At 66.9% G+C, this 56,278-nt stretch carries 55 protein-coding genes, 1 tRNA gene, 4 pseudogenes and 1 riboswitch (2 of these 61 running past the window's edge); of the genes and pseudogenes, 25 read left to right on the top strand and 35 right to left on the bottom strand.

Going from position 1 to position 56,278, the window contains the following annotated elements:
* The 4 genes from MLP_RS21610 to MLP_RS21595 form a co-directional block, all read right to left on the bottom strand.
* On the bottom strand, window positions 1–402 hold the 5' portion of the coding sequence (locus tag MLP_RS21610) for a class I SAM-dependent methyltransferase family protein (RefSeq protein WP_013865319.1). It extends 240 nt beyond the left edge of the window; only the first 402 of its 642 coding nucleotides appear in the window; its start codon is at window positions 400–402; its stop codon lies beyond the left edge, outside the window.
* 108 nt (window positions 403–510) lie between these two features.
* Window positions 511–1,062 (bottom strand): GNAT family N-acetyltransferase, encoded by a 552-nt coding sequence (locus MLP_RS21605; RefSeq protein ID WP_013865318.1) that lies wholly within the window; start codon window positions 1,060–1,062, stop codon window positions 511–513.
* A gap of 187 nt (window positions 1,063–1,249) precedes the next feature.
* Window positions 1,250–3,670, bottom strand: a complete 2,421-nt coding sequence (locus MLP_RS21600) for a glycoside hydrolase family 65 protein (RefSeq protein WP_013865317.1) — start codon at window positions 3,668–3,670, stop codon at window positions 1,250–1,252.
* A complete protein-coding gene (locus MLP_RS21595) occupies window positions 3,667–4,662 on the bottom strand; it encodes a carbohydrate kinase family protein (protein ID WP_013865316.1) in 996 nt (331 codons plus the stop codon). Before MLP_RS21595 ends, MLP_RS21600 begins: the two co-directional genes overlap by 4 nt.
* A 273-nt stretch (window positions 4,663–4,935) precedes the next feature.
* Here MLP_RS21595 and MLP_RS21590 point away from each other — a divergent pair.
* Together MLP_RS21590 and MLP_RS21585 are read left to right on the top strand one after the other, a co-directional pair.
* A tRNA-Leu gene (locus MLP_RS21590) sits at window positions 4,936–5,009 on the top strand.
* A gap of 72 nt (window positions 5,010–5,081) precedes the next feature.
* Window positions 5,082–5,158: riboswitch (ZMP/ZTP riboswitch) on the top strand.
* Entirely contained in the window at window positions 5,124–6,158 is a 1,035-nt protein-coding gene (locus MLP_RS21585) for a threonine ammonia-lyase (RefSeq protein ID WP_013865315.1), read from the top strand. (Overlaps the previous riboswitch by 35 nt.)
* A 15-nt stretch (window positions 6,159–6,173) precedes the next feature.
* Here the strand turns inward: MLP_RS21585 and MLP_RS21580 are convergent, their stop codons facing one another.
* The 3 genes from MLP_RS21580 to MLP_RS21570 all read right to left on the bottom strand — a co-directional run bounded on the left by MLP_RS21580 (window position 6,174) and on the right by MLP_RS21570 (window position 8,282).
* Window positions 6,174–7,181: a CE1758 family FMN-dependent luciferase-like monooxygenase gene (locus MLP_RS21580; protein ID WP_013865314.1), complete on the bottom strand. Its 1,008-nt coding sequence runs from the start codon at window positions 7,179–7,181 to the stop codon at window positions 6,174–6,176.
* A 31-nt stretch (window positions 7,182–7,212) separates the two neighbouring features.
* Window positions 7,213–7,587, bottom strand: a complete 375-nt coding sequence (locus MLP_RS21575) for a DoxX family protein (RefSeq protein WP_013865313.1) — start codon at window positions 7,585–7,587, stop codon at window positions 7,213–7,215.
* 89 nt (window positions 7,588–7,676) lie between these two features.
* Window positions 7,677–8,282: an LUD domain-containing protein gene (locus MLP_RS21570; RefSeq protein WP_013865312.1), complete on the bottom strand. Its 606-nt coding sequence runs from the start codon at window positions 8,280–8,282 to the stop codon at window positions 7,677–7,679.
* Window positions 8,283–8,397: 115 nt separating this feature from the next.
* Between MLP_RS21570 and MLP_RS21565 the strand changes: the two genes are divergently transcribed.
* The 3 genes from MLP_RS21565 (at window position 8,398) to MLP_RS21555 (ending at window position 10,242) form a co-directional block, all read left to right on the top strand.
* Window positions 8,398–8,979 (top strand): TetR/AcrR family transcriptional regulator, encoded by a 582-nt coding sequence (locus tag MLP_RS21565; protein ID WP_231851366.1) that lies wholly within the window; start codon window positions 8,398–8,400, stop codon window positions 8,977–8,979.
* Window positions 8,980–9,144: 165 nt separating this feature from the next.
* Window positions 9,145–9,579 carry a VOC family protein gene (locus tag MLP_RS21560; RefSeq protein WP_013865310.1) on the top strand — a complete coding sequence of 145 codons (435 nt, stop codon included), beginning with the start codon at window positions 9,145–9,147 and terminating at the stop codon, window positions 9,577–9,579.
* 21 nt (window positions 9,580–9,600) lie between these two features.
* The gene (locus MLP_RS21555) at window positions 9,601–10,242 is read left to right on the top strand and encodes a winged helix-turn-helix transcriptional regulator (RefSeq protein ID WP_013865309.1); all 642 of its coding nucleotides are present in this window, start codon (window positions 9,601–9,603) and stop codon (window positions 10,240–10,242) included.
* 31 nt (window positions 10,243–10,273) lie between these two features.
* Here MLP_RS21555 and MLP_RS21550 read toward each other — a convergent pair whose 3' ends face one another.
* Together MLP_RS21550 and MLP_RS21545 are read right to left on the bottom strand one after the other, a co-directional pair.
* The gene (locus MLP_RS21550; protein WP_013865308.1) at window positions 10,274–10,735 is read right to left on the bottom strand and encodes an SRPBCC domain-containing protein; all 462 of its coding nucleotides are present in this window, start codon (window positions 10,733–10,735) and stop codon (window positions 10,274–10,276) included.
* A 9-nt stretch (window positions 10,736–10,744) separates the two neighbouring features.
* Entirely contained in the window at window positions 10,745–12,031 is a 1,287-nt protein-coding gene (locus MLP_RS21545; RefSeq protein WP_013865307.1) for an MFS transporter, read from the bottom strand.
* 353 nt (window positions 12,032–12,384) lie between these two features.
* Here MLP_RS21545 and MLP_RS21540 point away from each other — a divergent pair, with 353 nt between their 5' ends.
* Entirely contained in the window at window positions 12,385–13,221 is an 837-nt protein-coding gene (locus MLP_RS21540; protein WP_013865306.1) for a Bax inhibitor-1/YccA family protein, read from the top strand.
* Window positions 13,222–13,546: 325 nt separating this feature from the next.
* Window positions 13,547–14,914 (top strand): cystathionine beta-synthase, encoded by a 1,368-nt coding sequence (locus tag MLP_RS21535; protein WP_013865305.1) that lies wholly within the window; start codon window positions 13,547–13,549, stop codon window positions 14,912–14,914.
* A gap of 130 nt (window positions 14,915–15,044) precedes the next feature.
* Here MLP_RS21535 and MLP_RS21530 read toward each other — a convergent pair whose 3' ends face one another.
* On the bottom strand, window positions 15,045–15,722 hold the full coding sequence (locus tag MLP_RS21530) for an NUDIX hydrolase (protein WP_041790424.1): 678 nt from the start codon (window positions 15,720–15,722) through the stop codon (window positions 15,045–15,047).
* A gap of 72 nt (window positions 15,723–15,794) precedes the next feature.
* The gene (locus MLP_RS26755; protein ID WP_013865303.1) at window positions 15,795–16,673 is read right to left on the bottom strand and encodes a class I SAM-dependent methyltransferase; all 879 of its coding nucleotides are present in this window, start codon (window positions 16,671–16,673) and stop codon (window positions 15,795–15,797) included.
* 134 nt (window positions 16,674–16,807) lie between these two features.
* On the opposite strand from MLP_RS26755, the gene MLP_RS21520 reads away from it, so the two are divergent.
* A complete protein-coding gene (locus MLP_RS21520; RefSeq protein ID WP_013865301.1) occupies window positions 16,808–17,167 on the top strand; it encodes a hypothetical protein in 360 nt (119 codons plus the stop codon).
* A complete protein-coding gene (locus MLP_RS21515) occupies window positions 17,164–17,649 on the top strand; it encodes a hypothetical protein (RefSeq protein ID WP_013865300.1) in 486 nt (161 codons plus the stop codon). The genes MLP_RS21520 and MLP_RS21515 overlap by 4 nt, the downstream gene beginning before the upstream one ends.
* A gap of 54 nt (window positions 17,650–17,703) precedes the next feature.
* Here MLP_RS21515 and MLP_RS21510 read toward each other — a convergent pair whose 3' ends face one another.
* From MLP_RS21510 to MLP_RS21500, 3 genes are read right to left on the bottom strand one after another with little or no spacing between them, the layout of a single operon-like run.
* Window positions 17,704–17,985 carry a GNAT family N-acetyltransferase gene (locus tag MLP_RS21510; protein ID WP_013865299.1) on the bottom strand — a complete coding sequence of 94 codons (282 nt, stop codon included), beginning with the start codon at window positions 17,983–17,985 and terminating at the stop codon, window positions 17,704–17,706.
* Window positions 17,982–18,647 (bottom strand): FMN reductase, encoded by a 666-nt coding sequence (locus MLP_RS21505; protein ID WP_049804626.1) that lies wholly within the window; start codon window positions 18,645–18,647, stop codon window positions 17,982–17,984. Before MLP_RS21505 ends, MLP_RS21510 begins: the two co-directional genes overlap by 4 nt.
* A complete protein-coding gene (locus MLP_RS21500) occupies window positions 18,644–19,816 on the bottom strand; it encodes an LLM class flavin-dependent oxidoreductase (protein ID WP_013865297.1) in 1,173 nt (390 codons plus the stop codon). Before MLP_RS21500 ends, MLP_RS21505 begins: the two co-directional genes overlap by 4 nt.
* Before the next feature lie 157 nt (window positions 19,817–19,973).
* On the opposite strand from MLP_RS21500, the gene ypfJ reads away from it, so the two are divergent.
* The 4 genes from ypfJ to MLP_RS21480 all read left to right on the top strand — a co-directional run bounded on the left by ypfJ (window position 19,974) and on the right by MLP_RS21480 (window position 25,366).
* On the top strand, window positions 19,974–20,861 hold the full coding sequence (gene ypfJ, locus MLP_RS21495) for a KPN_02809 family neutral zinc metallopeptidase (protein WP_013865296.1): 888 nt from the start codon (window positions 19,974–19,976) through the stop codon (window positions 20,859–20,861).
* 158 nt (window positions 20,862–21,019) lie between these two features.
* Window positions 21,020–21,406, top strand: a complete 387-nt coding sequence (locus tag MLP_RS21490; RefSeq protein WP_013865295.1) for a DUF6394 family protein — start codon at window positions 21,020–21,022, stop codon at window positions 21,404–21,406.
* An 11-nt stretch (window positions 21,407–21,417) separates the two neighbouring features.
* Window positions 21,418–23,214 carry an NAD-binding protein gene (locus MLP_RS21485; protein ID WP_013865294.1) on the top strand — a complete coding sequence of 599 codons (1,797 nt, stop codon included), beginning with the start codon at window positions 21,418–21,420 and terminating at the stop codon, window positions 23,212–23,214.
* 259 nt (window positions 23,215–23,473) lie between these two features.
* Complete coding sequence (locus MLP_RS21480; protein WP_013865293.1) at window positions 23,474–25,366, top strand: hypothetical protein; 1,893 nt, start codon at window positions 23,474–23,476, stop codon at window positions 25,364–25,366.
* Between the two features lie 143 nt (window positions 25,367–25,509).
* Here MLP_RS21480 and msrA read toward each other — a convergent pair whose 3' ends face one another.
* Together msrA and MLP_RS21470 are read right to left on the bottom strand one after the other, a co-directional pair.
* Complete coding sequence (gene msrA, locus MLP_RS21475) at window positions 25,510–26,145, bottom strand: peptide-methionine (S)-S-oxide reductase MsrA (RefSeq protein ID WP_013865292.1); 636 nt, start codon at window positions 26,143–26,145, stop codon at window positions 25,510–25,512.
* Between the two features lie 60 nt (window positions 26,146–26,205).
* Window positions 26,206–27,225 carry an LCP family protein gene (locus MLP_RS21470; protein ID WP_172641613.1) on the bottom strand — a complete coding sequence of 340 codons (1,020 nt, stop codon included), beginning with the start codon at window positions 27,223–27,225 and terminating at the stop codon, window positions 26,206–26,208.
* Window positions 27,226–27,701: 476 nt separating this feature from the next.
* On the opposite strand from MLP_RS21470, the pseudogene MLP_RS29570 reads away from it, so the two are divergent.
* Together MLP_RS29570 and MLP_RS27600 are read left to right on the top strand one after the other, a co-directional pair.
* Window positions 27,702–28,151 (top strand): annotated as a pseudogene (locus MLP_RS29570) (nucleoside-diphosphate sugar epimerase/dehydratase); the annotation flags it as partial.
* Between the two features lie 100 nt (window positions 28,152–28,251).
* Window positions 28,252–29,304, top strand: coding sequence for a polysaccharide biosynthesis protein (locus tag MLP_RS27600; RefSeq protein ID WP_197536454.1), 1,053 nt, complete (start codon window positions 28,252–28,254; stop codon window positions 29,302–29,304).
* Here the strand turns inward: MLP_RS27600 and MLP_RS21460 are convergent.
* From MLP_RS21460 to MLP_RS21435, 5 genes and pseudogenes are all read right to left on the bottom strand, one after another.
* Window positions 29,299–30,453: a lipopolysaccharide biosynthesis protein gene (locus MLP_RS21460; RefSeq protein ID WP_156821252.1), complete on the bottom strand. Its 1,155-nt coding sequence runs from the start codon at window positions 30,451–30,453 to the stop codon at window positions 29,299–29,301. The two genes, MLP_RS27600 and MLP_RS21460, sit on opposite strands and share 6 nt — an antisense overlap.
* Window positions 30,454–31,473: 1,020 nt before the next feature.
* A complete protein-coding gene (locus MLP_RS21450) occupies window positions 31,474–32,856 on the bottom strand; it encodes an O-antigen ligase family protein (protein WP_013865286.1) in 1,383 nt (460 codons plus the stop codon).
* Window positions 32,853–34,025 (bottom strand): glycosyltransferase family 4 protein, encoded by a 1,173-nt coding sequence (locus tag MLP_RS21445; RefSeq protein ID WP_013865285.1) that lies wholly within the window; start codon window positions 34,023–34,025, stop codon window positions 32,853–32,855. Before MLP_RS21445 ends, MLP_RS21450 begins: the two co-directional genes overlap by 4 nt.
* A pseudogene (locus tag MLP_RS21440) lies at window positions 34,022–34,750 on the bottom strand (UDP-N-acetyl glucosamine 2-epimerase); the annotation flags it as partial. The pseudogene MLP_RS21440 and the gene MLP_RS21445, both read right to left, overlap by 4 nt.
* Window positions 34,751–35,450: 700 nt before the next feature.
* Entirely contained in the window at window positions 35,451–36,146 is a 696-nt protein-coding gene (locus tag MLP_RS21435; RefSeq protein WP_013865282.1) for a GntR family transcriptional regulator, read from the bottom strand.
* Between the two features lie 157 nt (window positions 36,147–36,303).
* On the opposite strand from MLP_RS21435, the gene MLP_RS21430 reads away from it, so the two are divergent.
* The 4 genes from MLP_RS21430 to MLP_RS21415 are packed head-to-tail and all read left to right on the top strand — an operon-like array spanning window position 36,304 to window position 40,931.
* Window positions 36,304–38,028, top strand: coding sequence for an L-lactate permease (locus MLP_RS21430; RefSeq protein WP_013865281.1), 1,725 nt, complete (start codon window positions 36,304–36,306; stop codon window positions 38,026–38,028).
* Window positions 38,025–38,801: a (Fe-S)-binding protein gene (locus tag MLP_RS21425; RefSeq protein ID WP_013865280.1), complete on the top strand. Its 777-nt coding sequence runs from the start codon at window positions 38,025–38,027 to the stop codon at window positions 38,799–38,801. The genes MLP_RS21430 and MLP_RS21425 overlap by 4 nt, the downstream gene beginning before the upstream one ends.
* Window positions 38,794–40,287 carry a LutB/LldF family L-lactate oxidation iron-sulfur protein gene (locus MLP_RS21420; protein WP_049804624.1) on the top strand — a complete coding sequence of 498 codons (1,494 nt, stop codon included), beginning with the start codon at window positions 38,794–38,796 and terminating at the stop codon, window positions 40,285–40,287. Before MLP_RS21425 ends, MLP_RS21420 begins: the two co-directional genes overlap by 8 nt.
* Window positions 40,284–40,931: a LutC/YkgG family protein gene (locus MLP_RS21415; protein WP_013865278.1), complete on the top strand. Its 648-nt coding sequence runs from the start codon at window positions 40,284–40,286 to the stop codon at window positions 40,929–40,931. Before MLP_RS21420 ends, MLP_RS21415 begins: the two co-directional genes overlap by 4 nt.
* Before the next feature lie 233 nt (window positions 40,932–41,164).
* On the opposite strand, the gene MLP_RS21410 is transcribed toward MLP_RS21415, so the two are convergent.
* From MLP_RS21410 to MLP_RS21400, 3 genes are read right to left on the bottom strand one after another with little or no spacing between them, the layout of a single operon-like run.
* The gene (locus tag MLP_RS21410; RefSeq protein WP_013865277.1) at window positions 41,165–41,557 is read right to left on the bottom strand and encodes an HsmA family protein; all 393 of its coding nucleotides are present in this window, start codon (window positions 41,555–41,557) and stop codon (window positions 41,165–41,167) included.
* Window positions 41,536–43,089, bottom strand: coding sequence for an MFS transporter (locus MLP_RS21405; RefSeq protein WP_013865276.1), 1,554 nt, complete (start codon window positions 43,087–43,089; stop codon window positions 41,536–41,538). The genes MLP_RS21410 and MLP_RS21405 overlap by 22 nt, the downstream gene beginning before the upstream one ends.
* A 26-nt stretch (window positions 43,090–43,115) precedes the next feature.
* A complete protein-coding gene (locus MLP_RS21400; protein WP_013865275.1) occupies window positions 43,116–43,586 on the bottom strand; it encodes a DUF2871 domain-containing protein in 471 nt (156 codons plus the stop codon).
* 173 nt (window positions 43,587–43,759) lie between these two features.
* Here MLP_RS21400 and MLP_RS21395 point away from each other — a divergent pair, with 173 nt between their 5' ends.
* From MLP_RS21395 to MLP_RS21380, 4 genes are all read left to right on the top strand, one after another.
* Complete coding sequence (locus tag MLP_RS21395; RefSeq protein WP_013865274.1) at window positions 43,760–44,356, top strand: TetR/AcrR family transcriptional regulator; 597 nt, start codon at window positions 43,760–43,762, stop codon at window positions 44,354–44,356.
* Window positions 44,357–44,572: 216 nt separating this feature from the next.
* The gene (locus tag MLP_RS21390; protein WP_013865273.1) at window positions 44,573–45,169 is read left to right on the top strand and encodes a recombinase family protein; all 597 of its coding nucleotides are present in this window, start codon (window positions 44,573–44,575) and stop codon (window positions 45,167–45,169) included.
* A gap of 17 nt (window positions 45,170–45,186) precedes the next feature.
* Window positions 45,187–46,578, top strand: a complete 1,392-nt coding sequence (locus MLP_RS21385; protein WP_013865272.1) for a Mu transposase C-terminal domain-containing protein — start codon at window positions 45,187–45,189, stop codon at window positions 46,576–46,578.
* Window positions 46,575–47,384, top strand: coding sequence for an AAA family ATPase (locus MLP_RS21380; RefSeq protein ID WP_013865271.1), 810 nt, complete (start codon window positions 46,575–46,577; stop codon window positions 47,382–47,384). The genes MLP_RS21385 and MLP_RS21380 overlap by 4 nt, the downstream gene beginning before the upstream one ends.
* Before the next feature lie 15 nt (window positions 47,385–47,399).
* Here MLP_RS21380 and MLP_RS28160 read toward each other — a convergent pair whose 3' ends face one another.
* From MLP_RS28160 to MLP_RS21335, 11 genes and pseudogenes are all read right to left on the bottom strand, one after another.
* Complete coding sequence (locus MLP_RS28160) at window positions 47,400–47,549, bottom strand: hypothetical protein (RefSeq protein ID WP_156821251.1); 150 nt, start codon at window positions 47,547–47,549, stop codon at window positions 47,400–47,402.
* Window positions 47,550–47,633: 84 nt separating this feature from the next.
* On the bottom strand, window positions 47,634–47,852 hold the full coding sequence (locus MLP_RS21375) for a hypothetical protein (RefSeq protein ID WP_013865270.1): 219 nt from the start codon (window positions 47,850–47,852) through the stop codon (window positions 47,634–47,636).
* Window positions 47,853–47,917: 65 nt separating this feature from the next.
* Window positions 47,918–48,103, bottom strand: coding sequence for a hypothetical protein (locus MLP_RS21370; protein ID WP_013865269.1), 186 nt, complete (start codon window positions 48,101–48,103; stop codon window positions 47,918–47,920).
* A gap of 4 nt (window positions 48,104–48,107) precedes the next feature.
* On the bottom strand, window positions 48,108–48,437 hold the full coding sequence (locus tag MLP_RS21365) for a winged helix-turn-helix domain-containing protein (protein ID WP_013865268.1): 330 nt from the start codon (window positions 48,435–48,437) through the stop codon (window positions 48,108–48,110).
* A 110-nt stretch (window positions 48,438–48,547) separates the two neighbouring features.
* Window positions 48,548–49,424: pseudogene (locus MLP_RS21360) on the bottom strand (IS630 family transposase); the annotation flags it as partial.
* A 1,249-nt stretch (window positions 49,425–50,673) separates the two neighbouring features.
* Window positions 50,674–51,909 carry a glycosyltransferase family 4 protein gene (locus MLP_RS21355; RefSeq protein WP_013865265.1) on the bottom strand — a complete coding sequence of 412 codons (1,236 nt, stop codon included), beginning with the start codon at window positions 51,907–51,909 and terminating at the stop codon, window positions 50,674–50,676.
* The gene (locus MLP_RS21350; RefSeq protein ID WP_013865264.1) at window positions 51,906–52,553 is read right to left on the bottom strand and encodes an acetyltransferase; all 648 of its coding nucleotides are present in this window, start codon (window positions 52,551–52,553) and stop codon (window positions 51,906–51,908) included. Before MLP_RS21350 ends, MLP_RS21355 begins: the two co-directional genes overlap by 4 nt.
* A pseudogene (locus tag MLP_RS21345) lies at window positions 52,550–53,008 on the bottom strand (sugar transferase); the annotation flags it as partial. The pseudogene MLP_RS21345 and the gene MLP_RS21350, both read right to left, overlap by 4 nt.
* A 15-nt stretch (window positions 53,009–53,023) precedes the next feature.
* A complete protein-coding gene (locus tag MLP_RS29355) occupies window positions 53,024–53,158 on the bottom strand; it encodes a hypothetical protein (RefSeq protein WP_331441357.1) in 135 nt (44 codons plus the stop codon).
* Window positions 53,151–54,347 carry a DegT/DnrJ/EryC1/StrS family aminotransferase gene (locus tag MLP_RS21340; RefSeq protein WP_013865262.1) on the bottom strand — a complete coding sequence of 399 codons (1,197 nt, stop codon included), beginning with the start codon at window positions 54,345–54,347 and terminating at the stop codon, window positions 53,151–53,153. The genes MLP_RS29355 and MLP_RS21340 overlap by 8 nt, the downstream gene beginning before the upstream one ends.
* Before the next feature lie 169 nt (window positions 54,348–54,516).
* On the bottom strand, window positions 54,517–55,527 hold the full coding sequence (locus MLP_RS21335; RefSeq protein ID WP_041790418.1) for a hypothetical protein: 1,011 nt from the start codon (window positions 55,525–55,527) through the stop codon (window positions 54,517–54,519).
* A 76-nt stretch (window positions 55,528–55,603) separates the two neighbouring features.
* Here MLP_RS21335 and MLP_RS21330 point away from each other — a divergent pair, with 76 nt between their 5' ends.
* Both MLP_RS21330 and MLP_RS21325 read left to right on the top strand, forming a co-directional pair.
* Window positions 55,604–56,164, top strand: coding sequence for an arsenate reductase/protein-tyrosine-phosphatase family protein (locus MLP_RS21330; protein WP_013865260.1), 561 nt, complete (start codon window positions 55,604–55,606; stop codon window positions 56,162–56,164).
* A gap of 100 nt (window positions 56,165–56,264) precedes the next feature.
* On the top strand, window positions 56,265–56,278 hold the 5' portion of the coding sequence (locus tag MLP_RS21325; protein WP_013865259.1) for a cystathionine gamma-synthase. The gene runs 1,129 nt beyond the window's last position; 14 of the gene's 1,143 nt are visible here — the first part of the coding sequence; it begins with the start codon at window positions 56,265–56,267; its stop codon lies beyond the right edge, outside the window.

Here is a 56,278-nt window from a genome sequence, read left to right as displayed (position 1 = left end):
CGTCTTGCTGATGTCGGTTTCGGAGATGTTGCCGAAGATTCCGACAAGAAGCAGGATGTCGGCCGGCACGGCGTCCACATAGGCGCTGGTGTCCGCCGCGTCGCAGACGCGGACCCGGACACCGGTGAGGCCGGCTGCAGCGGCGCGATCCTTGGCTCGGTCCGCCATCCGAGGGTGCGCCTCGAGCAAGACAGCCTCTACTCGTGATGCGTCGTCGCGGGCCGCCAGGACGTCGATGATGTCCCGACCGTCTCCTGCACAGACACTCACGATGCGGACTGGTCCGGTTCTGCCGTCCAGGTCTTCTCTCAGATACGCCTGGACGTGCCGGAGCCGCCACGAGAGCGACGAGTCCGGATCGTCGTAGTGACGCAGCCACTGCTCGTAGTCGCGAAGAGCCATGCGCCTGAGTCTGCACCAGTCCGCGAGAAGGAGATCCGGCACCCGATTCGGCGCTGACGAGGTGCCAAACCTCCTTCTCGTGGTCAGGACCAGCCGATTCCGGCCGGTTCACGGCCGTTCGGGTGCCAAGAGACCGTAGATGGCCCCGTCGTGGAACAGTCCGTCCTCCTCGAAGGAATGGTCGCGTCGAGTCCCTTCCCGCTGGAAGCCGAGCCGGCCCAGCAGACGTACCGATTCCTCGTTGTCGGCAATGGTCTGGGCCTCGACGCGATGCAGGCCCAGCTCGGAGAATCCGTACGCCAGGATTGCGGCCAGGGCCTCCGTCGCGAGCCCTCGACCCCACAGATCCCTGCTCAGGTCGTAGCCGACCTGGGCGCGGCGATGGTAGGTGTCCCAGCCGTCAAAGCCGAAGATCCCGATGACCCGACCGGTCTCAGTGAGCGTCACTGCCCAGATAACGCCGGCCCGGTTTGCGTAGACGTCCCGGATCTCCTCGATCAGACCCCGGCTCTCGTCCAGATCTCGGAGGGGTGCGGAGTTGTACCGCTGTGCCACCGGATCGCTCCGGAACACCAGGATGTCGGCAGCGTCGGTTGTCACAGGTTCGCGAAGGACCAGCCGGTCGGTGGTCAGCCGCGGAAAGCCGTCGAAGTCGATCATTCGCGGATCGTCGCATCGACATCCGTCAGCGATCAACGGCTTTCCTGTGCGTCCGCCGGGATGCCGCAGGAACGCTGGTCCACAGCGCAACGCTGACTGGCTCCTCGAACACCATCCTCCTGGGTATCCGCCGGTTTTGTTCCGTGGTGCACCTCAGAAGGGGACCACGGAACAAAACTCCGGCAGGTCATTCGACGGCGTCGAGCTCCAGCACGGTCTCGGTCCCGGTGGCGAGCCGGAGGGGAGTGCCATCGACGGTGATATCGAGTTCCTCACCGGCGGGACCGTCCACCGACAACCGCACCTCGGCATGCGTGGCACGTACCCGCAACCGGAGCCCGCGCCAGTTGATCCGATAGCTGAGGCCCTCCCATTCGTCGGGGATCCACGGCCGGTGCAGCACCAGCTCGCCGTTCTCGACCTGCAGTCCGCCGAAGCCGTTCACCAGCGTCGACCAGGTGCCGGCGGCCGAGGCGATGTGCATGCCCTCGTGCGTGTTGCCCTGGTTGTCGGCCAGGTCGACGAGAGCAGAACGAGTGAAGTACTGCAGCGCACGGGTGTGATCGCCCACGTTGAGTCCGACGGTGGCGTGCACCGACGGGCTCAGCGAGCTCTTGTGCAGCGTCCGCGGCTCGTAGTAGTCGAAGTTCGCCCGCTTCACCTCCGGGCTGAAGGCGTCCGGGAACATCAGCACGGCCTGCAGCACGTCGGGCTGCTTGAGCAGTTGCGTGGTCTCGCAGTTGAAGTGGTGATAGCCCTCGGGATAGCGGGGCATGTTGTTCTCGTCCCACTCCGTGACCGGTACGTCGTCGCGCTCGAAGTAGCCGGCGAACTGCTCGATCACGCCGTTCTCGTTCGCCGACCCCTGCACCAGCCGATCGGCGGTCGAGCGCCACTGCGCAGGCTCACCGGCGTCCAGTCCGAGCGTCTCGACGACAGCCGCCAACTGCTCCGGTGCCTGCTCGCTCATCTGGTCGAAGACCGACGCGGCATAGTTCAGATGCCAGCGGACGATGAAGTTGGTGAAGGCGTTGTCGTCGACGTGGGAGTGGAACTCGTCCGGCCCCATGACGCTGCGCATATGCGCGCTGCCGTCCTCATCGGTCTGGATGAAGGACACCCAGAACCGTGCGGTGTCGAAGAGCACTTCGGCCGCCTCGCCGAAGAGGTAGTCGACGTCTTGCGTGGCCTCCACATAGCGGTGGATGGCGAACGGCACATCGGCGGTGACGTGCACCTCCTCGTCACGGGTCCAGAACCGGTCCTTGCCGTCCGCGGTCAGGATCGGGCACTCTTCGTCTCCGGTCGCCGCCGCCTCCCAGGCATATCGTGCGCCGAGCGTGCCGTTCGCGGCCGAGTTCCGGCGGGCGCCGGGCAGCGTGTGATGCCGGTAGCCGAGCAGGGCACGTGCCGTGTGCGGGTTCGTGAGCAGATAGAACGGCAGCATCACCGCCTCGGTGTCCCAGAACACGTGGCCGCGATAGCCCTCGCCGCTGAGCGACTTGGCGCCGATGTTCACGGTGGGATCGTCCGGGTTCGCGGTGATGAGCAGGTGGTAGATGCCGAACCGCACCGCCAGGCTCAGCTGGTCGTCCCCATGCACCTCGGCATCGGATGCCTCCCAGAGATCTGCCCAGACGTCCGCGCTCTCGGCCAGCAGGGTGTCCACCCCGCGCGCCGCCGCGTCCTGGGCGAGCGCTGCGGCACGAGCCGCGAGATCCTCGCCGGCAACGGCGTCGACGTCGCGACTGGTCCGCACGGCCACCACCTTGTCCAGCCGTGCGGTCTGACCCTCTGCCAGAGAGACGGTGAGCGTACGGCGGATCGAGTCCGCCGCGTGCACGGTCGACTCGGCCGAGGCCGCCGGCGTGAGCGATGCCGACACAGCGAAAGCAATGTCCACGTCGGACCCGATGGTGTGCGTGGTCAGCACCAGCTCGCCGCCCTCGGTCTCCTCGGTGGCGACCGTACGCAGGTGCCGGCTGCGTGCCCACTTCGCGTTGCGTTCCTCGGTGGTGAAGACCCGCCCCTTCGGATAGACCGGGAGCGCTTCCATGTTCGTCCGATCCCCGTCGATGCCGGTGATCAACTGGACGTCGCCGGCGTGGTTGAGCGGGGTCACTTCGAGCCGGAGCAGCGCGATGTCGCGGTCGTGCATCGACGCCGTACGCACACTGTCGACCCGCGTCTGGTTCCCGGCGCGGTCCTCGAACACGGTCGAGCGCCACAGCACACCGTGCGCCAGGTCGAGCGCCCGCTGGTGTGAGACCACCGTGCAACTGTCCACGGTGAGCTGGGTGCCCGCGGCGATGACCGCGGTGTCGAGCCAGTCGGGGAGGTTGACCAGGTCGATCACGATCGAGTCGTGCGCGTCGTACACGCCGGCAACGAAGCTCCCGGGAATGTCGCCGTGATGGCGTTCCTCCAGCGAGCCACGGGCGGCGAACCGTCCGTTCCCCACGGTGAACTGGGTCTCGTACACGTTCGCGAGCTCCGGCTCGAACTGGGTTTGGTGCACGGTCCACTCGGCCGGCAGCGCAGCCATCGCCGCGGGGATCTGGCCGGCGGCCCCAGGGTTGACCGAGATGGGGCTGATCGTCTCGCTCATGCGCCGAACGCCGCCTGGATCTGCGCTGCCGTGGTCTCCCGGTCGCTGTAGCCGTCCAGCTTGGTTGCGCTGGCCCGCTGCGCCCCGATCGCATTGCCGTAGCGGCAGGCCGTCACGATGTCGCCGTCGAGGAGATAGCCGAACGCCATCCCGGCGGCAAAGGAGTCGCCGCAGCCCGTCGTGTCGATCACCCGATCGATGGGCAACCTGGGCACCACCGTCTCGATGAGCTCTCCGTCGTGGTCGAGGGTGAAGGCGACGCAGCCCTCTTCGTCGAGGGTCACGCACAGCGCCTTGAGACCTCCGGACAGCACCCCGCGAGCGAAGTCGGTGAGATCGGACACCGGGATCGGATCGCCGGGCTCACGGTCGTCGCCCGGCCCGGGGAGCCAGCTGCAGCCGGCCTCCTCCAGGTTCATCTTGAGGATGTCGAGACTGGGCAGCCACTCTTGGATGTCGATCCACAGCCGTCGCTCCCGTTTGCCGCCGTGGTTGATCGCCGTGGTCGGCCCGTGGCCATCCAGCAGGATGACGCCGTCACTGTTCGCACGGATGTACTCGAGGGTGGATTGGCTCACCTCGTAGTCGGTGATCGGCACGCAGACGAACGCGTCGGCATCGAGCGCGAACTCCACATCGGCAGGCGTGATCGGTGCCATGAAGCCCGTCTGGCGCTCCAGTCGGTTGTTCTGGTCGACGAACTTGAGCCGGACGACGTCTCCGCGATCCCCGACGGCGCGGATGCCGGTGAGGTCGAGGTTGGGATACTTCGAGAGGATCTCGAGGATCGGGCCCTCGTCCTGCTCGGAGACGTTGACGATCGGCACGACGGTGCCCTGGTCGCCGACGAGCGCTGACAAGGCGATCGCGGTGTACAGCGCGCAGCCGTACTTGTTGAGGACCTGACCACGGTAGGTGGTGATGTGGTCTCGGGGGATAGGTCCGAGCACGGCGATCTTCGTCGGGACGGTTGCTGTGGCGTGTTCAGCCATCGGCCAGTGCCTCCTCGTTGAGTGGTGCGACCCCTGGTGTGGGATCGGCGGTGAGCTTGGTGGGGTTCCCGCAGTCAGCCGAACAGGATGACGCTGTGCTGGTCGCTGGCGGTTCATCCCTGTGCAGTGCAGGCCCGCGTGGCGGCACGCTGACCCGCCAAGCATCCTGGCACACGCGATGGATCGGCACGAGAGGCAACTCTGACTTCGCGCTCAGGAGGCTCCGTACGGATCCACGGGGTGTCCGCACGGGTCTAGGATCGCCCCGATCGGGCCCCCGTAGCCCAACCGGCAGAGGCAGGCGGCTTAAACCCGCCCGAGTGTGGGTTCGAGTCCCACCGGGGGCACGAAAAGCTCGAGCTTTGTGCCTTGCCCTGACCTGTGACAGTTCTCGAACCTCCCGCTTGGGGCGGGTAGAGTCGCATCCACACGACTGGCGCGGGTGGGCGGACCACCGGGGAGTGACGTCAGGGCATCGACCGCCTGGGTGCCCGCCGAGACGAAGCCAGGAGTGCGCCCTGACCAACGCGACGACCAGGCTCCACCTCGATCGTGTTCAGGCTGCGCGGCAGGTTATCAACCCGGCATTTCTCGACACACCGTTGTATGTGTGTGAGAGCCTCGCGCCAGTGCTCGGATGCGAGGTAAGCGTGAAGCTCGAAACAGCGAACCCCGTTCGTAGCTTCAAGGGCAGGGGCACCGAGGTCGTCGCGACTCAGATGGCCGATGCAGGAGAACGCTCCGTCGTCTGCGCCAGCGCAGGAAACCTTGGTCAGGCCCTGGCATGGTCGGGTCGCCAGCGCGGTCTCGACGTCACCGTCGTGGCCTCACGCTTCGCGCCGGCGATCAAGCTCGACCGCATTCGCGCACTGGGAGCGAGGCTGGAGTTGGTGGACGGCGACCACGAGTCGGCGCGCGACTGGGCTGTTGAGATCGCCCGAACAGAGGGTATCCGCCTGCTTGAGGACAGCCTCGACATCGAGACCTGTGAGGGCGCCGCGACCATCGGCCTGGAACTCGCGGCCGCCAGTTCGTCGTACGACTCCATTCTGATAGCTCTCGGCGGGGGCGCTCTCGCGACCGGCGTCGGCTATGCAATGAAGTCGCTGTCTCCCGAGACGGAGGTCGTCTGCGTGCAGCCGCACGGTGCGCCGGCCCTGACCCGCTCATGGCAGCAACAGCGTGTCGTCACCACCAGCTCGACAAGCACGATCGCCGACGGCGTTGCAGGGCGTTACCCCATCGCGGAAGTCCTGGCCGACCTGCTCGTCGTGGCCGACGATGCCGTCTTGGTCCGGGAAGAGTCGATCGTGACAGGCATGCGACTGCTGATGGAGCACGCAGGCCTCGTGGTCGAGCCAGCGGCCGCACTCGGCATCGCCGCGATCCTTGAAGCGCCCGAACGCTTCGCAGGCCAGCACGTCGTCACGATCGTGTGCGGCAGCAATGTCGACCCTGCCGCCTATCGTGGCTGGATCGATCCCGCGAGGCCGTGATCAGCTGCGTCTCCCTTACGCGGCTCCGGCGATCTCCTGCCGCAGCACGGGCAGCACCTCGCTGCCGACGAGGTCGATGACCTGGTGGATCTTGGCTTCGGGGATGCCGCCGTAATCGAAGCCGAACAGCACCCGGCGCAGCGGTCCGAAGTGGGCCGGGAAGGTCAGCACCTTCTCGACGACCTGGGCCGGGCTGCCGACGGTGAGGCCGGTGGTGGCGATCTCGTGTTCAAGGGAGTGGCCTGATCGGGCGTGGATGGGGTGCGCGTTGAAGTACGGGCGGTACTCGTGGAGGGCGTCTTGGGAGTTGGGGCGTACCCAGATGCCGCCTCCGGCGCCGACGATGCCGTCCTCGGGGCGGCCGTGGCCGTGGGCGGCGAACCGTTCACGGTAGAGAGTGACGGAGCGGGCGTAGTGCTCCATCGGCGCGAAGTTGTTGTTGATGAAGAAGCCGTCGGCGTATCGGGCGGCTTGCTCGGCGATCTCGGGGCTGCTGATGGAGCCGTGCCACACGAACGGGGGAACGCCGTCGAGGGGGCGCGGCACCGAGGTGAACTGCTGCAGCGGGGTGCGGTAGCGGCCCGACCAGTCGAGGTTCTCCTCGCGCCACAGTCGGCGCAGCAGCTCGTAATGCTCGAAGGTGAGTCCGAGGCTGTCGGCGTAGTCGTAGCCGAACCAGGGGTACACCACGGGGGTGTTGCCGCGACCGAGCATCAGATCGACGCGGCCGTCGGCGAGGTGCTGCAGCGTCGCGAAGTCCTCGGCGATCTTCACCGGGTCGTTGGTGGTGATGAGGGTTGTGCCGGTCGACAGGGTGATGCGGCTCGTGCGCGCCGCGATGTAGGCCAGCAGTGTCGAGTCCGCGCTGGAGATGTAGGGCGGATTGTGATGCTCACCCATCGCGAACACGTCGAACCCGGCCTCTTCGGCATGCACGGCGATGCGGGTGAGCGCATGGATGCGCTCGTGCTCGGAGACGAGCACGCCGCTCACCGGGTCGCGGGTGAGGTCCCCGATGCTCAACGTCCGAATTCCATGGTCAAACCTCCAGGATCTAGGCGAGTGCGATCGTGCGGGCGATCGCGACGAACAGCGGGGCAGCGACCAGCAGCAACACGAAGGGCAGTCCGGCGTACTCACGACGCCGGGCGTGGACGCTGGCAGCCCCGATCATCAGTGCCGCCAGGGCGTACCCGGCGATGGGGGTGAGCACCGGCAGGATGCTCAGCGCCCACGACAGCACCAGCCCGAGGGAACCGGCGACCTCAGCGACTCCGATCAGCTTGATCGCCGGCTGGCTGAAGTCATTCGCCCATCCCATATTGGGGTTCTCCAGGATCTTCTCCTTCGATCGGGCGAGCTTGCTTGCGCCGGCTCCGCCGAGAATGAGGACGACGATTCCGGTGACGATCCATACCGCGATATCCACTGCCTGTTCCTTTACTTCTTGTCTCTGTGCGTTGGTTTCGGGCGTACGCAGGTGTTGGTGACGGCCGCGATCGGAGCGACCCGGGAGGCTCAGTAGCCGATGACCTGACGGATCAGAACGAGGTGCGTGCGGCCGGGCAGGTCGCCGTAGATCTCGAGCGTCTTGTTGAGGCGGCTGTTCTGTCCGTACGCCTCCTGCGCTCGCACGTTCTCCAACGGCAGGCTGTGCTCGCGTACGCGGCGGCGCGCGGTGTCCAGGTCGGGCACGACCTTGTGCAGCCCGGCGACCAGCACCACGTGGTCGGCTCCCCAGGCCACGGTCGCGAACTGGCTGCCGGAGGCGGAGCCGATCAGGAGCTCGCCGTCCTGGGTGATGGCGTGCACGCTGCCGAGCGCGTAGTCCGGGGCGACGGCGATCTCTTTCATCTGGCGGGTGGCGAAGTTCTGCGCGGTCATCTGGAGGCGGACCGACTCGTACGGCCCGTCCGGGGCATCGACCTCGGCCGAGATGCCCGTCTCGTCGAGGGTGATCGAGGTGTTCTTCCAGACTCTGGCGCCGTGCGGGATCTGGGCCAGCGCGGCCTTCCGTGCGGCCGTCAGATCGTCCACGACCTCCACGGTAAAACCGTGCGACTCCAGTGCAGACACGGTCGCGGCGACCGTCTGCTCATCGGGCAGAACATCGAACTGGGACATGGGCACTCTCGCTCCTCGACTATAAACGGACTCTACCCCGCTTCTAAGTAGAAGATTACCCCGGTTATGCTGGGATGCAAAGTCCAGTGGGCTACAACCGTGGATGGAGGTGCGCGTGGTTGCCGAGCGTGCTGACGCTGCCCGGAACCGGGCGGTGCTGATCGAAACCGCGCGGGCGATGTTGGCCGACGTGGGGGTCGACAAGATCACGATGGACGCGCTTGCGGAGCGGTCCGGTCTCGGGAAGGGCACCGTGTTCCGGCGGTTCGGGACGCGATCGGGCATCTTCATGGCGCTGCTGGGCGATGGCGAGCGAGCCTTCCAGAAGCGCGTGCTCTCCGGCCCGCCGCCACTCGGCCCCGGCGCCGAGCCGCTGGACCGACTCATCGCCTTCGGGCGCGCGCGCCTACGGTTCCTCGCGGAGAACCGTGAGATCGCCCGTGCCGCGTTCGATGGGCGCACACCGGTTCCCTTCGGCCCGCCGACCACGATGACGCAACAGCACATCCGGACACTGCTGGAACAGGCGGGGATCGACGCGGCAGATCTCGACATCCTCGCGATGCAGTTCAACGCCGCACTGGACGTGCCGCTGCTCCTCTACATGCCGTTGGATGACAGCGAGCATTCGGCGGAGACGTTCGAGGACCGACTTGCCCGCGGCTGGGAAGACCTCGTCGCCCGGCTGTCTCGTTGACCCCAGGGTTGCTCTTCACTCGCTGTTGTGTGCGACCGGACCGACAGTCCTGTCCCGGAGATCGGTCACGTCGGCATCGCGATCAGAGGTCTTGACGCTGTACTTGTTTTTTGCAAGTGTTGCCGTTGTAGTCCAACGACCGCATCCGCGAAGAGGGAGAACCCGATGACCATGCTGTTCGTCAGCCTGCCGGTGACCGATCTGGAGCGCGCGAAGGCGTTCTACACGGCGATCGGATTCACCATCAACCCGCTCTTCACCGATCACAACGCGGCCTGTGTCGTCGTCGAGGAGGACCACAGCGCGATCATGATCTTGACCCGCGAGTTCTTCCAGACCTTCACCGATCTGCCGCTCGGCGATCCGGCGGTCTCCCCGACCGGGTCGACCTCGGTCTTCGTCGACAGCCGCGGGGCGGTTGACGCGGCGGCGGCAGCCGGCCTGGCAGCGGGCGGCTCGGAGCCGCGGCCCGCCTCGGACTTCGGCTTCATGTATCAGCGTGGGATCACCGATCCCGACGGCAACAACATCGAGTTCGGATGGATGGACCCGGCCGCCGCCGAGCAGGGCCCGGAGGCGTTCGCCGCTGAGCAGGTCTGAGGGCAGGCAGGTCTGAGGTCGATGGCGGCGCGCGACTACGGGCAGTACTGCGGCGTCACCCGGGCGTTGGAGCTGGTCGGTGAACGCTGGGCCATGCTCATCGTCCGCGACCTGCTCGTCGGGCCGCGTCGTTACGGAGAGCTCGCCGCCGGATTGCCCCGCATCCCGAGCAACATCTTGGCCGCACGGCTCAAGGAGTTGCAGGAGGCCGGTGTGATTCGCCGGGCACCCCGCTCACGGGTCATCGTCTACGAGTTGACCGCCTATGGACGTGAGCTCGAGCCCGTCGTGCTCGCGCTCGGTGCCTGGGGCTTCAAGGCGATGAGCGATCCGCGGGAGGATCAGGTCATCACGCCCGACTCGATGACGATGACGCTCCGTACTGCCTTCCGTCCTCAGGTGGCCGCGACCCTTCCGGCGACGGCGTACGCAGCACGCCTCAGTGCCACCGAGCTGCTCATCCACGTGGACGGCCCCACTCTCGCGGTGACCCGGGATCACGTGCCGGTCGACCTCGCCTTCGCCGCAGGTCCGGGTATCCGCCGACTCATCTCCGGCGAGCTCAGTGCGGATCGGGCGATCGCCACCGGCGCGATCGAGGTGCTGAGCGGGCGCGAAGACCTCCTCGATCGTTTCGCCACCACGTTCCATCTGGCCGCTTGAGCTGAGCCGGGGGAGCTGAGCCGGGGATACGTCAGGGCTCGAGGTAGCCGGCCAGGTTCGCCAACGACGAAGTGATCCCCTGGGCGTGGTCCCGGGCACGGATCCCGTCGGGAACCTGGCGCGCCACGATCTCGACCTCGGTACCCTCCTCGACGCTGCGCAGATTCCACTCCAGCTGCATCGTTCCCTGGAACGCCGGGTCGTCGGACTCGAAGTCGATCTGCTGGACGAGCTGTTCACCCGGGACGAGTCGGGAGATGCGGGCTTCGGAGACGTCCGAATCAGCCGAGGTCTTGCCGGGCGCGTCGGAGGGATCGTCGTACGTCAGCACGAGACGGTAGGAGCCACCCTGGCGCAGGTCGAACCGCTCGAACCGGCCATGCATCCCCTGCGGAGGCAACCAGCTGAGCAGCGCCTCCCGGGTCGTCAGGGCCGCGAACACGTCGGTCCGGTCGACGTGGATCAGGAGGCTGGCCCGATCGGTTCTGCCCATGCGTCCAACCTAGGTGGTCCGCCCCGACCATCGTCGAGAAGGGCGGCTGAGCATGGCGGCTGCCACCACGACGGCGATCGGCAGCAGCAGTCCCCAGGCCAGCCCGGGATAGCCGACCAGGGCGAGCATCGGCCCGGACAACGCTCCGCCCGCGGCACCGGCCAGGCTCATCAGCATGTCGCTGCGGCCCTGCAACCGGACTCGCTGAGCAGGTGGCGCCGCGTCGCTGAGCAAAGCCGAGCCGGCGACGGTGGAGGCACTCCAACCGAGGCCGAGCAGGGTGAGACCGATCATCACGAGGCCGTGCGTCTGGGCGCCGAGCGCGGTCACCAGGGCAGCGGCCACCAGCATGGCCTGGCCGAGCAGGATGGTCGGGATTCGGCCGAGTCGGTCGGACAGGATGCCGAAGACCGGGGACAGACCGAACATGCCGGCGATGTGCAGACTGAGCGTCAAACCGACGAGCGACAGCGTGGCCCCGCCGTGCACCAGGTGCACCGGGGTCATCGCCATCAGCGCCACCATCGTCGCGTGGCTGAGCGCCGTGGCCAGAATCGCCAACCGGACCAGGCCGAGGTCGCCCTGGTCCTTCGCCGGCTGCCCGCTGACCGGCTGGTCAGCACTCTGGTCGGCGCTGGCTTGCGTCGTCGCCGCCAGGCTCAGTTCCAGCTGCCGGCTGAGGACCAGCGGATCCGGTCGGAGGAACAGCGCGTACGCCAATGCCGCCGCGAGCTGAGCGACGATCGCGAACACGAACACGCCGGCGAACTGCGGCAGACCGAGGGCCCGGCCGACGACCTCGCCAGGCTCGGCGAGGTTGGGCCCGATCACCGCACCGACCGTGGTCGACCAGACCACCAGCGACAGATCTCGACCGCGGGTCTGCGGTGCGGCGAGGTCGGTCGCCGCGAACCTCGACTGCAAGCTGGCGGCGGTCGAGGCGCCGGCACCGGCCAGTCCGACGAAGAGCACCACGACCGAGCTCAGGACCATCCCCAGCACACACAGCGCCACCCCGCCGGCAGCGACCAACGCAGCGGCGGCCAGGGAGATCCGACGACCGCCACGATCGGCGAGTCGGGCGAGTGGCACAGCCAACAGCGCGGCACCGAGGGTGCTCATGGTCGCAGCCATCCCCGACCAGCTCGCACCGGCAAGCTTGTTGGCAGCCAGCGCCCCGACGCTGAACGCAGCTCCGATCCCCAGACCGCCGAGGATCTGACCGGTCGCCAACAGCGCGAGGGTGCGCCGGCGCAGCACGGCCAGATCGGTGGCGGCGGTCGTCCCAGTGGTCACAGCTGGCGAGCGTAGGCGACGGGACCGACACTCGCCCACTCCTGGAGTCTTCCGTCTGATTCGCGATCGTCCTTGGCCCGCGGGCGCGAGACGTATGGGTCTTCGGTCTGATCCGCGATCGTCTTTGGCCCGCGGGCGCGAGACGTGCCGCTGTTCCGCGCAAGCCGCGGTCGGTCTCGGCGGGCTGCAGATCGCGCTGCTGCGTCGTTCTGGTGCGGGTCGAGCCAGGGACAACCCTGAAACCGATCCCGATTCTTGACCGATTCGCAGTATTGGAACAGACGTCTGACAATACGCGTTACGTAGACTGAGGTCGGCACCACCGCGGTGCCACACACCCAGGAGGACTTTCCATGTTGCGCAGTTCGAACCCGATCCTCTCCAAACAGGACGCGTTCACACCCGCAGCACCCCAGTACGGTCAGCAGCAGTACGGCCAGAACCCCTATGCCCAGACGGATCCGTACGCCCAGCAGCCGGGCTACGCGCCGTACGGGCAGCCGCCGGTCAGTGCCGAACCGCGGATGACCTTCGACGACGTCATCACCAAGACGGCCGTCGTGATGGGTGTGCTGGTCATCTCCGCCGCTCTGGCGTGGATGTTCGTCCCGCCGTCGCTCTACATGCCCGCCCTGATCCTTTCTGGTCTGGTCGGCTTCGGCGTCGTGTTGCTGGTCTCGTTCCGCCGGAACATCTCGCCGCCCCTGGTCTTCGTCTACGCGGCGATCGAGGGCGTGTTCATCGGCATGTTCAGCAACATCTTCAACCAGATCTATCCCGGCATCGTGATGCAGGCCGTGATCGGCACCTTCGCAGCAGCCGGCGTGACTCTGGCGGCGTACCGATTCTTCAACATCAAGGTCACCCCGAAGTTCCAGAAGGTCGTCATCATCGCCACGATCGCGTTCGCGGTGGCCATGCTGATCAACTTCATCGCCTCGCTGCTCGGCTTCAACCTCGGTCTCCGCGACGGCGGCACCGGCCCGGTCAGCCTGCTGGCCGTCGGCTTCTCGATTCTGGGCTGCGTGCTTGCGGTGCTGAACCTGGTGCTCGACTTCGACTACATCGAGAAGGGCGTGGCGATGGGTGCCCCGGCCAGCGAGTCCTGGCGTGGCGCCTTCGGCCTCACCGTCACCATGGTCTGGCTCTACGTCGAGATCCTGCGCCTGCTGTCCTACCTGCGCCGCTGACCTCGTACGGCTTTGATCGGGTCCATCGCCTGATCTGATCGCCGTTTCGATCCACCACCGAGACCGCTCGTCCCACTCCGGGGCGGGCGGTCTCGTCGTTGTCTCCCAGTTGCGTTGTCTGCGCCCGCCGCGGATCGGGGCCTGCCCGTGGGCCCCAGGCCAAATTCCTGGTTACTGGTCCACGGTGGGCGGGGACAGGTAACCGGAAATTCGGCCACGGCCCGGGCTGGCGAAACTTCCGGCTATTGGTCCACGCGTGGCGGGGACAGGTAACCGGAAACCGGGCTCGGTGGTGGGGACGGCTGACCCGGATAGGCTCACCACCGTGGAGTACGTGACGTCGTTGATCGATCTGGTCGGCAACACCCCGTTGCTGCAGCTCACTCGGGTGAGCGGGGATGCCAAGCCGCTGGTGCTGGCGAAGGTGGAGTACCTCAACCCTGGTGGCTCGGTGAAGGACCGGATCGCGGTCAAGATGATCGAGGCGGCCGAGCGGGAGGGCAAGCTCAAGCCCGGCGGCACCATCGTCGAGCCGACCAGCGGCAACACCGGTGTGGGGCTCGCGATCGTGGCCCAGGCCAAGGGCTACCACTGCGTCTTCGTCTGCCCCGACAAGGTGAGCGAGGACAAGCGGAACGTGCTGGCGGCGTACGGGGCTCGAGTGGTGGTCTGCCCGACCGCGGTCGAGCCCGATCACCCGGACTCCTACTACTCGGTCTCAGACCGGCTGGTACGCGAGATCGAGGGCGCGTGGAAGCCCGACCAGTACTCCAACCCGAACAATCCGGCCAGCCACTACGAGTCCACCGGACCGGAGATCTGGCGGCAGACCGAGGGCAAGATCACCCACTTCGTCGCCGGCATCGGCACCGGCGGCACGATCAGCGGCACTGGTCGCTATCTCAAAGACGTCTCCGACGGCAAAGTCCAGGTGATCGGCGCCGATCCGGCGGGTTCGGTCTACTCCGGCGGTGACGGGCGGCCGTACCTGGTCGAAGGTGTGGGAGAGGACTTCTGGCCGGCCAACTACGATCGCGACGTCTGCGATCGGGTCATCGAGGTCTCCGACGCCGACTCCTTCGCGATGACCCGGCGACTGGCTCGCGAGGAAGCGCTGCTGGTCGGCGGCTCCTCAGGCATGGCCGTGGTCGCCGCGCTGCGGCTGGCCGAGGAGTTGGACGATCCCGAGGCCGTGGTCGTGGTGCTGCTCCCCGACTCCGGCCGTGGCTACCTGACCAAGGTGTTCAGCGATGAGTGGCTGACCCGCTACGGCTTCGGTGTCTCGGGCACCGAGGGCCGGACCGCGGGCGAAGTGTTGCGGGAGAAGTCCGGTCAGCTGCCGTCCCTGGTGCACACCCACCCCGGCGAGACGATCGCCGAGGCCGTGGGGATCTTGCGCGAGTACGGCGTCTCGCAGATGCCGGTGGTCCGGGCCGAGCCACCGGTGATGGCCGCCGAGGTGGTCGGCTCGGTCAGCGAACGCGGACTGCTCGGGGTGCTGTTCAACCGCTCAGCTCGGCCGGCCGACGCCGTGGAGTCGGCCATGGAGGCGCCGCTGCCGGTGCTCGGCGCCAGCGAGCCGGTGAGCAAGGCCGTGGAACTGCTGGTCGACGCTGATGCGCTGCTGGTGTTGGACGACGGCAAGCCCATCGGCGTGTTGACCAGGCAGGACCTGCTCGCCGACATCGGCTAAGGACGTGAGCGGGAAGACGACGTGCCCGGTGTGCGGAGGAGCGATGAGTGAAGCCGACGTTTCTCCAGGCTTCGCGAAGAGTGACGACGTAGCCGGTGAACGCATGTCGTCGTCGCGAACGGACTCATGACTAGGGCAGGAGCTGGTCCAGGGCGTCGCGCCAGTTGGCAGTCCAAGTGATCGAGCGCCGCTCGGCGAGCGGGATCCAGCGCGCGTCGGCGGTGGTGCCGCCGACATCGAGCACCACCGGGTCGCCCGGCTCCGGACAGGTCCCGCGATAGATCAGCCGGACGGCATGGAAGTCCTCGACCTGGCCCTCGGGGTTCCGGCCGACCCAGTGCGAGGTCTGCACCGCCACCAGATCGCCGAGCTCGACGGTCTGCGCGGTCTCCTCGTGCACCTCGCGTACCACCGTGTCCGCAGGCTCCTCGCCGACGTCGATGCCGCCACCGGGCATGCCCCAGCGGCCCTCGACCGCGGTCCTGTCGGAGTACTGGGTGGCCAGCAGGCCACGATCGGACAGCACCACCGCGTACGCCGCGACCCGCTGCCGGGTGGTCGTCTGCTCGGGCGCGACGACCATCAGGCTCGGGTCCCGGCCGGGTGGTCGCTCGGGCGGGCGTCGCTCGCCGCTCACCGGCCGAGCGAGGAACCACAACGTCAGCTCGCCGTCCGGGCCGCGGCGGGCATCCAACGGCTGTTCAGCGATGAATCCCAGGTCGTAGCTCAGTGGTGCCGGATCGGCGCCATGGGGAAGTGGCGCCCTATACAGCTCGGCGCCTGACAGGTCCACCCCAACCACGAGCATTCGGCCATTCTTACCCATGTTGTCGCCGTGATGCCGTACGGTGTCGGCCCGGGCGCGGTAAGGCGATAGGGCTCAGCCCGTGGCCCGGCGGGCCGTGACGATCATGAACCCGGCCGGGACCACGATGCCGGTGCCGTCGTACAACGGCTCGAATTTGGTCCGCAGCCGCGCGCTGACCGCCTGGCGGATCTCCTCGGAGCGGCCCTCCAGGACACCGCGGATCGGGCCGATGTCCAGGGCGGACTGGGCGGCCTCGGCCGGGGTCAGCTCGCCGCCCAGGTAGAGGGTGCGATTGCTCGGATGGGTCTCGATGTCACGCCACCCGGCTGGCTCCAGGACGGCCACCACCGATTCGTGACTGCCGAGGCTGCACTGGTTGTCGGAGGCCGACACCGGTTCGTACGAGATCCCCAGCTCGTCGAGCACCTCGGTCGCGGTGTCATACGGAATGGCGAACAGTGGCACGTGCTCGCGGGTACGCCAGATCGCAGCGACCAGCCGGCCGCCCGGTCGGGTGGATCGCAGCAGGTTGGCGAAGGCCGCCCATGGATCGGGGAAGAACATCACGCCGAAGCGAGACATCACCACGTCGTACTGAGCCGCGCCGAAGTCGTAGGTCTCGGCATCGGCGGCCAGCCACTCGGGCTGGGGCGTACCAGGCTCGGCCTCGGCCAGTTCGGCGGCCAGCCGGCCCGCGGCCTCGATCATGGTCGAGGACAGGTCGGTGCCGACCGCTCGGCCGGTCGGTCCGACCAGTTCGGCGGCCTGTCTGGTCGTCGGTCCGGTGCCGCAGCCGATGTCGAGCACGGACTCGCCCGGCTGCAGTGCGGCTGCCGCGAACAGTTCCTCGCTCACCGGGACCATCTGCGCCTCACGCTGCTCGGCCCCGGCTATCCACTGCCGGACTCGGGCATCGTCTCCCCACCCGGCTGGTCGTTGCTGATCACCCATGGCGCAATTCTGCTCCCGCTGCCGCCTTGGACCTGCTCGGGTTTGTCGGTCTTGCTCCAGCAATAGATCGAGCGAGACCGACAAGATCGAGCAACACCGTCCACTGCACGGTCAGGCGGGTACAGTCTCCTCCCGTGGTCCCAGTCCTGGCGTACGTGGTGATGGCGCTGTCAGGCGGGATGGTCATCTGGGGGCTGCTCACGACGGCCGTGAATCAGCCGCCGTACAAGGCCCAGCTGCTGTACGCGGCCGGGGTCGAGATCGTCACGGTGGTGCAGTCGATCGTTGGTTTCGTTGGGATCGCCCGCGGCTTCCGGCCGGAGGAGTTCGGCACCACGATCGGCTATCTGATCGGGATCCTGGTGCTCATCCCGGCTGCCTGGTTCTGGGCGAATGTCGAGCGCACCCGCTATTCCGGCCTGGTGCTGGCCGTGGCCGGACTCGCCGTCTCGGTGATGACGCTGCGGCTGATGCAACTGTGGGTCCCGGCATGACCTCGCCCACGCCGGCTGGGGGCACCCCGTCCTCAGACCCCGCGACCCCGGAGACCTCGTCCGGGCAGCCGGTCACCGAGCGGACGACCCGATCGGGGCCCGGCAAGGTGCTGGTCGCGGTCTACGGCGTGTTTGCCCTGGCCGCCTGCTCGCGCGCGGCCGTACAGCTCATCACCCGGTTCGACGAAGCACCCTTGGCCTACCTGCTGTCGGCCCTGGCGGGTGTCATCTACGTGATCGCGACGATCATGCTCGCCCGGGGGACGCGTACCTCGCGGCGAGTCGCGACCGTGGCCATCGTGGTCGAGTTGGTCGGCGTGCTGACCATCGGCACCTTCAGTGTCCTCGACCCGGCGGCCTTCCCTCGGGCGACGGTGTGGTCGGCGTACGGCAGCGGCTACGGATATGTGCCGCTCGTGCTGCCGATTCTCGGACTGTGGTGGTTGTACGCCACCCGTCCTGGCCGACCCGCTCGCTCCTGACCAGACCCTGAGCCGCTCTGGTCCGAAAGCTGGAGCGGAGTGCCGAAGAAGGGCTCAGACCAGCAGATCCTGGTAGTCCTCGTGTCGACGGATCCAGGTCTTGACGAACGGGCACACCGGCCGCACCTTCAGACCACGGGCCCGGACGTCGTCGAGTGCGTACCGGATCAGCCGGCTGCCGAGTCCCTGCCCTTCGTGCGCGTCGTCGACCTCGGTGTGGGTGAAGGCGATCACGTCGCCCTCGATCTCGTACGCGGCCAGGCCGGCACGTGTGCCATCGACATCGATCTGGTAGTACTCCAGCTCGGGTCGATCCTTGATCACAATGTCGCTCACTGGTCTCCTAATTGGGCCAGTAGCCGCTCGAAAGGCACCAGGCCGTCGTCGATCTCGTCGGGCTCGCCCGCGGGCGCTGCCGGAGCAGTCGGCCGGGGGCGTACGAGGTCGGCCAGCTCACCTGCGGCCCGGTCGACCCGGGCGGACAGCTGAGCGGCTGATCCCCAGTCTTCCGATGCCGCATACACCGCTGTTGGCACGACCACGGTGCGAAGGTAGCTGAACAGGGGCCGAAGAGCATATTCGAGGGCGAGCGAATGGCGCGCCGTGCCGCCGGTGGCGCCGATCAGCACCGGCTTGCCGACCAGCACCTCCGGGTCCAACACGTCGAAGAACGTCTTGAACAGGCCCGAGAAGGAGCCGGAAAAGATCGGAGACACCGCGATCAGCGCATCGGCGGCAACGACCCGCTCGATCAGCTGTGACAACCGGGCCGCCGCGAATCCGGTCAGCAGCTGGTTGGTCAGGTCCCGCGCGTACTCCCGCAGCTCGACGATCTCGATCTCCGGCGTCTGACCCCGCTCCTTCAAGGCCGCACCGGTGGCCGAGGCCAACCGGTCCGCCAGCAGCCGGGACGACGATGGCTGGCGGAGTCCGGCGGTCAACACCACGATCCGTTGGCTCTGCACGTTCTGCGGACCTGAGGCGTTTCGGGCCGTCATCGGGTGCTCTGTTCGAGCTCGGCCACCCGGCCGGTGACGGTGTCGGTCGCCGACGCCTTGGCGGCTTCCGAGGTGACACCGGCTGCGTTCTCCGCAGCCCACTTGGTGGCCAGCAACGACGCATGGGTCGGCGCATCCGGCACATCGGCCGGCCGCTTCGCGTCCAGCTCACGCCGCAGCACCGGGACGACCTCCTCGCCCAACAGGTCCAGCTGCTCGAGCACCGTCTTCAGCGGCAGCCCGGCGTGGTCGACGAGGAACAGCTGGCGTTGGTAGTCGCCGAAATGCTCCCGGAAGGTGAGCGTCTTCTCGATCACTTCCTGCGGACTGCCTACCGTGAGCGGGGTCTGCGAGGTGAACTCCTCCAGCGACGGCCCGTGCCCGTAGACGGGAGCGTTGTCGAAGTACGGCCGGAACTCCCGCCACGCGTCCTGGCTCTTCGGACGGATGAACGCCTGCCCGCCGAGTCCGACGATGGCCTGGTCGGCGCGGCCGTGCCCGTAGTGCTCGTAGCGACGGCGATAGAGATTGATCAGCCGCTGGAAGTGATAGGTCGGCCAGAAGATGTGGTTGGCGAAGAATCCGTCGCCGTAGTAGGCCGCCTGCTCGGCGATCTCCGGACTGCGGATCGAGCCGTGCCAGACGAACGGCGGCACATCGTCCAGCGGCCGCGGAGTGGCGGTGAACGACTCCAGCGGCGTACGGAACTTGCCCTGCCAGTCGACCACGTCCTCCCGCCACAGCCGGTGCAGCAGGTGGTAGTTCTCGATCGCCAGCTCGATGCCGTCGCGGATGTCCTTGCCGAACCACGGGTAGACCGGGCCGGTGTTGCCACGGCCCATCATCAGGTCGACCCGGCCGTCGGCCAGGTGCTGCAGCATCGCGTAGTCCTCGGCGATCTTCACCGGGTCATTGGTGGTGATCAGCGTGGTCGCGGTGGACAGCACGATCCGCTCGGTCTGCGCGGCGACGTAGCCCAGCATCGTGGTGGGCGAGGAGGGGACGAACGGGGGGTTGTGGTGCTCGCCGGTCGCGAACACGTCCAGGCCCACCTCCTCGACCTTCTTGGCGATGGTCACCATCGCCTTGATCCGCTCGCCCTCGCTGGGCGTGCGGCCGGTGGTGGGGTCGGTGGTGACGTCGCCGACGGTGAATACTCCGAACTGCATGGAACACCCTCCTCAGGGTGAAAGTTTACATTTCAACTATCGAAGGGTGCAACGTGCGTGCGGCGCCAGTATTCCCGGGGCGCCCGCTGACGTGCCCCGCCGGTCTACGCTTCGATCAAGCCTGTGAGGAGCACCCCTAGCGAGTGAGGAATGCACAGTGAAATACCGCGACAACGCACAGCTGGATGCCTCGCAGATGGGCAGCGCCCGCGGTGGTGGGCGGGGCCGTGGCGGCAAGGTCGCTCTCGGTGGCGGTGCTGGGCTAGTGGTGCTCATCCTCGCGCTGCTCTTCGGCCTCAACCCCGATGATCTGCTCGGCGCCTCCGGTCCGCAGGCTGAGTCGGACCAGGCGCCCGCTTCGCAGGCGTCCACGTACGAGCAGTGCAAGACCGGCGCCGATATCGCCCGCGACCGTGACTGCCGGTTCGTGGCGTACACCAACTCCATCCAGTCCTACTGGGCGCAGGCTTACGTCGGCTATCGCAAGATCCAGGTGATCCCGTTCACGGGTCAGGTGTCGACCGCCTGCGGCACCGCAACCTCGGCAGTGGGCCCGTTCTACTGTCCGGGCGACACCACGGTCTATCTGGACACGGCCTTCTTCGACCAGCTGACCAGCCAGCTCGGCGCCCAGGGCGGCGACGCTGCGGAGGCGTACGTGTTCGCTCACGAGTTCGGTCACCACATCCAGAACCTGACCGGGGTGATGGGCAAGGTGCAGTCCCAGGGGGCCGGTCAGACCGGGCCCAAGTCCGGCGGCGTACGACTGGAGCTGCAGGCCGACTGCTACGCCGGCGTCTGGCTCAAGCACGCGGCCAACGACCCGCAGAGCCCGATCGCCGAGGTCACCCGCGACGACCTCCGACGCGCCGTCGACGCGGCTGCGGCGGTCGGCGATGACCGGATCCAGAAGCGGATGCAGGGTCAGGTGCGGCCGGAGAGCTGGACGCACGGCTCGGCGGAGCAGCGGCAGAAGTGGCTGATGCAGGGCTTCAACTCCGGGGACCCGAACACCTGCGACACCTTTGCCTCCGGCGCCCTCTGACCGGTGCCCCTTTGACCGGCACTGCTCTCCGCCCAGCCAGACGGACTGCTGGGGAGGCTGACGGCGCCGCTACCCGTGGTGAACGAGTGACCCCAGTAGGGTGACCCCAGTAAGAATGGGTGGTGGACCAGGCTGAGCCCCGGCCGGGACGGAACAGTATGAACCTCGAGAAGGTGATCTTCGGCTTCTTCGTGCTGCTTGCCGCGACTCTCAACTTCGGGTTCTTCATCGGTCCCCTCACTGACCCCGCGCAGCACAACGTCTTCGAACTCTTCGCCGCGATCGTGGTCAGCCTGATCACCACGGTGCTGAAGTTCGGCGATCGGACCCAGCTCGGTGCGGTCCATCTGGCCACCAGCCTGGTGGCCGATCTCCAGCTGATCGCGGCCTTCGTCGTCTGGATCTGGGCTACCCAGGTGGTCGCGGAGGGCCTGACCCCAGGGCACCTCGCCAGCGTCGTGTCGCTGTCCGGTGGCGCGCTGCTGGCCAACCTGGTGTCGGTCGTCCTGCTGCTCACCGAGACCATCACCTTCCACCGCAGCTGAGGACACAGGCCATGGGCAGCCCGTTGCTGATCTTCTGGCAGCAGCTCTTCGGCTCCCGTCGACGGCAGGACGCAGCCGTCTCCCGGACGCACCTGGAGTTCGCCGACCGGGCGACGGCGACCATCTTCTTGATCATGCGGCGGATGCGCCGACCGCTGATCGTCCTGATCGTGATCTTCAGCATCAGTGTCCTCGGCCTGGCTCTCATCCCCGGGGTCAACGACGACGGCGAGCAGGCGCGGATGACCCTGTTCGACGCCTTCTACTTCATGAGCTACACGGCGACGACGATCGGCTTCGGTGAGCTGCCCTGGGAGTTCACGGCTGCGCAGCGGCTCTGGGTGACGTTCTCGATCTATCTGTCCGTGGTCGGCTGGGCGTACGCCATCGGCTCGTTGCTGACCCTCCTCCAGGACCGGGCGTTTCGCTATGCCCTGGCCCTCCAGCGCTTCACTCGCAAGGTCGCTCGGCTGCGGTCGCCGTTCCTCCTGGTCGCCGGCTACGGCCGCGCCGGTGAGCTGTTGGTGAAGGCCTTCGACGCGCTCGGTCAGCAGGTCGTGGTCATCGACCACTCCGAGGACCGGATCGACGCACTCGAACTGGAGTCCTACCATGCCGACATCCCGGGCCTGGCCACCGATGCCTCCAACCCCCACCACCTCAACATCGCCGGTCTGTCCCATCCGCACTGCATGGGAGTCCTCGCCCTCACCAACGACGACCACACGAACCTGGCGGTGACGATCGCCGCGACGCTGATCCGGCCGGATCTCCCGGTGATCGCTCGTACGGTGTCGGCCAGCGTCGCCCGACGGATGGAGGCCTTCGGGTCGCCGTCGATCGTGAATCCCTTCGACCGCTTCGGCGACCACCTGCAGCTGGCGCTGCATGCGCCGGCCTCGTACCAGCTGCTGACCTGGCTGGAAGCAGGTCCAGGCGCCGCGGTGCCGACGCGCGGCGCACCGCCGGCGGTGGGGCGCTGGGTGATGTGCGGGTACGGACGATTCGGGCACGAACTGACCTCCGACCTGCGCGCAGCGGGTCTGGAGGTGACGATCATCGACAGCGCCGAAGGGGCCGGTCACGGCTCGGAGGTGATCATCGGCGATGCCGCCACGGAGAGCGTGCTCGCCAAGGCCGACCTGGACACCGCGGTCGGGCTGGTTGCCGGCACCGACGACGACACGACGAATCTGTCGATGCTGGCCAATGCCCGAAGGATCAACCCGAACCTGTTCCTGGCGGCGAGGCAGAACCGGCCCGCCAGCGCAGCGCTGTTCGAGGCGATGAAGTTGGACGCGCTCCTGGTGCCGACCGAGGTCGTCGCCCATGAGGTCTACGCGCAGGTCAGCACTCCGCTGCTGTGGCGTTTCATCCAGGGCATTCCCCGGCAGGGCGACGCCTGGTCGGCCGAGATCGTGCAACAGTTGCTGATCCACTGCGGTGAGGAGTTGCCCGCACTGTGGACCGTGACACTGAACGACCGTCAGGCCCCGGCGTTGCATGGCTGGCTGGCCCAGCGGAAGGTCACCCTCGGCGACCTGCTGCGCAACCCGGAGGGCCGGGAGCGGCAGCTGCACGTGGTGCCGTTGCTGTTGCTTCGCGGTGGGGAGGCGACCCTCACCCCGACGCTCGACCTGGTGTTGGAACCCGATGACCAGCTGCTCTTCGCCGGTGCCGGATCGGAGCGACGGGAGCTGGAGGGCACCATGATCGTGGACGCGACCGCCATGTACGTGCTGCTCGGCGAGCGGGTGCCGGCCGGCCTCGTCTGGCGCAAGCTCACCGGCAAGTCGATGAACCGGTGATTTGAGTGGATCGAGGCTGAGGCGACTCAGCCGCAGGTCACCCCGGCGTGCACCGGGCAGTAGCCGAAGGGATTCCGAATAGTCACCGTAGTGCTGCTTGGCAAGGAACGCCTGCGGTCGCCTTTCGTGACCAGTTGGACTCGTTTCCCTATCGGGCAGCCTCGGATTCCCACAAGGCTGCACCCATGCGATGCGGCTCAGCGGCGTGGAGTGGGAGTCTTGAGATCTGCTGACTCGGTGAGCCGGCAAGGGAGACGACATGACCGGATCGCCCTACGACGTTGTGCGCGACCAGGCTGGACCGCATGTCGCGGCTGTTGCGCGGCCCGGCGACGGGTGCGCGCAGGGCGTCCAGGCTCCGGCAGTGCAGACCACCGCCCCATCCGCCGGCTGGGTCCAGGTCGGCAGGTCACGTGGCATTGACCTGCTCAGCGTGCAGCGGATCGCTGGCAATCAGGCGGCACTGCTGCTTCTCGCCGGCACCGGTGCAAGGGCGCGCGGTCCCGCGTCCCAGCCGACGGTGCAGCGCGTCCGCGATCCGCGGCTGGACGATCACCTCGATCAGCTGCGCCGACTCTCCCTGATGCCGTACAGCCAGGCAGGTCTCTACGACGCTGTCGTGGCCGAGTTGCGTGGGGTGGATCTCACCGACCCGGACAATCTGGTTCCGGTGACTGAGGTCCTCTCCCCGATCCTCCCCCGGGAGCGACTGCAGACCCTTCTTGGCGCCGCCGACCGGCCTCGGCCCTCCGCGCCGCACGAGGATCCGTCACGGACGCTGCGGGCACTGAGCTCGCCACGGCGTGGGCCGTACGGGATGCGCGGTCCCGGCATCCTGCTGCCGATAGCGGGCCAGGCTGTCAGTCCACTCCTCGAACCGTTGGCACACGTGATGAACTCCGTCGACGGGCTCGTACGCGGGCTCTATCTCGGCGTGTCTTCCTCGGTGAGTCCGCAGGCTGCCGAGGACCTTGCCCAGCGGATGCTCGAGAGCACGATCCTGAATGCGGTGTTCCCGCCGGTCTTTCTCGCGGGCACGGCGGTAGGGATCGGCTCGGATGTCGTCGAGTCGATCCGCGGCGCCTACGAGTTGGTCGTCAATATCGACGAGATCCTTACCCAAGCGGCCGCGATCCTGGAGGTGGTCGTATCACCTGAGGGCCGGGAGGCCGGCCGGATCATCGGTGAAGAGATCGGCCGCGGCTGGGGTGCCGAGCTCGTGCGCCTCTCGCGCGCGGGAGTCTTCGAGTTCACCTACCGCGTCGGCGAGATCGTGGGACCGGCGATCGTGTACACGATCTGTTCCTTCATCGGTCTACCCGAACTCGCCGCCGCTGCGGTCTTCGCGCGGCTGTCCGCGCGGCTGCTGCCCATCCTCAGGCGGTTTCCGAGGCTGGCGCGGCTGGCTGAGGCGGTCGCTCGCCGACTGCGCCGTCTCCCGACTCCTGAGGTCCCCGAAACGCGCGGTCGTCCGCGACTGCGCGGCTATACGGCAGAAGGGCTCGATGATGACTTCACCCACGGCTGGCTTCCCGAGGTCCCGGGGGAGGTCCCGACGTCGGTCGGCCGTGGCCCCCTACGCAGCGAAACCGACACACTGACCGACTATGCCGAGGCCGTCCGGTCGGGCGGCGGCGGCAACCCCGCGACGGCGGCGGCCCGAGGTGCGTCGGGGCCTCATATCCGGGACAACCTCTATTCCGGCGATGCGCAGCGCCGGGTCACACGGCGTCTGCGCGACCTCGAGATTCTGGAGGGTCCTGCCGACGCATCGGTGCTGCGGGTGAGCGACCCAGCTCGATACGTATCGTGGCTGGAACGCGCATATCGGCAGCACGGTGGGTCTTCGGGTCTCGATCCACGCATGAGACACGCAATCCAGGAATATGTCGGTGGGGGGCTTGAGCTCCCGGGCGTCGGGACGACTCCAGGCGGCGGGCGTTCGTACGCCGGATCCCTCCCTGGCACACACGCGGAGATACTCGCCGTCAACGACGCGCTTCTTACCGGCGGCAGAGTCGGCGGCGTCGCCACCGTTCGGGCTGGGCCCGGTGGGCACTTCGCCGCCTGTCTGCACTGCCGCGGCATTCTTGAGCGACTCGCCAGAACGGTGCCGGAGCTGCGAGTGCTCACCGGCGCTGCCACGCCCTGAGCCCAGAGCCGCCTCCTTGATCAGGTCGTTTCTGTGGGCTGTTCGATGTCTGGGGCCGCGTCGGCTGATCATCCGGATGAGTGAGCAGGTCGCTCAGCGACGCCACGCGCCCGGTTTGATGTTGAAACAGCGTGGACGGCCGCTCAAGGGTTGCAGGTCACTCCGGTGGCGTGCACCGGGCAGTAACCAAACGGGTTCCGGTCCAGATACTGCTGGTGGTAGTCCTCGGCGTAGTAGAACTCCTCGATCGGGGCGATCTCGGTGGTGATCGCCCGATAGCCGGCGCGGGTGAACTCGATCTGGAACGCGTCCCTGGTCTTGGTCGCGGCCTCCAGCTGAGCGGGCGTCGTGGTGTAGATCACCGAGCGGTATTGCGTCCCGATGTCGTTGCCCTGCCGCATGCCCGTGGTCGGGTCGTGGTTCTCGAAGAACACCTTGAGCAGCTGCTCGACATCAGTCTTGCTCGGGTCGTAGACGACCTTGACGACCTCGGCGTGACCGGTCCGCGCGCTGCAAACCTCCTCGTAGGTCGGGTTCGGAGTGAACCCGCCCGCGTAGCCCGAGGCGGTGTTGGTCACCCCAGGGGTGTTCCAGTAGAGCTTCTCTGCACCCCAGAAGCAGCCGAGACCGAGATAGATGACCTCCGAGCCCTTCGGGACCGAGGTGACCGGGATGCCGAAGACCTCGTGGAAGGTGGGCTCCTTCAAGACCGAGTGATCACGTCCGCGCAGGGCGCGGGCGGGATCGATCATGGTGACCTTCTGCTGGGAGAACAACATCGCTTGCTCCTGTTCGCTGGGTTGCTCCATCACCAACAGTGCCAGCGCCGGGACTGTTCCTCATCCCTCCGGGTACTTGGTCCGGTAGTCAGCCATCCGATCGTCATGCATCGCTGCTGCCAGTTCGTCCAGCTTGGCCTGGTCAACGAGGTCGATGCTCTGCTTGGTCGGCGAGGTGCCGAAGCCACGGATCGGCGCCTGGATCAGGTGAAGATCATCCGGCGTCAGCCGCAGCGACAGCGCCGTGGACCGCAGCTCGCGCTCGTTCAGCTGTCGGTCGACGGTAATGTGGCGGGCGGCACCCCCGGCGAAGCGGATGAACTGATCTGGGTCAGTGATCACCTGCCGACTCAGTCCCTTGCCGATGATCGCGGCGACGACCGCGCGCTGTCGCTGTGAACGGTCGAGATCGCCGCCAGGCAGTTGCTTGCGTTCCCGGACGTACGCCAACGCTTGCTCGCCGCGAATCGTGACCTTTCCGAGCGGAAATGCCCAGCCGCCCGAGACCGAGGGGTGCTCGTTGAAGACGGTGACCCCACCTAGATCCTCGGTCAATCCGACGAACCCGTCGAAGTCGATCACCGCGACATGGTCCATCCGGACATCCAGCAAGCCTTCGAGTGTGCGGATGGTCAGGGCGGTGCCGCCGTAAGCGAACGCGGCGTTGATCTTGTCCTTTCCGTGACCGGGGATCGGCACATACATATCGCGCGGGAAGGAAATCAGGTACGCGGCCCGACGGTCCCCGGTCAGGTGCAGCACCATCAAGGCATCGCTTCGACCCGCCCCGGCGTTGCTGATGTCCCTGCTGTCAGATCCGATCAAGACGTAGTTGACCGCCTGGCTGTTGGAATTCTTCGCTGGCCGTGGCGCTTCGGACGGGTCGGCGGGTACTTGCGCCGGCAGGTCGTCGACCCGTCGCAAGTTCTGGTTGACTGCCGAATCCACCCGCAGCGCGTAGACGGAACCAACCGCCAGCGCACCGACCACCGCCAGGGCAACGCCAACCAGGATGATCGGGAGCACCACGCGGCGTCGACGTCGCAGCGGAGGTCGACCGTCGTCAGACTCCGTGCTCACCATGGTCGGCTCGGCTGGACAGAGCGCAGATGCATACGGACTCGAATTCGGGGATGCTGGTGCGGGCGGGATCGCACTGCTCCCGAGTGCACGGCCCTAGCTGGGTCGCTGCACCAGTGCTCAGGCGATCGTAGCAACCCAGAATGCGCAGGAGCGAAGGAACGTGACAGCCTGGTGCCAATTTGACTGGAGCCCGGCCTATCTCGCTACTATGGCGCGCAAACCAAACCAGGACCAACCGGTTTGAGGCAGCGCTGCGGGGGCAGTGCCGAAGAGGGGAGCCCCCAGTCGTGCTGAGTGATCGGCCGCTGCTGCGTCAATTCGTGCGTGTCCTGTGGGACTGCGCGAGCTGGCTCCTTGCTGTGGCCGCCGTGGTCGGCTCCCGCTATAACTTCAACTTGAGCGACGTGCAGCACATCGCTGTCGTCCAGTACGCGTTGCTGGCCTGCGTGCTGCAGGTGATCATCGGTGCGCTCATGATGCTGTACCGCGGGCGGTACAAGACGGCCAGCTTCGACGAGACCCTTGGTCTGGCCACCTCCACACTGCTCGTCTCGATGCTGCTCGGGGTGATCTTCCTCGGCATCGTCGGCACCCACGTCTTTCCCCGTGCGGCGGCCGTGCTGACTCCGCCGGTCGCGTTGCTGCTGATGGCTGCCGGGCGGTGGGGATATCGGGCGTACGTCACGCGCGCCGGTACTCGCGGCAACACACAGGCCGAGCGAGTGCTGATCTACGGTGCGGGCGATGCTGGACACCAGCTCGTTCGGCTGTTGCGGATGGAGGCGGATCCGCCCTTCCACGTCGTCGGTCTGATAGACGACGACCGCAGCAAGCGCTATCTGCGATTGCTGGGGGTTCCGGTCGTCGGCGAGCGCTCGAAGCTGGTCGCCGAAGCCGAGCGCCGTGGCGCCACGACGGTGATCCTGGCGATCAGCGATGCCGGGCCGGAGCTGGTCCGTGAGATCGCCTCACTAGTCGAGGCGGCGGGACTGAGGTTCCTGGTGCTGCCCCCGGGTGGACGAGATGGTTGGCCGAAAGGTCCATCTCAGCGACATTCGCGAGGTGGACATGGAGGATCTTCTCGGTCGTCGGCAGATTCACACCGACGTGGCCGAGATCGCCGACTATCTCAACAATCGGGTGGTACTGATCACCGGCGCGGGCGGGTCGATCGGATCCGAGTTGGCACGACAGGTGCACCGGTTCGGACCGAAAGAGCTGGTGATGCTCGATCGCGACGAGTCGGCGCTGCACGCCGTCCAGTTGTCGATCTATGGCAAAGGTCTACTGGACACCCCCGACGTGGTGCTGGCCGACATCCGCGACGCCCAGGTGATCGAGGAAGTCTTCGCGTTGCATCGTCCGGAGGTGGTGTTCCACGCCGCCGCACTGAAGCACCTGCCGATGTTGGAGCAGTATCCAGAAGAGGGCTGGAAGACCAATGTCCAAGGGACGCTGAACGTGTTGGAGGCGGCGCGCAAGGTCGGCTGCGTCCACTTCGTCAATGTGTCGACCGACAAGGCCGCCGACCCCAGCTGCACCCTGGGTCGGACGAAGCGGACCGCTGAACGTTTGACGGCGTGGTACAGCGCCAACGCGCACGGGACCTATATCTCCGTCCGGTTCGGCAACGTCCTCGGGAGTCGTGGTTCGGTGCTGCACTCCTTCATGGAACAGATCCGCCGAGGTGGTCCGGTGACCGTGACCCACCCGGACATCACCCGCTATTTCATGACGGTTCCGGAAGCCTGCCAGCTGGTGATCCAGGCCGGGGCGATCGGCGAGGCCGGGGAGGTGCTGGTCTTCGACATGGGGGAGCCGGTTCGGATCCTCGACGTGGCCCGGCGTCTGGTTTCCCAGTCCGGCAAGGAGATCGAGATCACCTTCACCGGCTTGAGGCACGGTGAGAAGCTGCACGAGGCACTGTTCAGTGCCGGTGAGTACGGCATTCGGCGTTGTCACCCGCTGATCACCCACGTGCCTGTGCAGGGCTTGGCGCCCGAGGACCTGGCAGCCGATCCCAGCCGGCTCGAGTTGGCGTTGGCCGCCCCGGGCAGACGGCCCTCGTATTCATGAATGGGTGGATCTGACTCGCAGCACGCGTCGCAGCAGCACCAGACTCAAGAACAGATTCGTCGAGACCAAAGACATCGCGGCGCCCGTTGCGGCCGCCCAGTGAGCACCCAACGCGATGCCGACAAGAGCTGTCAGGCACTGGACCAGTATTGCTCTCGCAACGAACTTGTCATCGTTCCAGGCTTGAAGAGTCGCAGCCGCGGCACGCGTCACGAAAACGAATCCGGCGTTGAGCACGTAAAGACAAACAGGCGTCGACGCTGCCTCGTACGCCGCACCGAAGACTGCCGGGACCCACCAGGTGGCGGTCGTCGCGATCAGCAGGAGAGCGGCACTCATGGCCCCGATGGTGCCCACGACGGAGGCTCGCCCGATTCTTGCCGTCGGCACGGTTCCGCGTGAATAGTACGGCAGCAGGACCGATGCGATCGCGGACGCCGCCACGGTCAGTGGCGACGTCAGTTTCGTGGCCACTCCGAAAATGCCCGCCTGGACCTGGCCGGCGACGAGCAGCACGATCGTCACGTCCAGAAGCAGCATCGACGGGGCAAGGCTGGCAACTCCCAGGTCGAAGGATTGCGCCCACTGCCTGGGCATCGCTGCCAGCGACTGTCGAAGCGGCAGCGATCGCCAACGAGGCCTGAGCCAGAGCAGACTCAGTACGCCGGCGAGAAGACCGGCCATGCCGATCAGAGCCGGAAGCGTGGTCACCATCACCCGGCCAGTGGCAATCGCCACCAGGACCGAGCCCAGCAGGATGCCCTTTTCAGCCAGCGTGACGGTGCCCGCGGCCAGGAACCGCCTGGCACCCACGAGATGATTGGGAGCCCCGAGGCTCACATACGTACCGGCCGCCGCCAGCAGCACGCTGCTCGCGTCCGCCGAGAAGGGCACAGTGGCTATCCCGATCAGGAGGACGACTGCGCCGGTGCCGATCCTGACCAGCGCGTCCAGCGTCGCCACTTCGGGGAGGATGCCTGGCTCCGTGCGGGCATACCGACGGATTCGTTCAATGGGAGTACCGAAGCTCAAGACTGCGCCAAGGAGCTGGCCGACGCTCATCAGGACCGCGGCTTGGCCCCATTCCTCGGGGGCAAGTGCGCGAATGACCAGAATGATCGCGAGACTGCTGAGCAGTGACGAACCCACGCCGGACAGAAGAACGACGCTGAAGCCACTGGCGATCCCTCCGCGTCGGCCACGGTTCACCGTCGTCGACAGCTTCGGTCCAGAAGCTGATCCGCGAACTCGATCGCTGAGAGTGCTCCGGGATGGCGCGGTGGCGCAGCCCGGTCCATGGCCAAGGTCAAATTCTCGGCAATAGCGTTCACCTCGAGTGGGCTCACCAGATCGAAGCCCACGTTGCGTACGAAGCGATGGATCGACCGGGAGCCAGCCGCCACGATCGACGTGCCCAACACATACGCCTTGCCCAAGGTCGAGTTCGGTGAATGTGTTGAATAGGCCATGATCACGGTATCGGCGGCCGCCACCACGACGTTGATCTCATCGTTTGTCAGCAGCCGGTCATCCACCACGCAGGTGAGCCCCATTGCCTCTGCGCTCTCGCGCAGACTGCCGCTTGACACCCCTGAATCGTGTCGTATTGGACCGATAACGGCCAAGCCGCAGCGCGCACGCTTCTCCTCGTCCATTCGTGCGAATGCCTCCAACACCAGCGGGAGATTCTTCCACGGCGTGATTCCTCCGGTGATCACGAACCAGTGGGCCGCTGTCGGCCAGGTATCCCGAAGCAGGGCGGACTCAGCTGTGATCTGCTCCTCAGATGCATAGCTGATGAACGGGTCGACCGCGAAAGATTCCCCCTTGGCGGCGACGTGTAGCGGCTCACGTAGCCAGACGATCCGGACGCGACTGCCGAGACGCGAAAGTGCCGTGAATGAGAGCTTGGCCAGACCTCGAATCGTTCGAGATGGTGTCGTCGGGAGCTCCCACCGGGGATCGCGCATGATGAGGAGGGTCACGACGCGGCCCTTCGCAACACGAGGCCCACGCGCGAACCTGACCGCGAGTTCGTCGCCGTGCGGCACGACAATATGGTCGGCGCCGATGGTGTCGGCGAGCTTCAGCAGTCGGCTCGGCGTCAGTGGTGCAGTCAGCACATGGATCGAGATCCTTGAAGCGAGCTCGGACAGATGTAGCTGATACTCAGGTGTCGTCAGGGTGGCCGCGCTGAGGGCCACGTGGACGTGCTCTCCGTAATGGAGCGCGCGCTCGACCAGGATGCGGACGTATTGCAGCAGATGGCCGCTGTGGCGCTCTTCTGCGATGAGCACGGAACCCACCCCTGAACTCCTTCTCTTCAAAACTGTGCCCTTGGCCGAACGCGGGTGAAACCAGGGCGAGGCCGATCATCACCCACAGGAGGCGATTTCCCACGATGTCGCTCGAGAACTGAGCATTGACGACGGATGCCGTGAGAAGTGCGAGCACAAGGGCGGGTGCGATCAGATCCTCAGGGCCGTCCTCGCAGTCGGCCAGCCGCCGGTCGATGGCGCGAGCGGTCGAACGGAGAACTCGGATGAAGGCAGTGATCAGGAGGAGCAAGAATCCCGAAATAGCTAGAACGCCGCCTTCGACGGCCATCTCGATGAGAATATTGTGCGGGTAGAACGTGTATCTGTCCGGCCGGGAGAACCCCACCACATACTGCCCGAGATTTCCCCACCCGACGCCCATCGGATGGGTCATGAAGGCCGCGAGTGATTGCTGAATGAGATCGACTCTGCCGGAGTCGGAAGCGAGTTCGAGTCGTTGCAGCCCAGGAAACCTGGGCAAGTGCTCGACCACGTAGCTGACGCTCACAACGATGCCGCCGACGAGGATGATGGCCCACACCCTGGATCCCCGGTGTCGCATCGCGACGAGCGCGATCACGCCGACGCCGGCTATCGCGGCCACCAAGGGTCCTCGGCTACCGGTCGCGACTGCCGCGCTGAGTGCGAGCAGCAGCGCAGCCACGTGAAGCCCGCTCCTGAGGAGGGACCTCGTCCGACCGAGCAGCAGCCAGCCCACGGAGATGATCGGAACCAAGGCGCACACTCGGCCGATTCCGATCGGATTCAACTCGAACAGGCTCAGGCGCCCATAAATGTTGTACTGCCCGAAGAGCATGAGCGCTGCGGCGGTAAGCAGGCCAAGCACGTAGATCAAGGCGATGGTCATCAGCGTACTTCGACGCGGATCCCGAAATGCCGATGCGGCGAGGATCATGATCAGGGCGAGTGCGATGGCGACCGTCTTGGTTGTCCCATATTGGTTGAGGGGTGCGGCGACCATCCCAGGAATTGTCAATGCGACAAAGACGACCAGGCTGGGCGTGCGAACGACATGCTCTGCGACACGTCGAAGGTGCACCATAATGGCCAAGGCGAGAATGAATGACGTCAGGGCGATGTAGTTGATCGGAAGGAACTGATCCACGGTGGCCGGCATCACCAGGTTGCCCAATCCGGTGACAACCAGCGCAAGGCAAAGCAAGGTCTGACGGCTCTGGGGAGCGCCGACGGACTCCGCTGTTCGATCCGTCATCGACTCCCGCCTGTCGGAAGAAGCTCGAGGAGAGCGGCGGCGATGCGTCCTGCTTGAGCCTGCGGAGTCCAGCGAGCGTCGACCTCGCGTCGGCAGTCAGAACGCACGTCGGCCGCCTCCGACTCCATCCTGTCCAACCACGACGTGATGGTCGTCGCCAGCGAGCTCACGTCACCAGATCGGTACGTACCGCCGGTGACCCCCTCGATTATTGCCTCCCATTCGGGCATCTGCGCATAGCGATCGTCGTCGCTGATCACCGGGACGCCGTGGCTGAGGCTCTGAATTGCCGTGAGGCCGATCGCCGCGGGTACGACGGTGACGGACATGTGCCGGTAGACCGATGCAATGGCCTCGTCCGTGTACAGCGGGCCGATGAGATGCAGATCAACACCGAGTGTCGTGGCCAGCCGACGGAGTCGCTCCTTCTCCGGTCCGTCGCCCACCAGGAGCACGCTGACGGGTCGGTGAGATCTCGAGATGACGGCGACCGCTTGTATGAGCAGGTCGAGTCGTTTCTGGGGAGTCAGTCGGATCACCGCGCCGACCATGGCGCGGCCCCGCGGCAGTTGACTGATCGACTCGATACCGCTGGTCTCGTTCACATCTCCGGACAGACTCGTCACGCTGTTGCCGATGACGGACATCTTTCGCTCCGGATATCCGCACCCGAGGCCGATCTGCCTGCCGATGTGGCCGTAGAGAAGTAGCCTGTCGGCGAGACGATAGAAGGTCAATCGGATGACCCGCTTCGCACCAGTCTCCGGCCGGTGCCAACCGATCGTCCAGAACAACACCGGTCGTTTGTTCACTCTCGCGATCACCGCTGCGATCCAGGTGCTCGTGATAGATGCGTCGCCGACATAGATATAGGCGTCGTGTCGCCGACGAGCCGCCTCGGATACGGCCCCTATTTGCCAAAGGATTCGTCCGAGTCGAACATTGCGTAGGTGGGCGCGCTTCTTCAACTCGTGGTGGTCAATGATGAGGATGCCTGCCACCGATTCTTCGTCGGCGGCAAACTCGAAGTCGAAGTCGGCAAGGTCCTCTAGGGCGCGAAACACGCCCAGCCGATAGTGCGGCAAGAACGGATAGGTGACAAGAACCCGGATCTTCGAGATGCGCTCGTCTGTTTCCTGCCGCTTTCTGATCCAAGGGGTGTCGGTCATGTGGAGCGGATGCCGTGCCAGGTGTTGCTCCGCATCGCCGTCGAGACCATGAATTTCACGACTCGCTCCGATGTGTTGGAGATGTCGTAGCAACTGGGCAAAGTCGTCATCCTCTGTTCGGGATCTTCCAAGATGCACGTCCGCACGGCGAGCAGTGCGTTATCGGGATCCAGCCCGGTCATCATGATTCCGCCGGTGTCGAGCGCCTCGGGTCGTTCGATGGAATCCCGCAGCGTGACGGCCGGAAAACCGAGGATGGTGGATTCCTCGGCGATGGTGCCGGAATCCGAGAGCACACAAGCGGCGTGGAGTTGCAACTTGTTGTAGTCGTGGAAGCCGAACGGCTCGTGGAAGATGATGTTGTCGAGTCCGATGTCTGTGGCGAAGGCATCCAGTCGCTTCCGCGTCCGTGGATGGGTGGACACCAGGCACGGCAATCCGAAGGCGTCTCGCACCGCCACCAGACATTGGAGGAGTTGCAGCAATCGCGCAGGCGAATCCACGTTCTCCTCCCGGTGCGCGCTGACCAGGAAGTAGCGGCGGTCGTTGAGATCCAGTCGATCAAGGATGTCCGAGGCGTCGATGTCGGGACGGTAGAAGTCGAGCACCTCCCGCATCGGGGAGCCGGTCAGCAAGATGCGCCGCGGCGCCAGACCTTCACCCAACAGGTTGCGGCGGGCATGCTCGCTATAGACCAAATTGAAGTCCGCGACATGATCGGCAAGCCGCCGGTTGGTTGGAGTTCACCCCTGCCGAGGCGCAGGAGTGGATCGTGGGGACCGAACTAGCTGCTTCCGCACGTGTCGAGTTGGTCGATATCGACTCTGGTCACTGGCCTATGATCACCCGCCCTGTCGAGCTTGCTGACGTTCTGGCCGAAGTCGCAGACCGCTGACGGGATCGCCGATGACATCAGGGACCATTCGTCGGTGCGGCACGCTGGTGAAGTGCGCGGTGGGTCAAGCCCGGTGGCTGGGCTGACGCCATGACCTGTGGTTTCGGCCGCGAGCCCTCGAGCGGCGGTGCTGGTCGCCCTTGACGGTTTGTCGGGGACAGGACCTGCGGCGGCGCCCCGATGGGACCAGCGGGCATTGACCTCACTGGGTTTCGTGAAGCACTTGGCCGGCGAGGAATACGCACATCTGGGCGAGACATTCGGCCGCCCACGAACGGACGAGGGTCTGCAACGCCACTGTCGCCGAAGTTGTCGAACATGAAAGTGGCTGTGGTGCTGGCTTGGTCGTGCTGGATCACGATGCCTGCGGATCTCGTGGAGGTAGGTGGTCCGATGATCCGGGCTGCGGCGGGCTGTCTGGATGGCGATGTCCTGCCAGGGGAGCGGTAAGGTCCTGACTCGGCCAGTGTGAGGGCGAGGGAACTTCGGCGCTGATTCTTCCCTAGAAGCCCTTCTCCGGCGAGCAGGCCTCAGTCGGCCAGTCCCAGGCTGGAGGGGGTGGTGGCTTCCGGCCCGGCCTGGCCGCCGAGCGCCTCGGCCAGCCGCTCCCGCGCCCGTCCCAGGTGCTCGGCCAACAAGAGGGTGGCTCCGTCCGCGTCGCCCGCTCGTAGTCGGGTCAGGATCTCGGCGTGCTCGGCGTGCAGCAGCGTCGGCTTCACCAGCTGGCGGCCGTGCACCTGGGCCAGACAGAGCGTCACCTCGCTGACCAGGGTGCGATACATCCGGCTGGTCCGGGTGTTGCCCAGGGCGTCAACCAGCGCGGTGTGGAAGTGCATGTCCGGCCCGATGATCTCGAAGCTGGACACGTCGCCGAGGCGCTCGAACTCGGCGTTGGCGGCGACCGCGTCGTCCGGCACCGTACGGGCGGCGGCGAGCTGGCGTAGCACCTCCGCCTCCAGGTAGGCGCGGGCCCGGTAGATGTCCCGCACCTCGTCAGGACCGAGCTTCACCACGCGCGCGGTCTTGTGGGTCCGTCGCTCCAGCACGGACTCCGCGACCAGGCGCTCGATGGCCGCCTTGGCGGTGGCGCGAGCCACGTCGTAGCGCTCCGAGACCTCGGCCTCGGTCAACGGGTCCCCGGGCACCAGCTCGCCGCGGAGGATCTCGTTGCGGAGGTCGTCGGCGATTGCGTCGACCACCGACAGCACTGTCACGCGTGCCACCACGAGAGCACCCCTTCGCGTCGACGGGTCCGGTGGCCCGCGGTTGTGACCCAGGTTGCCAATACGTCGAACCAGATCTCTTGCTCATTCAGACCACTTGCTGAAAAATCAGACCAGATCGCATTCCGTTCTACTCAGCGTCGAGTTCTCGAGGAGCCTGATGTTCCAACAGCTGCTGTCCCCGGTCGCGGGTTCGCTCGCTCTGTCAGCGCTGGTCGCTGCCCTGCCCCTGGTGCTGCTGTTCGTGCTCCTCGGCGTCCTCCGCGTCAAGGCGTGGAAGGCGGCGCTGGCCGGACTGGCGTCCTCGGCGCTGCTCGCCACCCTGGTCTGGCAGATGCCGGTGGGCCAGACGCTGGCGGCCACCACGGAGGGCATGTTCTACGGTCTGTTCCCGATCCTGTGGATCCTGATCAACGCGCTCTGGGTCTACCAGCTCACCGTGGTGACCGGCTGGTTCGAGGTCCTGGGAGCCCGGATCCGGGCCATCTCCGACGACCAGCGCATCCTGGCCATCCTGATCGCCTTCTGCTTCGGGGCCCTGCTGGAGTCGTTGGCCGGATTCGGGGCGCCGGTGGCCATCTCCGCGGCCATGCTGATCGCGGCGGGGATGAAGCCGTTCAAGGCGGCCATCGTGTCGCTGCTGGCCAACACCGCACCGGTGGCGTTCGGCGCGATGGGGGCGCCGATCATCACCCTGAGCGCGGTCACCGGCATCGACCTGCACACGCTGTCGTCGATGGCGGGCCGCCAGACGCCGTTCGTGGCCCTGTTCGTGCCGCTGATCCTGGTCTTCCTGGTCGACGGCAAGCGCGGCATCAAGCAGACCTGGCCGGTGGCCCTGGTCGCCGGTGCCACCTTCGGCCTGGCCCAGTTCGTCACCTCCAACTTCATCACCGTGGAGATCACCGACATCGTGGCCGCCATCGCGACCGTGGTCGTCGTGCTGATCATGCTGCGGTTCTGGAAACCGGCCAACGCCGTGCCGCTGGACGCCTCGGAGGACCTGGACGCCGCGCTGGCCCCGGAGCGCTCGGGTGCGAGCAGCGCCGGCGCCTCCGGCGGCACCTCGGTGTCGACCGTCACCACGACCCCGACCGGTTCTGCGTCGGTCCCCGCCGGCTCGCCGCCCGCCGCCAGCGGTCACCGGACCTGGATGGCCGTGGCCCCGTACGTGATCATCATCGTGATCTTCTCCCTCAGCCAGATCCCCGTGATCAAGGCGGGCCTCAGCCACATCGGGTCGACCACGTTCCGCTGGCCCGGACTGGACGTGGTGAACGCCGCCGGCAAGCCCGCGTCGGCGCAGACGTTCAAGCTGGACCACCTCAAGGGCACCGGCACCCTGCTGCTGCTGGCCGGGCTGGTCACCTGTGCGCTCTACCGGATCAAGCTGAAGGCGGCGCTGACCGCCTACCGGGACACCCTGGTCAAGCTGCGCTTCACCATCGTCACCGTGATGGCGGTGCTGGGTCTGTCCTTCGTGATGAACCTCTCCGGCCAGACCGCCACCCTCGGCAACGCCCTCGCGTCGGCTGGCATGCTCTTCGTCGTGTTCTCTCCCGTGCTGGGCTGGCTGGGCGTCGCGATCACCGGTTCCGACACCTCCTCGAACTCCCTCTTCGGTCTGCTCCAGGTGACGGCGGCCAACCAGATCGGTCTGTCGCCGGTGCTGATGGCCACCACCAACTCCTCCGCCGGCGTGCTGGGCAAGATGCTGTCCCCGCAGAACCTGGCCGTGGCCGCCGCTGCGGTGGGCATGAGCGGCAAGGAGGGCGACATCTTCCGCAAGCTGATCGGGTGGAGCCTGCTGCTGCTCGCCGGCTTCACGGTGCTGGTCATCCTCCAGGCGACGGTCCTGTCGTGGATGGTCCCGGTGATCCCGTGAGGATCGCGCTGTTCGTCACCTGCCTGGCCGACACCATGTTCCCGCAGGTGGGCCGGGCCACCGTCCGGCTGCTCGAGCGCCTCGGTCACCAGGTCGTGTTCCCCGACCAGCAGACCTGCTGCGGTCAGATGCACGTCAACACCGGCTACCAGCGGGAGGCGCTGCCGCTGGTGGAGCGCTACGTGCGCACCTTCGAGCCGTACGACGTGATCGTGGCGCCGTCGGGCTCCTGCGTCGGCTCGGTACGCCACCAGCACGGCCTGGTCGCCTCCACCTACGGCAGCGCCGCCCTGGCCGAGGACGCCGAGGCGGTGGGCCACCGGACGTACGAGCTGTCGGAGCTGCTGGTCGACGTGCTCGGCGTCACCGACGTCGGCGCCTACTTCCCGCACACGGTGACCTACCACCCGACCTGTCACTCGCTGCGGATGCTGCGGGTTGGGGAGAAGCCGCTCCAGCTGCTGCGCGAGGTCGAGGCGCTGCGCCTGGTCGAGCTGCCGGAGGCGGACCAGTGCTGCGGTTTCGGTGGCACCTTCGCGGTGAAGAACGCCGACACCTCGACGGCGATGCTCGCCGACAAGATGCGCAACGTGCTCGACACCGGGGCCGAGTTCTGCTCCGCCGGTGACTCCTCCTGCCTGATGCACATCGGTGGCGGTCTGACCCGCCTGCGCAGCGGCACCCGCGCGCTGCACCTGGCCGAGATCCTCGCCCAGACCAAGGACGACCTGCCGGCGCTGACGCCGACGGAGCTGGAGGGGTCCCATGAGTGAACCGGTGCTGCTGGGCATGCCCGCCCTGCCCACCTCGCCCCGCGGCGTGGGCAACCTCCGCGGGGACGAGACGTTCCCGGTGGCGGCCCGCCGGGCGCTGGCCAACGGCCAGCTCCGCGCCAATCTCGGCCACGCGACCCAGACGATCCGGACCAAGCGGGCCCAGGTGGTCGGTGAGGTCGCCGGCTGGGAGGCGCTGCGCGAGGCCGGCAGCCAGCTCAAGCGCCACACCATGGGCGATCTGGAGACCTATCTCCTGCAGCTGGAGGAGAAGGTGACGGCCCGCGGCGGCACCGTGCACTGGGCCCGCGACGCGACCGAGGCCAACGAGATCGTCACCCGGCTGGTCCGGGCCACCGGTGCCGACGAGGTGGTCAAGGTCAAGTCGATGGCAACCCAGGAGATCGGGCTGAACGAGCACCTGGAGAGCCAGGGGATCGCGGCCTACGAGACCGACCTGGCCGAGCTGATCGTCCAGCTGGGGCACGACAAGCCGTCGCACATCCTGGTCCCGGCGATCCACCGCAACCGCTCGGAGATCCGCGAGATCTTCCTGCGTGAGATGGCGGACGTCGACCCCGAGCTCACCGACGAGCCGGCCGTGCTGGCCGCCGCCGCGCGGCAGCACCTGCGCCGGAAGTTCCTGTCCGCCCGGGTCGCCATCAGCGGCGCCAACTTCGGCATCGCCGAGACGGGCACCCTCGGGGTGGTCGAGTCCGAGGGCAACGGCCGGATGTGCCTGACGCTGCCCGAGACCCTGATCACCGTGATGGGGATCGAGAAGCTGGTGCCCCGCTGGACAGATCTCGAGGTGTTCCTGCAGCTCCTGCCCCGGTCCTCCACCGGGGAGCGGATGAACCCGTACACGTCGATGTGGACCGGGGTCACCCCCGGCGACGGTCCGCAGGAGTTCCATCTGGTGCTGCTCGACAACGGCCGCACCGCGGTGCTGTCCGACGCCCACGGCCGGGACGCGCTCAACTGCATCCGCTGCAGCGCGTGCCTCAACGTCTGCCCGGTCTACGAGCGGGCCGGCGGGCACGCGTACGGGTCGGTCTACCCGGGTCCGATCGGGGCGGTCCTGTCGCCGCAGCTGACCGGGGTCGAGGACAACGCCTCGCTGCCGTACGCCAGCTCGCTGTGCGGCGCCTGCTACGACGCCTGCCCGGTGAAGATCGACATCCCCTCGATGCTGGTGCACCTGCGGAACGCGCACGTGGAGACCCACCGGGCCGAGCACCGGCTGCCGAGTGCGGAGAGCGCGATCATGAAGGCCGCGTCCTGGGTGATGAGCAACGACAAGCGCTGGAGCGCGGCGGTCCGCGGGGCACGGGCCGGCCGGGTGCTCGGACGCAAGCGCGGGGTGATCGGGCCGATCCCGTTGCCGCTGGCCGACGCCTGGACGCAGTCGCGGGACATCCCGCGCCCACCGACGCAGAGCTTCCGCGACTGGTGGACCGCCGAGCACGAGGGGGGACAGCGATGAGCGCCCGACAGGAGATCCTGGCCCGGATCGCGCGGGCGCACGAGCTCGCGCCGCCCTCGGTGGCGCCCGCGTACGCCGACGTCGACCGCTCCTACCGCGATCAGCCCAACCGGTCGATGGACGACGTGGTCGAGCTGCTGGTCGACCGGCTCGAGGACTACAAGGCACTGGTGCGGACCAGCACGCAGGCCGAGCTGGCCACCACGGTGGCCGCGGCGGTGGCCGATCGGGGGCTGACCACGCTGGTCGTACCGCCGGGTCTGCCGCCGGCGTGGACGGCCGAGGTGAGCGCCGAGCTGCACCGGGACAGCGCGGAGGCGCCGTTGTCGGTGGCCGCGCTCGACCAGCTGGGCGGCACCGTCACCGGCTGCGCGGTGGCGGCCGCGGAGACCGGCACCCTGGTGCTGGACGCCTCACCCGACCAGGGCCGACGGGCGCTCACGCTGGTCCCGGACTACCACCTGTGCGTGGTGGCGCAGAGCGCCGTCGTGCCCGACGTGCCGGAGATGCTGGCCAGGCTGCAGGCGGACCGTCCGCTGACCATGATCAGCGGGCCGAGCGCGACGAGCGACATCGAGCTCAACCGGGTCGAGGGCGTGCACGGCCCACGGGTGCTCGAGGTGATCATCGTCATGGACTCGTAGAGGTTCGTCCACTTCTGGATCGAGCCCGGTGAACGGGGCGAGGGAGAAATCTGGAGATGTGTCCCTCAACTCTCGCCGACGGGCAGAGACTGACCAGTGGCCCGCAAGGGGTCCCTCAACCGAGACAGCCAGGCCGGTGACACCGGGGTCAGGGTTATGGGCGGCAGCGTTTAGTGGCGGCAAACTTGCAGCGCTCGGTGGCGGGAGTCGTGCCTGCATCGGCTACGGCTGATTCATCCGGCCATAGCGGAGGCGGCGCCGATGATGTAGGGGATGAGCCAGAGGACCCATACCGCGATGCTGAAGCGGTGGAACGTCTGCTTCTCGTGCTCGCGGTTGCGGATGAGGACCACGATGGCCCAGAGAAGGTGGATGGCCATCAATACGATGGCGATGGTTCCGCTGACGGCCATCACGGAGCTGAGTCCGCTCGCTTGGATTCCTTCGGTGCGGCGGCTGGCGGCGATTTGGGTCATGAGGAAGGTGCCGGTGGCGTCGGCGGCGAGGCCGAGGCCAAAGAAGACGGCGTGCCAGGGTTTGAGGATGCCTTGGATGCGTTCGGCCCAGATGCCGATGGAGTAGAAGACGAGCGCGAGGGTGATGATCACGATGGCTGGGGCGAGCATGACTTCTCCTGAATTGCTGGTGGGGTGATCTGGGGGGCGGTTTCTGGCTGCCGACGGCTGGTGTGGTCGAGCGCCCAGGCGGTGAGGGTGGCGATCGCGAGGATGGCGACGGCGACCCAGAGGGCTGAGGCGCTGGCGGCGGGGAACGCGGTCGGGTCGGCGAGTGCGGTTGGGGTCTGGTGGGTGGTGAGGGCGGCGGCGAGGGTTGTGCCGGCGACGGCGCTGCCGAGCGCGGCGCCGAGTTGACGGACGGTGCTTTGGGTGGCCGACCCGGTCCCGGACTGACTGGGGGGAACGTCGCGGAGGGTGGTGGAGGTCAGCTGCGCCGACGCCAAGCCCAGCCCGAGCCCGTAGGGCAGGAGTGCGGCGGCTACCGCCCAGCCGGGCCCGCTGGCAGTGGTGACGAGCGCGGCCGCGGTGGCGCCCACCACTTCCAGGGCGAGGCCGAGGACCACCACCCGGGTCGGGCCGAAGCGGGCTGCCAGGTGGCGGGCGACCGCACCGGACAGGAACGCTCCCGTGGCCATCGAGGCCAGCACCAGACCGGCCGACAGCATGCTGAGCCCAAGCGAGGTCACCAAGAAGAGCGGGAGGACGAAGAGGAGGGCGAACTCACCGACCGCTACGAGCAGCGCGGTGGTGTTGCCGAAGCTGAAGGTCGGGAGTGTGAACAGCCGCAGGTCGAGGACGGTGGTGCGGCCGCTGCGCTGCCGACGAGACTCCACGACCAGGAACGCAGCCAGCAGCACGACTCCGACGGCTAGGGCGACCGGCACCGGTGAGACCGGGGCGGCGGCGGGCCAGGCCGGCCCGAACAATGCCGGCGAGCCGGTCGGTGTCCACCAGCCCAGCGAGCTGCTCTCGATCAGCCCGAACACGATCAGGGCGAGCCCGGCAGCACTGAGCAGCGGCCCGGGAACGTCGACGCCGATCCCAGCGGCCTTGGTGCCGCGGGTCTCGTCGACGAGCAGCATGGTGGCGACTGCCACGGCGAGGCCGATCGGCACGTTGATCCAAAACACCAACGGCCAGTTCGACACCTGCGTGAGGAAGCCGCCCAGCAGTGGTCCGAGCGCGGCCGCGCCGGACATGACCGCCCCCCAAATCCCGAACGCCGCAGCCCGGTCGCGGCCGCGGAACGTGGCGTTAACCGTGGACAACGTGGACGGCAGCACCATCGCCCCGCCGACACCCTGCAGGGCACGCGCGGAGAGCAGCGCCGCGGCGTCGCCGGCGGACGCAGCCAGCATGCTGCCGAGAACGAACACTGTGACACCTGCGAGCAGCAACCTCCGCCGCCCCCACCGGTCACCTAGGCGGCCGGCGGTCAGCAGCAGAGCGGCAAAAACCACCGAGTACAGGCTGTTCACCCACTGCGCGTCAGTGAGATCCAGGTGCAGATCGGTGATGATTGCCGGCAACGCGACGCCGACAATGGTGCCGTCCAGCACGATCATGGCCAACGCTGCCGCCAGCACCCACAATCCCGCCCAGGCCCGACGCTGAGCTTCGGGCGCACGCTCAGCTGTCACCAGCGTCTCGTCAGGCTGAAGCGCACTCATGCCGGCATGGCCTGCGTGGTCGCGGTCTCGGTGTCGGACTCCTGCTGGGTGTGGCGGATGCGGCGTCCCAGCACCAAGAACACGAGCACGAAGCCGACGGTCAACACGACGTGGCCCAGCCCGGAGACACCGGCCAGGGCCGATGAGTCGGCGGCAGCTGAACCGAGCACCTGCAGCGATCCCTTGACCGCCATCGCGCCGGCGGTGAGGACGAGTCCAATGGTCCAGATCCACACGAACCAGCCGAACCGGCGATCCTCACCGAGCCGGTAGACCCGCTGCAAGGCAAGTACCAGCAGGCCCACGATCGTGCCCAGGACCAGCGTGTGGGTGTGCACCACCGCGAGCTGGGTGAACCCGCTGAACCCGGTCGAGCGGGTTAACTCTCGATAGGCAAGCCCACTGGCCAACCCGACCACGGTCCATCCCGCTGACAGACGGAACAGAACCGACTCTGCCTTTCTCACGACCACCTCCAGTATTGCGACGGACTGTCTCTAACAGGCTCAACCCTATGTTCGTGACGCTGTGTCCGCAAATTTCGGGACGGTGATGTCGCTAACATTGCTCAGGGTGTGACCGTCACGCGATCCGCGGTGTCAGTCGCCCATGAAGGGAACGATCTCGCGAAGGAGGAACGGTGCCGAAGATCGATGCGCCCACGGTTGCCGAGCACCGCGCGATGATCCGGACCCGCCTGATCGACGCTGCCGAAGCCATCCTGCGCGAATCACCGTCCAGCCACCTGACTGCCGGCGCCGTCACCTCAGCGGCCGGCATCGCCCGCAACAGCATCTACCGCTACGTCGACTCCGTCGAAGACCTCCGCAGCCTGGTCGTCGACCGCTACCTACCCGAGTGGCTGACCACGGTCTCGGCAGCGATGGAGATCGCCGGCAGCCCGGAGGATCGCGTGGTCGCCTGGGTGCGGACCAACCTCGAACAAGCCGCCGCCACCGGCCACGGATGGCTGATGGAAGCCGCACGAACCCAGTCGCTGAACGCTTCGATCGACGAAACCGTCGCCCACGCCCACACCGGCATGCGCAACACCCTCACCAACGCCTGGACAGACCTCCTGCAGAACCATCCCGAACGAGTACCCATCGCCACCGGACTGACCGTCGGCATCCTCGACGCCGGATTCCGCCAGCTCGACCGCGGTCAACCCCGCGAACTCGTACTCCAACTCGGCATCACGGCCGCCCGCGCCCTCGTCACCCATCTTCCCGCCTGAAGCATCGAGCTGATGGACAGCTGCGCGAACTGCCGCAGCCGCTGAGCAAGACAAGTGACTCATAAAACTACAGATTCTTGAGACACGTCTGGCGTGAGATCGAGCCGCCCTGCCGCCTGCCTACCGAGGGACTGGGAGTATGTCTCAGAAAGAAGTCTCGCCGTAATGCGTCTCGGGCCGGGCGTGGCGAGGGGTTTCTGAGGCAGACTGTTGAGGGTGAGGCAACTCGGATACACGCGGGTCAGCACAGCGAGCCAGGATGCGCAGCTGCAGCTGGACGCGCTGGTGGCGGCCGGGGTGCAGAAGCGTGACGTGTTCGCCGATATCACCTCCGGCAGCAGGTCGGCAGCTGAGCGGCCCGGCATGCAGAAGCTGCTCGGCTACGCCGAGCCGGGCGACACGGTGGTGGTGTGGCGGGTCGACCGGCTCGGCCGGTCACTCATCGACGTCCTCAACACCGTGAACCTACTCCGCGACCGCGACGTGGCGGTGCGGTCGGTGTCGGACGGGATCGACCCGGCCACCTCGACCGGACGGCTGATGTTGAACATGCTGGCCACGCTCGCCGAGTACGAAAGAGAGCTGATCGTGGAGCGCGTCAACGCTGGCATCGCCGCTGCCCGGCAGAACGGCACCCGATTCGGCCGGCCACTGTCGGACCCGGTGGTGATCGCTGACAAGCTCGCGATCGCCGCCGACGCCCGGGCGAAAGGCCGCACCGCCGAAGACGCGGCCCGGCTGGTTGGGTGGAGCCGCGCGACCTTGTACCGCCACCAGCAAGCCTTCGCGGCCCGCAAGGACAGCGGAATGTGACGAGGATGTAGGCGGCTGTGGACGCTGACGGGCGGTGGCGGGTGCTTCGACTGCATGTCGAAGACCAGGTCCCGCTCGCCGCCCTCGCCCGCTCCACCGGCGTCGGCGAGCGCACCCTGCAACGCTGGCACCAGCGGTACCGCGCCGGCGGCATCGCCGCACTGGAACCCCGACCCCGAACCGACGCCGGCCAACGCCGCACCAGTGCCGACGTGGTGCTCTTCGTCGAACGGCTCGCGCTGACCCGGCCCCGACCCAGCATCGCCACCCTGTATCGGCTGACCGTCGCCGAAGCAGACCAACAGCACCTGCCGGCGCCGAGCTACTCGACCGTGCGGGCCATCGTGCAAGCCCTCGACCCTGCCCTGGTCACCCTGGCGTTGGAAGGTCCCGCCTCGTACCGGGACCGCCACGAGCTGGTGTACCGGTTCCGGGCCGATCGTCCGAACCGGATCTGGCAGGCCGACCACACCGAGCTCGACATCCTCATCGTCGGCCCCGACGGCCGCCCGGACCGGCCATGGCTGACCGCGGTGATGGACGACCACGCCCGCGCCATCTGTGGCTACACCGTGTTCTCCGGTGCCCCGTCAGCGCTGCAAACCGCGCTGGCATTACGGCAGGCGATCTGGCGGAAGAACGACCCGCAGTGGGCGATGTGCGGCATCCCCGACATCTTGTACGTCGACCACGGCTCCGACTTCACCAGCCACCACCTTGACCGGACCGCGATCGAGCTGCACATCCGGCTCATCCACTCCACCGTCGCCCGCCCGCAAGGCCGGGGGAAGATCGAGCGGTTCTTCGGAACCGTCAACACCGAACTCCTCAACACGCTGCCGGGCCACCTCGGACCCGGCAGCAAGGCACCGAAACCGGTCCTGGACCTGTCGGCCCTCGACCAGGCGATCGGCGACTTCGTCACCACCTACAACGAGCGACCTCACCGCGAACTCGGCACCTCACCACGAGACGCGTGGGTCGCCGACGGCTGGCTGCCCCGCATGCCCGACAGCCTCGAACAGCTCGACGGGCTCCTCCTCACCGTCGCCAAACACCGCACCGTGCAACGTGACGGCATCCACTTCCAAGGCCAGCGCTACCTGGCACCGACCCTCGCCCCGTTCGTCGGCCACCCCGTGACGATCCGCTACGACCCGCGCGACCTCTCCGAGATCCGCGTCTACGACCGCAACACCTTCCTTTGCGTCGCCATCGACGAGGACCACCCCAACCAGCGCCTCAGCCTCCGCGACATCGAAACCGCCCGCCGCGCCCGCCGCCGCCAGCTCCGCCGCGCCCTCAACGACCGCATCCCCACCGTCGCCCACCGCGACCAACCGCACACCACACCGGACCCGGCCCCGCGTCGCCAGCGGCTGCGAACCTACGAAGAGGACGACCGATGAGTCAGAACTTCATCGTGACCAAGGAACACCGACGCTTCACCGAGTTCGCCAACGCCGTCCGCGCCGACCACACCATCGGCATATGTCACGGCGACGCTGGTGTAGGAAAGACCAACTCCGCCCGCCGCTACGCCCACTGGGACACCCTGGAGCCCTACCTGCAAGCCTGGGGACCGCGCATCGACGACGACGCCAAACACAACACCCTCGCCAACCGTGCCCGCACCGTCGTCTACACCCCCGAAGTCCTGCCCCGGCACCGCGAGCTGCTCCGCGACATCGACCGATGGATCAGCCGCCTCGGCAACTGCGTCGACGAACATCAACGCACCAGCGGCAAGATCACCAGCACCAGGGTCGGCGACACGACCCGCTGGGTCGAACTGCTCATTGTCGACGAAGCCGAACGGCTCACCCCCACCGCCTTGGAACTGCTCCGCGACCGCCACGACCGCACCCAGCTCGCCATCATCCTGATCGGCATGCCCGGCATCGACCAACGGTTCCGGCACTACCCCCAGCTCTACAGCCGACTCGGCTTCTCCCACCGCTACCGCACTCTCGGCCGAGAAGAACTGCTCTTCGTCCTCGACCGCCACTGGAAACGACTTGGCCGCACCCTCAACCCCGACGACTTCACCGACGCCCAAGCCGTCGCTGCCATCGAACGCATCACCCGCGGCAACTTCCGACTCCTCGAACGCCTCTTCCCCCAAATAAACCGCGTACTCAAGATCAACCAACTCGAAACCATCACCGACGACGTCGTCGAAGCCGCCGCCAGCACCCTCGTCATCGGCACCTGAGCCGCCATCCAGCGATCACAGAACACCGCCACAAAGCGCCGAACTCCACAGGTCAGGGTCGCCGGTGGCCGCGGCGTTGCGCAACACCCGCCCGATGAACATGTTCCGCGACCGGACGTCGAGTGCAACAGCTTCGGCATTGCCGCGCGTCTGAATCTCGCGCACATTCCGAGCGCCGCGCTCTATGGAGTGCGTCCAGAACTCGCGCCCAAACGCGTCCAGAACTCGCGCCCAAAGCCAACCCGGGTATCAACGGGTCAGCAGAGGTGCGAGGCCGATAGTCAATGCACCGGCGGCGATGATGCCCATGCTGACCGCAGGGCGAATACCGCGGGCGTCGATACTGACAGGCGTCCCGTCGGCGGCCAGGCCGCTGACGGCCGGTCGGTACGCCAGGATCATGAGTGCGCCGACGATGAGCACGGCGCCGCCGGCGAGAGCGAACAACCAGGCCAGGTGTGCGTCCATGAGTTGAGTTCCTCTTCTCGAGATTGGCTTCTAGCAGATCGTGCACCCCTGACAGAAGCGGGGGTTCAGAGCAGGGCGATCAGGACGCCCACGAGCAATGCAGCACCGACGACGCCCCACAGGAGCCACTCGGTTGGCGTCAGACCGTCGCGGGCGGAGCTGTTGCCGCGGCGGTGCCGCCCGACAGCTCCAGCCGAGGCGGCGATGAGGACACATGCGACCAGGAGGGCGACCCAGAGTGGCGTTGACACAGCGTTACTCCATCGACCGGTTGCCGTCTGGGGTGTCCCGCTCGAGCGCCGTGATGGCCCTAGTGAGGGCAGCACGTGCCTCGTACAGTTCCGCCAGGACGTCAGTCTCGCGGGGGTTTGGCGTCAGGCTGACAACGAATGCTCCGACTCCTTGGCGGGTCTCGATAAGTCCGTCATGGACGAGCAGCTGCTGGGCCTGGCGGATCGTGTTCAGCCCGGGCACCTCGTAGTGCTCCTGCAGCACGGCAATCGCGGGGAGTTGCCGCCCGACCCCGAACTCACCCTCGGTAATGCGGGCTCGAAGGTCCTGGTAGATCTCCCGGTATCTAGCCACAGACTCAAGGTAGGGCCTATGCTGGTGCAAGTCAACTAGACCACCTGTGCTGACTAGTTGACATAAGATACATAATCAGCCCTAACCAATCAGCCCCGTCGTCTTCTACGCTAGTGGTTCGCTGACGAAGTCCTGTTACGTTTCCGGCTGATTTTGGTGAGGATCTCGTCGGGTGTCTTGGTCCAGATGAAGGGGTGTTTGCGGCGGTTCCAGCCGTCGATGAAGGCCCGGATCTTGATCATCAGGTCGCGGACTGAAGGGAACACGCCGCGGCGGATGGCTTGGCGTTCGATGATGCCGAACCAGACCTCGACCAGGTTCAGCCACGACCCAGAGGTCGGGGTGAAGTGCACGATGATCCGCGGGTTCGCCGCCAGCCAGGACTTGACCTTCGGATGCTTGTGAGTCGCGTAGTTGTCCATCACCAGATGCAGCTCGACCTCGGGATAGGCCCGCGATCTCCAACGCCGCGAACAAGGTGGTCGTGCCGTGCCGGACGTAGTCGTGGGTGCGTTGTTCGGCGTGGCCGGGCTGCATCGGCAGCACCTTCTGCGTCCGGTTCAACGCCTGAATCTGCGACTTCTCATCCACACAGAGGACAACTGCGTTCTCCGGTGGTGCGAGATACAGCCCGACGACGTCAACCACCTTGGCTTCCAGCTCGGGGTCGGTGGAGAACTTGAACGTATCGCTCTTCCAGGGCCGCACCCCGAACCGCTTCCACGCCTTCGTGATCGTCACGTGGTTGACCTTCAACTGCGACGCGAGCAGCCGGCTCGACCAGTGAGTCACCCCCAGCCGCGCCGGCGGTGGGGTCAAGGTCGCGGTGACGATGTCGCTCGGATCGATCTCCCGCGGCCGTCCGGACCGTTCCTCATCGACCAGCCCGTCGATCCCACTCGCCTCGTAGCGGTCCCGCCATCGGTTCACCGTGGGTCGAGACACCCCGACCCGATCGGCGATCTCGCTGTTCTGCACACCATCGGCATGCAGCAGCTCAGTGCCGGCCGCTACTTTGTCGTTGGACGGGGTTGGGATCAACATGTCCGGTGCAAGCCTGGCCACGTCGCCGAGGTAGGTCGCGCCCCAACTCAGCTCTGCGCCCCGGCTGAGCCGATCAACAACCAGAGCCTGTGTCCCCGCACGTCCGTAGTCCTCGAGCACCAGCAAGGTGAAGCTCCGGCCCGTCTGAGCTGACATCATCTGCAGGGTCGTCCGCTGATTTGCCAGATCCAGGACCTGGGCACCGGCGGTCTTGTAGAACCCGTAGGCATAGCTGAACCCGGTCAAGATCAGGAGCGCAGCAATGATCACGCGGCGGCTGATCCGGGTGATGGCGAGATGTACGAACGCCAGCGCTATGGCTGTGGGCCAGACTGTCTCGGCGCGACTCCCGCGGAGGCCGCTGACGGTGAACTGGACGATCAGGAACCCGATGATCAGGGCAATCGTCGCTACGTTGCTTGCGCGCAGCTTCTTGCGGGCAAGCAGTGTCACGGCGATGAAGAGGAGCATTGGCCAGGATTCGGCGAGCAGCAGGAGCCAGCCCCGACCGGCCAACAGCTCGCGTTGGCCGGCGAGCACCTGGACATAGCGCAGGAGGCCACCGAACTGGGTGACCACCAGGCCGAGGGCGAGGAGTCCGATGGCAACTGCCGCAGTGGTGATCGTCAGGAATCGGCGGACGTCCAGCTCGCGGCCCGGTCGCTGGACTCGCTGGGGTCGGCGAAGCGAGATGATGAAGCGATAGAGAAGGATTCCGATCGCGTTGACGGCGCCGAGGATGCCCAAGGATTCGCGCCAGTCATCAGCCGGCGCCACGAACCTCGGCCAGTAGTCCAAAGTGACGTGCAGCATCGGACCGAGATAGCACAGGTGAAATCCGAGCAGCGCCACGACTGCGCGGGGCTGAAAGATGTCCAGCCGGCCGGATATCCATTCGATCACGTCCACGCCGACCAACACTCCGGCGATGCTCAGCGGGATGACCATCCAATGCCACAAGTCGGGGACGAACAGACAGAAGAGTGCCGTGATCGTGGTGACGGCGAAGGTGGCGACGAGCCAGCTGACGACCCGGATGCCGGGCTCGGGCGTGGTCCGATCGACGCTGTTCGGGTCCGCCACATTCTCGGCGGTCTCCACTGGACGGGGGGATTGTCGGCCGAGATCAGGCCTCCGCCGCAGGCCGGTGCCGCTGGGTCTCACGTTGCCGAGCTCCTGATCGGGTTCCAGCTCATCTCGGCACCGGCAATCCGGCCAGCCGCCTCACACTCGCCAGCCATTGCTCCCGTCGCCTCGCCTGTTGGTCCGGACGGAAGCGTTGCGCCCGTTCCCACAAGATTCTCGACACCTCCGTGACGTCCCTGGTTCCCTCGGCAAAGTCCGCCATGGCGGAGGCCAGAGCAACAGGGTCATTCGGCGGGACACAGAGGTCGGCCGGCAGCAGCTCAGGGATCCCTCCGACAGTCGTGCCGATACAGGGAACGCCACGAGCCATCGCCTCGATCAAGGCTCGCGGCAGACCTTCGGTCCGCGAGGGCATGCAGAAGAGGTCTGCTCGACCAAGCAGCCGTCGTAACTCCTCGCGGGAGTCGACGCGACCTCGGAAGGTCACCCGATCGGCGATGCCGCTCGCGACGGCGAGTGCGCGCAGCTCGGCCGAGTGGCGCCCGTCGCCCACCAAGGTCAGGCGCAGGTCCGGGTGCGTGGCCGAGAGCAGCGCGACCGCACGAATCAAGTCGTCGTGGCCCTTGTAGAGCTGGTCCTGGGTTCCGACCGCAATCAGTTCCCGCACCGGGAAAGGGGTCCGACGAGGGCCAGGGGTGAAGTCGGTGTCGCTGAGATCGACGTTGGAGAACGCATGCTGGTGCGCATGGCGAGCTGGTGGATAGAGGCGCTGGAGTGTCTCTTCGGTGACATAGTGGGCGGCGCCCGCGCCACCGACGAGCCATGTCATCAGGCGTCCACAGACCGGGGCGAGGTGACTTCCGACGGGCCCTATGACGCCCGAACGCAGCACCTGCACCGGATCACCGATCACCTCGACGGCGTATCGACGCCGGCGCACGCGGCACCAGGCCGCTCCGATGGAGCCGAGCGGTCCCGGTAAGACGAAGATGCACAGACGTGCCTCAGAGGTTGAGCTGGCGACGGCCTTGATCACCTGCGGAAGCCGGCTGATCAGCTGGCGCGGCCCTTGGAAGAACGGCAACCGATAGATGGGTATCTCACCGATCGGGAGATGCGCCCGCGGGTTCGCCGGACCGACGCGCGCGGCCAATTGGACGGCTTCGAGGTGGGCGACGTACGACGTCCACGCGCCCGAGCTGCTGGCACGATCGAGCGCGACGACCCCGCCGGCCCCGTCGTCGTACAGCCTGGCTTCGGTGAAGATCCTGATCGGCCCCGGTGCCGATGGCGGTGTCCGTAGTGCGTGTGCGCGAACCGATGTCTCGTTGGCCCGTGTCATCGTGCTGGCACTCCCTTGACGACAGAACCCGGGTCCACGGGGCCAGTGACGCAAGCGGCCGCGCCGACGATCGCTTCGGCACCGATCCGCAAACCCTGAAGCACGACCGCCCCGGCTCCGATGAGGCACGCCTCCTCCAGGTCGCAGGCCCCGGAGATGACGGCGCCAGGGTTCACCGAGACATAGGCACCGAGCACGCTGTCATGTCCGATGGTCGCGTTCGGATTGACATGCGTATGTGGACCCAGGTGAACGTTCGTCGAGATCTGGACGCCCGCGCAGATGACGGTGCCCGGCGCGCAGACCGCGTCGAAACCGAACGTTGCCGTAGGGTGGCAGACGGTCGCCGGTCGGTGGCCGTGGTGCTCGAACAGCCTGGCCAGGCGGCGGCGAACCGAGGGACTGCCCACCCCGACGGCGAAGTGCGTCGAAGAGTGGCTCGCCACCCAAGGTTCGACCGGCCCCAGGAACGGAAGACCGCGGCGGTCGATGTTGTCGAGATCGGAGTCGGACGGCGCGTCGTCCAGGACACCGGTCAGCTCCCAGACGGTTTCAGCTGACGCCTTGTTGACAGCATCGACGACATCGAGGAGCTCCCGGCCGAATCCCGCGGCCCCGACGGTCACCAGGGGAGCGGCGGTCATGGCTGAAAGTCCATCGTGAAGGGCCTCATCGTTGCCTCGCCGGGTGCAGACACCTGGTTGAACCGAAGGACCTGCCCAAACGTCTTCAGCAGGATGATCAGGTCGAGCCGGAACGAGCGTCGACGGACGTAGTCGACGTCGAGCGCCAGCCGCTCCGGCCAGGTGAGGGCGTTGCGTCCGCTGATCTGGGCCAGTCCGGTGATTCCTGGTCTGACCTCGTGCCGGCGCGCCTGCTCGGGAGTGTAGAGCGGCAGGTATTCCATCAGCAGCGGCCGTGGACCGACGATGCTCATATCGCCACGCGCGACGTTGTAGAGAGTCGGGAGCTCATCCAGGCTCGTCGCGCGCAGAAACCGGCCAAGTGACGTCAGCCGTTCGGCGTCGCTTGCTCTCCCGCCGCGGGCGTCCAGGGCAACCATGGTGCGGAACTTGATCAAGGTGAAGGGTTTTCCGTCGCGGCCAGGCCGGACCTATCGGAAGAAGATCGGTCTGCCCAGGCGAAGCGCGATAGCCGCCGCGGTGACCAGCTGGATCGGTGCGCTGATGATCAGTCCGGCACTTGCCGCGCACACGTCGAAGGTGCGTTTGGCCGCGGTGTCACCCATGGTGGCGACGCCGTTGCAGCTCGAGGAACTCCGACAGAGCGGACAGGACTCGACCCCGGCCGCCCTCGTCGAGTCCGGATCCGCTCGGCAGCGAAAGCCCGTTGTGGTACAGGAATTCCGAGGTTCCGTTCAGATAGGCGGGTGCCCCGGCGAACACCGGCTGAGTATGCATCGGCTTCCACAGCGGACGTGCCTCGATGTTGGCGTCCTCCAACCACGCCACCAGTTCGCTCGACGTCCATCCAGTCTGTGCGGGATCGACCACCACGCAGGTGAGCCAGAAGTTCTCTCGGTGGTCTTCCTGCTCGGGTTGGCCGTCTGCTTCTCCGAGGAGGTGAACACCGGGCACCTCGGCAAAGAAGTCACGGTAGGCGAGGCGCAATGCGCGGCGCCGCTGAATCATCTCGGGAAGGCGGGCCAGCTGGGCCCGGCCCAAGGCCGCAAGCAGGTTCGACAGTCGATAGTTGAAACCGACCTCGGTGTGTTCGTAGTGACGAACCTGCTGCCGGGCTTGGCTGGCGAGATATCGGACGTAGTCCGCACGTGCTGCATCGTCGGTGAGCAGCGCGCCGCCGCCGGAGGTGGTCATGACCTTGTTGCCGTTGAAGGACAGCGCGGCTGCGTGTCCGAAGGAACCCGCCGGTCGCCCGTAGCGTTGGGCGCCGACGGACTCTGCGGCGTCCGACAACACTGGCAAGTCCCAGCGCTCGGCCAGCGGGGTGATCGAACGGTAGTCCGCAACCTTGCCGAAGAGGTCGACGGGCAGTATCGCCTTGATCGATGCGGACTGTGCCCGCCGATCCTCGTACGCCTTGACCAGGAGATCGACCGAGATGGCGCCGCTCTCGTCGCAGTCGACCAGAACGGGACGGGCGCCGGTGTAGAGGATCGCGTTGACGGTGGCCGCAAAGGTCATGGTCGAGGTCAGGACGACGTCGCCGGGCCCGACGCCAAGGGCCAGCAGACCCAGGTGGAGTGCGGCGGTGCCGCTGGCCAGCGCGACGGCGTGCTGTCGGTCGGTGGCGGCCGCCAGCTCACGCTCGAACGCGTCTACCTCCGGGCCCAGCGGCGCAACCCACCCTGATCGAAGGGCACGAAGCACCGCGATCTCTTCATCGGCTCCGACGTCGGGCGGCGAAAGGTGGATGCGGTTCAAGGCCGGCGCGCATGACATCGCCTCGGGGCGCACTCGGGATCCTTCCGATATGGAGTCCTAGTAGTGACAAGCTTTGGTCCGCCCCCGAAGCGACCGATTCGTGCACTCCGCCAGTCCGGTGCGAAGCCGGCCGACACCGAGTTGCGGCCCTCGTCGCCTGCCGGTGTTGGCAGCGCCAACCGCTGACGCCGCCGGGACAGCGCTAGGACACGACGACGTCGTTTCCCACCCACTGCCAGACGGTCGAGCCGCCGATCGCCACACTGAGCCGTTCCTCGGCGCCGGGCCGGCATCCGGGCCCTCCGGCAGCCAGGCCGGTGCCGGTCAGGCTCAGTCGGCGGACGACGAGGTCGGTGCATGAGGCGGACGGTTGGGCGATCACGATCCCTTGTTCACTGTTCCCCAGTGCCACAGCGGAGCTCTGCCGTGCGACCGTACGCCAAGCCTGCTCCTTCTGCATCGTGCGGATTCGTCCGTCACCACACAGCGCCGCGGCAGAGTCGTCGGTCGCAGCGAATGACACGAGGTGGTCGGCACAGGGACGACTCGTTCGACCACCGGGAGCATGCACCCGATCGGGGTGGTCGGGAAAGCGGAACCACACATCCCAAATGACCGACTGGTCACGGTGCCAGGTGCCGTCGGGCGAACCGATCCAGGCGTAGGTCGGCTTGCACTGGGCGTCCGCGCCGACGGCGAAGACCGAGTTCTCGCCGTATGCCCTCAGCCGAACGATGCCACGGATGCCCGGCCTGGTCTTGCGCCAGGTCCGTCCGCCGTCGTCGGTCACCTCGACGGTCGATCGGCGGCCACAGGTGCCCTGCTCGGCGCGCCAGGCGATCTTCGCCGAGTTCGCGGCAAGCAGACGGGCCGGCCCGGCAGCCGAGGACGGTGAGACCGATGGGCTCGGCGAAGCTGATCGGGTCGGTGAGGGGTCCACACGGTTACTCGCCGATTCGCTCAGGGTGGCTGAGCCGCCGTGCCGGATCGACTCGCTGGTGCGGACCGCTCCGCTTGGGCTGAGCGACTCATCGGGACCGGTGCCAGAATCGGACGGGCCGGCGGAGGCGACGGGCTCGGCCGGCGCGGCCCCGGCCGGCACAGCCACGATGGTCGGGTGCTGGAGGAGCAGCAGCGTGATCAGGACCAGGTTGATCAGGACCAGCACGGTTGGAGCCAACCAACGACCGTTGCCTTTGAGCCACCTCAGCATTTCGGCAGAATAGCGAGCGCCGACACGAAAAAGGCTCAACGCGGCCGTAGTTACTTCGAACCTAGAAGGATCATAAGTGTCCGACCACCAACGCTTCTCGATCTTGTGTGTCTGCACGGGCAACATCTGCCGGTCCCCAGTGGCGGAACGTCTCTTGGCCGCGAGGCTGGGGCCGAGTGTCGAGGTCGGCTCGGCGGGGACGTTCGGTGTCGTGGGTGCGCCGATCTCCGAGCCGATGGCCCGGAGACTGCGAGCCGCCACCGTCGGCGCCGACCTCTTCGCCGCCCGGCGGCTACGGGCGCCGATCGCGAACGCGGCTGACCTGGTCCTCGCCTTGACCAAGGCCCACCGCTCGGAGATCGTCGAGCTCTCGCCGGCTCTGGTGCGGCGCACTTTCACCCTGCTGGAGTTCGCCCGGCTGCTGGAGGTCATGGGGCCACACGAGCTTCCGGTAGGTACGCCGGCGGTCCGCCTGCGGGCCGCTGTCCCGATCCTGGCCACCCGGCGGAGCCCCAGCCCGACCAGCGACGACATCGACGACCCGATCGGTCGATCGGAGGCGGTCTACGAGCGGGTGTTCGGTGAGATTGCGCAGGCCGTCGATCGAGTCGCCGCCGTCATCGTCGCGCCGACCTGAGGCTGCTCGGGCCCGTGATCTCGACTTCTGCCCGGCGGGTCCGGGAGGGCTCGGAAGAGACTCGATCGGCGATCCCGTCTGCTCCGCGTACCCTGCGAGCATGACTGGTTTCTC

The sequence above is a fragment of the Microlunatus phosphovorus NM-1 genome (assembly GCF_000270245.1).
GTDB classification, from domain to species: Bacteria; Actinomycetota; Actinomycetes; order Propionibacteriales; family Propionibacteriaceae; genus Microlunatus; species Microlunatus phosphovorus.
This window is presented reverse-complemented; position numbering and strand designations above follow the sequence as displayed.

What these genes read in the sequence shown, in the direction of transcription:
- MLP_RS21600 (WP_013865317.1), bottom strand. Translation starts at nt 3,670, where the DNA reads ATGAGCGAGACGATCAGCCCCATCTCGGTCAACCCTGGGGCCGCCGGC.
- MLP_RS21605 (WP_013865318.1), bottom strand. Translation starts at nt 1,062, where the DNA reads ATGATCGACTTCGACGGCTTTCCGCGGCTGACCACCGACCGGCTGGTC.
- MLP_RS27600 (WP_197536454.1), top strand. Translation starts at nt 28,252, where the DNA reads ATGGTTGGCCGAAAGGTCCATCTCAGCGACATTCGCGAGGTGGACATG.
- MLP_RS21485 (WP_013865294.1), top strand. Translation starts at nt 21,418, where the DNA reads ATGGGCAGCCCGTTGCTGATCTTCTGGCAGCAGCTCTTCGGCTCCCGT.
- MLP_RS21550 (WP_013865308.1), bottom strand. Translation starts at nt 10,735, where the DNA reads ATGGGCAGAACCGATCGGGCCAGCCTCCTGATCCACGTCGACCGGACC.
- MLP_RS21415 (WP_013865278.1), top strand. Translation starts at nt 40,284, where the DNA reads ATGAGCGCCCGACAGGAGATCCTGGCCCGGATCGCGCGGGCGCACGAG.
- MLP_RS21530 (WP_041790424.1), bottom strand. Translation starts at nt 15,722, where the DNA reads ATGCTCGTGGTTGGGGTGGACCTGTCAGGCGCCGAGCTGTATAGGGCG.
- MLP_RS29355 (WP_331441357.1), bottom strand. Translation starts at nt 53,158, where the DNA reads ATGGGTGACACCGCGGCCAAACGCACCTTCGACGTGTGCGCGGCAAGT.
- MLP_RS21480 (WP_013865293.1), top strand. Translation starts at nt 23,474, where the DNA reads ATGACCGGATCGCCCTACGACGTTGTGCGCGACCAGGCTGGACCGCAT.
- MLP_RS21540 (WP_013865306.1), top strand. Translation starts at nt 12,385, where the DNA reads ATGTTGCGCAGTTCGAACCCGATCCTCTCCAAACAGGACGCGTTCACA.
- MLP_RS21490 (WP_013865295.1), top strand. Translation starts at nt 21,020, where the DNA reads ATGAACCTCGAGAAGGTGATCTTCGGCTTCTTCGTGCTGCTTGCCGCG.
- MLP_RS21505 (WP_049804626.1), bottom strand. Translation starts at nt 18,647, where the DNA reads ATGACGGCCCGAAACGCCTCAGGTCCGCAGAACGTGCAGAGCCAACGG.
- MLP_RS21420 (WP_049804624.1), top strand. Translation starts at nt 38,794, where the DNA reads ATGAGTGAACCGGTGCTGCTGGGCATGCCCGCCCTGCCCACCTCGCCC.
- MLP_RS21350 (WP_013865264.1), bottom strand. Translation starts at nt 52,553, where the DNA reads ATGACCGCCGCTCCCCTGGTGACCGTCGGGGCCGCGGGATTCGGCCGG.
- MLP_RS21515 (WP_013865300.1), top strand. Translation starts at nt 17,164, where the DNA reads ATGACCTCGCCCACGCCGGCTGGGGGCACCCCGTCCTCAGACCCCGCG.
- MLP_RS21560 (WP_013865310.1), top strand. Translation starts at nt 9,145, where the DNA reads ATGACCATGCTGTTCGTCAGCCTGCCGGTGACCGATCTGGAGCGCGCG.
- MLP_RS21450 (WP_013865286.1), bottom strand. Translation starts at nt 32,856, where the DNA reads ATGACGGATCGAACAGCGGAGTCCGTCGGCGCTCCCCAGAGCCGTCAG.
- MLP_RS26755 (WP_013865303.1), bottom strand. Translation starts at nt 16,673, where the DNA reads ATGGGTGATCAGCAACGACCAGCCGGGTGGGGAGACGATGCCCGAGTC.
- MLP_RS21375 (WP_013865270.1), bottom strand. Translation starts at nt 47,852, where the DNA reads ATGGACGCACACCTGGCCTGGTTGTTCGCTCTCGCCGGCGGCGCCGTG.
- MLP_RS21500 (WP_013865297.1), bottom strand. Translation starts at nt 19,816, where the DNA reads ATGCAGTTCGGAGTATTCACCGTCGGCGACGTCACCACCGACCCCACC.
- MLP_RS21555 (WP_013865309.1), top strand. Translation starts at nt 9,601, where the DNA reads ATGGCGGCGCGCGACTACGGGCAGTACTGCGGCGTCACCCGGGCGTTG.
- msrA (WP_013865292.1), bottom strand. Translation starts at nt 26,145, where the DNA reads ATGTTGTTCTCCCAGCAGAAGGTCACCATGATCGATCCCGCCCGCGCC.
- MLP_RS21430 (WP_013865281.1), top strand. Translation starts at nt 36,304, where the DNA reads ATGTTCCAACAGCTGCTGTCCCCGGTCGCGGGTTCGCTCGCTCTGTCA.
- MLP_RS21445 (WP_013865285.1), bottom strand. Translation starts at nt 34,025, where the DNA reads ATGACCGACACCCCTTGGATCAGAAAGCGGCAGGAAACAGACGAGCGC.
- MLP_RS21380 (WP_013865271.1), top strand. Translation starts at nt 46,575, where the DNA reads ATGAGTCAGAACTTCATCGTGACCAAGGAACACCGACGCTTCACCGAG.
- MLP_RS21335 (WP_041790418.1), bottom strand. Translation starts at nt 55,527, where the DNA reads ATGCTGAGGTGGCTCAAAGGCAACGGTCGTTGGTTGGCTCCAACCGTG.
- MLP_RS21570 (WP_013865312.1), bottom strand. Translation starts at nt 8,282, where the DNA reads ATGTCCCAGTTCGATGTTCTGCCCGATGAGCAGACGGTCGCCGCGACC.
- MLP_RS21355 (WP_013865265.1), bottom strand. Translation starts at nt 51,909, where the DNA reads ATGACACGGGCCAACGAGACATCGGTTCGCGCACACGCACTACGGACA.
- MLP_RS21595 (WP_013865316.1), bottom strand. Translation starts at nt 4,662, where the DNA reads ATGGCTGAACACGCCACAGCAACCGTCCCGACGAAGATCGCCGTGCTC.
- MLP_RS21410 (WP_013865277.1), bottom strand. Translation starts at nt 41,557, where the DNA reads ATGCTCGCCCCAGCCATCGTGATCATCACCCTCGCGCTCGTCTTCTAC.